This window comes from Alcanivorax sediminis, from assembly GCF_009601165.1.
GTDB lineage: Bacteria > Pseudomonadota > Gammaproteobacteria > Pseudomonadales > Alcanivoracaceae > Alcanivorax > Alcanivorax sediminis.
This window is the reverse complement of record NZ_WIRE01000001.1, coordinates 685,209-742,879: the sequence shown is the minus strand read 5'-3', so window position 1 is coordinate 742,879 and position 57,671 is coordinate 685,209. Positions and strand designations below refer to the sequence as shown.

Genomic DNA, 57,671 nt, shown 5'->3' with positions numbered 1-57,671 from the left:
CGCTCACAAATGGTACAAACAGGGACTCGGCGACATCACCGTGTCGGTGAACCTGTCTGCCCACCAGTTCCGCAAGGGCAACGTGGCCGAGATCGTCGACCGCGTCCTGTCCAGCACCGAGCTGCCACCGCAGCTGCTGGAACTGGAGCTCACGGAAAGTCTGATCATGGAAGACATGGAGCAGAACATCGAAATGCTCCAGCAGCTGCGCAAGCGCGGCATTGAACTGGCGCTGGACGATTTCGGTACCGGCTATTCGTCCCTGAGCTACCTGAAACGCTTCCCGGTAGACACTCTCAAGATCGACCGCTCGTTCATCATGGATCTGGACAAGAACCCCGACGATGCCGCCATCACCCGCGCCATCATCGACATGGCTCACAGCCTGCAGATGAATGTAGTCGCCGAAGGCGTGGAAACCGAAGAGCACCTCGCCATCCTGCGCAGCATGGCCTGCGATACCATCCAGGGTTTCCTGATCAGCAAACCCGTGCCGGAAGAAGAGCTGGTGCAACTGCTGCACACGCAGGCGTATAGACAGGCGATAGACAGTTAACAATTAACCGTGAATAGTGAACAGCGGCGCGTTCAGCGCCAGCTGTTACTGAAAGCAAAGAGGCCGCGTCCATAGTCTGGACGCGGCCTCTTGCGTTTGCGAACCCTGCGCAACATCACCGCGCGCTGTTCACTGTTAACTATTCACTGTTCACTCAAAAGCTGGAGCGTCTCCTCCGCCTCAAAGAACCCGCTGAGGTGACGTCGCAACCAGGCCTCGAGCAACCCTTCCTTGCGCAGTTTCTCGATGATCGGCGGCCCAAAGCGACGGGCATCATCCAGCATCATGGCGCGGCTGACGCCCAGCTCGTGGAGAAGCTCAGTCAGTGAGGTCTCGCCATACTTGTCAAAGAACGCATTCACTCCGGATTCCAGCAGACTGTTGAAATAGTCGGTATGACGCAGCTCCCGCCAGTATTCGAAGCCAATGACGAACAGTTCCTGAATATCCTCACTGCTGAGCAGCTCGCGTAGCTCTGCCACTGGGCGCTGGGCGAAATCCTGCCAGCCCACCAGAACCAGTTCACGCAACTCATCCAGGTTTTCATCGCGGTATAGCCAGGGATCGCTGAGTAGCTGTTCGGTGCGCCGCAACAGCCATTCCTGCATGCGCGTGTCGAGACTATTGACCCAGCGATCAGGCAGACGACGAGCCAACTGATCACGCAGGGCCACCGGCATGCCCTGATGCAGCAGGGTCTTCAGGCCCATCTGCGCCCCTCCCGCCAGCAACGCCAGTAATACCGGGTTTCGACCCAGCCAGGCCATTCCCTGACGGGAAAGCGGAATTTCCAGCACCTTGTCCAGCAGGGCCATGACCACATCCTCATCGACCACATCGCCCACCAGCCGTTCGCTGTCCACGGCCTGCTGGTAAAACTCCTCCACCATGTCGCCTACCAGCTCGGGAATGGCCCCGCTGATATCCATTTCAATGGCGTACTTGCGCGCCGTTTGCTGAATCTGCAAAGGCGTGACCCAGGCATTAAGGGTGTAGTCCGATGCCTTGTCCAGCAGGAAGTCCAGTTCCGACTCGAGAAAGCCATCCAGCTGTTCCGGTGCCATGCGCGCCAGCAGGTATTCAACCAGACCGTCCAGCAGGCGGTTCGCTGTATCGCGGGGAGATGTCGTCATTTATGTCAGTCCTGAAAGAAAAAGTCCTTGATGCCGATCTTGGCCATTGTATCATTGAGCGATGTAACAGTATTGGAGGTACGCAATTATGGCGCTATCCATTCTACCTATTCGTCGCAATCTGAAGTTCAACCTGAACCCGGCAAAGGCGCTTACCTGGCACAAGGACGGGCTCAATGTCAGCCAGTTCCTGAACACCATGAGCCTGTTTTTCCCGGTCGGTGAACGCTTCTTTATCGACAGCGTACGCAAATACCGTGACCAGATCACGGATCCAGACCTGCAAAAGGCCGTCACCGCCTTTATCGGCCAGGAGGCCATGCATGGCCGTGAACACGACGAGTACAACAACTTCGTCGCCGACGCCGGCATTCCACTCCATGCCCAGGAAGCCTTTGTCGCCCGTCTGCTTCAGGCTGTTCAGGACTATACCCCGGATGCCTTCCAGCTGGCAGCAACGGTAGCGCTGGAGCACCTGACGGCCATCCTCGGTGGTGGCCTGCTGGATCTGCCCGAGATCATGGAAGGGTCAGACGAGGGCTACAAGGCTATCTGGAACTGGCATGCGCTGGAAGAAACCGAGCATAAGGCGGTGGCCTTCGACGTGTATACCACCGTGATTGGCGATGACAGCAATCTAGGCGCTTATGCCCTTCGCACCAGCACCCTGGTTGCTGCCACCGGCATCTTCTTTGCGCTGATGATCCCCTTCTACCTGCATAACGTGCGCATCAAGGGTGGCCTGTTTGATTTCAAGGGCTGGCGAGCCGTGGCCAGACACACCTGGGGGCGCAAGGGCATCTTCCTGAACATCACCAAGCCCTGGTTCGACTGGTTCAAGCCCGGCTTCCACCCGTGGGACCACGATAACCGCGAGCAGCTGGAGAACTTCGAGAAACTGCTCGGCAACATCCTCCGGGATGCGGCTTAAGCGTTCTAATCACCTAGCTTTCCCTTTTCTACGGTGATTCTTGGGCCGGCACTGTGTGCCGGCCCTTTTTTTGGAGCTACGAGCTGCAAGCCTCAAGCTACAACGCGCAGATGGCTCGGAGAGTGGCTGAAAAGGGGGGGCCCCGCGCTGATACCTGGAGGTTGTAACTATGGCTGCGGCGCGGCTAGGGCGTTTGATGGGTGGCTTCGGATCACTGTTCGTGTTGTAACTTGTAGCTTGCAGCTCCGAAGCTGTTGACCTTTACATTGGCCAATGTAATGATCTGGCAACTCAAATAACAACCCGGAGGCGTCATGACCGCATTCTGGACTCCGGACCAGCAAGCGCTGGCCCCCTACCTTGAGGCGAAAAGTCTCGCCGAGAAATGCTTACAGATTATCGCCGCGGCCCTGCAGCCGGGCATGAGCGAAGCTGACTGCCAACTGCTGATTCGGGACTGGCTGCGCGCCCATCGCGTGTTTGATCCTGCTCGTCCACCTCGGGTTCGTTTCTCCGGCGGCCCAGCCCGCCGTCGCTTTGGCCTGAACAGACCCGGAAAGCGGCGTTACCGGCCCGGCATGAGCTATATACTCCAGTGCGATGCAGTGCTAAGCGGCTATGCCGCCAAAGCCTGCCTCAATGGCCCGGACGGCCACAGCCAGCTGGCACCCCTTCAGCAACAGCTGAGCGCCTGGCAGCAGGCCTTGCCCTTGGCACTGGCCCGGGGCGAGACACCGCAACAGGTGGCCGAGCAATTCCCGGCCATCCGTCAGCAGTATCGTCTGGCCCCCATTACCGGCAACTTGCCGGAAGGCAATCGCATCGGCGAAGGCCCCCTGATTCCTGGTCTGTGGCAGTGGCAATTCAGCCTCAACCAGTCAGGCCATGGGGTGGCCGGCAGCGAATTTCTGATCGTGGATGACCTGGGACCACGCTGGCTGAACGAAGCCACCAACGCCCTGGTGATCGACACCCATACCCTGACACAGTAACCAGGAACAAAGAGGCCCGGCATGGTGCAATGGCGCGACAGCAAGGTAAACCGCAACGGCGTAGAGCTGGCAGTGCGAACCTGGAGCGAAAACAAGAGCCCCAGCGTGGTACTGGTCCACGGCTACCCGGACGCCAATCATGTCTGGGAAAAAGTGGCAGAGCGGCTCAGCCAGAACTTTAAAGTGGTCGCCTATGACGTGCGTGGCGCCGGGCAGTCTTCTGTTCCCAAAGGGCGGGCCGCCTACAAGCTCCGAGAGCTGCGTAACGACCTGCACGCCGTGCTGGACGCCACCTGCCCCGGCGAGAAAGTCCACCTGGTCGCCCACGATTGGGGCTCCATACAGACCTGGGAATCGGTTACCGACCCCGGCGCCGAAGAGCGCATTGCCTCCTACACCACCCTCTCCGGCCCTTGCCTGGACCATGTTGGCCAGTGGATGAAGCGCAACCTCAAGGACAACCCGGCCGCCGTACTCAACCAGCTGACTCACTCCTGGTACATCATGGCCTTCCAGCTGCCTGTGCTGGCACCAACCCTGTGGAAAGCCGGGCTCGCCAAGGCCTGGCCCAATGTGCTCAAGCGCACCGAAAAACTGGTCAGCGAATCCAGCCCCACCCAGCTGAAGGACGGGGTGCACGGCATCGAGTTGTATCGGGCCAACATGTTGCCCTGTCTGCTCAAACCCCGTGAACGCTTTACCAGGGTCCCGGTGCAATTGATCGTGGCCCGCCAGGACAACTACGTGCGCCCCGCCATGCTGGAAGATCTGCCGAATTGGACCGACCAATTGTGGCGTCGTGAGCTGGATACTGGCCACTGGGGGCCACTGCTTCAGCACCCGGAGATTACCGCCCGCTGGATTCGCGAATTTATCCAGCATATTGAAGGCGCACCGGCCAGCGGCCCCCTCAAACGTGCCAAGGTCAACCCGGACCAGAAACGTGGCCCTGACAGCGGCAAAGTGGTGGTGATCACCGGTGCCGGCTCCGGCATCGGCCGTGAAACCGCCCTGGCCTTTGGTCGCCGTGGCGCCCTGGTACTGTGTACCGACATCAACACCGACGCCGCCGCCCGTACCGCCAACACCATTGTGGCAGAAGGTGGTGAGGCACTAAGCCGCAAATGCGACGTCAGCAACACCCGCTCCATGGAAACCCTGGCCGCCTATGTGGAAAAGGAACTGGGCGCGCCGGATATCGTCGTCAACAACGCGGGCATTGGCCTGTCCGGTTCCCTGCTGGATACCAGTGTGCAGGACTGGCAGCAGGTGCTAGGCGTGAATCTGTGGGGCGTCATCCACGGTTCCCGCCTGTTCGCCCGCCAGATGGTGGATCAGGCCAAGGCCGGGCACATCGTCAACGTGGCTTCCGCCGCAGCCTTCCTGCCCTCACGAATGCTGCCCGCCTATGCCACCAGCAAAAGCGCAGTGCTGATGTTCAGTGAGTGCCTGCGCGCCGAGCTGGCCGATCAGGGCATCGGCGTCAGCGCCATCTGCCCCGGCATCATTGATACCGGCATCGCCGGCAGCACCCGTTTTGTGGGCGTTGATAACGAGGAGCAGCAGCGTCGCCGGGAGCATGCCAACAGCCTCTATCAGCGTCGTGCCTTTACGCCGGACCGGGTCGCTGCCGCCATTATCAGTGCGGTGGAAAACAACCGCGCGGTGGTTCCCGTCAGCCCGGAAGCCTGGGGCATGCAGTGGCTCGGCCGCTTCACCCCCAGTCTGGCGCGCAATCTGGCGCAGGTGGAAATCACGCCCTAGAAGAGAGGCGCAACTCATAACTCGCTTTACGCAACGCGCAAGCCGCCCCCGGAACTCAACAGCCGGAAAATCGCGGTCGAACGACAATTCCTGCAGCGCCACCAGCGCGGACACAGGCAAGTGAAGGCCACCGCCCAGCCTTGTCCGCGTTGTTGCGTGATGCGTGATGCGTGTAGCGTGTTGCGTTTCGCGTTCTAGCGCCTGTGCAAAAACCGGGCTATCATCGCAGCCATGAAAACCAGTGACCGTAACCCCGCAGCAATCCTGCGCAGCCTGAAGAAATACTCCCAGCCTGACGCAGAGGAAGCCCCGGCAGAAGCCGGTAATCACAAGGAATACACCATTGACGAACTGGCTCGCGAGGGCGGTTCGACAGTGCGTAATGTGCGCGCCTACCAGGACCGCGGCATTTTGCCGTCCCCGGAAAAACGTGGTCGCACCGGTATCTACACCGACGTCCATCTGGCCCGCCTGAAAATTATCGGCGCCCTGCTGGAACGGGGCTATACCCTCAACAATATCCGCGATCTGCTCAGTGCCTGGGAACAGGGCCGCGAGCTCAACGATATTTTGGGTCTGGAAGTCGCGGTCACCACCTGGCAAACCCCCAGTGTGCCCTCCTACCTGGACTACCAGGACCTGCTCAACGACTTCGGCGAAGACATCACCCCGGAAGTGATGACCAAGGCGGTGAAGCTGGGCTACATCATTCCCGAAGGCATGCGCCTGCGTATTCCCTACCCGCGCATCTATAACGCCGGCAAGGAACTGAGCGAAGCCGGGGTACCTCTCGATGCCGTCCTCACCCATGTGACCCTGGTCCGTGAGGAAGTGGACAAGCTGGCCGAGCGTTTCATCGGCATGATCATCCATCACCTGGTGGACGAAAAGTACGGCGACGAAGCCCTGCCGGAAGGCGAAGACGTGCCCAAGCTGGCCGATTTCATTACCCGCATTCGTCCCCTGGCCGATGCCGTGGTCAGCGACGAACTGGGCCGGGTGCTCGAAAAGAGCATCAACAAGATCCTTGTCGATCGCCTTGCCAACGTGCTGGCGCATATCGAGAAGAACGGCTGAGAAATCAGTCGCGAGATACGAGTAACGAGTTTCGAAGATCAAAGCCCATTCTTCCCAGGCCAGGTTTTCGCTTCTCGTTACTCGCAACTCGGAACTCTTGTTGCTCCCTCGATGGCAGCCGTGCCTTGCCCGGACTATTACCCGTTTTTATTGCCCCCCATCCACCCCATTCATTTGTCTAATGCGCCCATCGGCGTTAGCGTTTCTCCTTTGAATAAAAAATATTTCGGGAGAGCTACGCATGCGCGCGATTCTGTGCAAGGAACTGGGGCCGGCTGACAAGCTGGTGGTGGAAGACATTGCCTCCCCCGAGCCCGGCAAGGGCCAGGTAAAGATCAAGGTCAAAGCCGCGGGGCTGAACTTTCCGGACACCCTGATCATTGAGGGCAAGTATCAGATCAAACCCGAGCTGCCGTTTTCTCCCGGCGGAGAAATGGCCGGTGAAGTCATTGCCGTGGGTGAAGGGGTGAAACGCTATCAGCCCGGCCAGCGTGTCATGGGCCTCACTGGCTACGGCGCCTTTGCGGAAGAAATTCTGGCCCCGGAAAGCAACCTGATCCCGGTGCCCGATGGCATGGACGATCACACCGCCGCCGCTTTCTCCATGGTGTACGGCACCAGCTATCACGCCCTTAAACAGCGCGCCAACATCCAGCCCGGCGAAACCCTGCTGGTACTGGGCGCCAGCGGCGGTGTAGGACTCGCCGCCGTGGAGCTTGGCAAAGCCATGGGTGCCACCGTGATTGCCGCCGCCAGCAGCGCAGAGAAACTGGCGGTGGCCAAAGAGGCCGGCGCCGATGATCTGATCAACTACGTCGAGGAAGACCTGAAGGATGCCCTCAAGCAGCGTTACCCCAAAGGCGTGGATGTGATCTATGACCCGGTGGGTGACAAGTTCACCGAAGCGGCGCTGCGCAACATGGCCTGGAACGGTCGCCTGCTGATCGTTGGTTTCGCCGCCGGGGACATTCCGAAAATCCCCGCCAACCTGGCATTGCTGAAAGGCTGTTCCATTGTCGGCGTGTTCTGGGGAGCCTTCACCCAGCAGGAACCACAGGCCAACATCCAGAACATCATGGAACTGTTCCAGTTGTTTGGTCAGGGCAAGATCAAGCCCCGCATCAGTCAGGTGTTCCCGTTCGAAGAATATGAGCAGGCACTGGCTGCGCTGACCTCGCGCACGGCCAAGGGCAAGGTGGTGCTGGAAGTGAGCGGCGACTAAGACGTCACAGACCATCAAGGTGACAGCCTGCTGGCGAGGTAGAGAAGCGAGTTTCGGGTTGCGAAGAGCAAAAGCACTAACCTCTGCTCCTCGGAGGCGGTTGCCTTTAGAAACTCGCTACTCGTAACTGGCCTCAGACCCCGCTGTCACCCGGACCGCCATGCAAATACGGGTTATTCGCGGCGCTCACCCTTGGGTTAAAACGGTTTTGGTATCGGCTCTTGGCGTCAGGCATCCCGCGTCAGGCGGCCGCGAAGCGGCCAAAAAATGCCCCTTCATCCCCAATATGGGTGATGCGGCCCTTGTCCCCTCCCCCTATAAATAGCCAACACAGAAATATGCATAGCCACAGGTGCAAACCTTGGCAGGGGGAAACCATGTCTCGGCCGTCTTCATTTTCTCGCTACTTACTCGCCGCCAGCACCAGCCTCTGGCTTGCCAGCCCCGCTGCAGTCGCCGCTCCGGGAGATCCGGATACGACGTTTGGGGTCGGCGGCCTGGTACTGCACACCCCGGGAAGCCAGACACTCAACATCACCACCACGCCTGACACGGTGATTGAGCTCAGTGACGGCAAACTGCTGGTAGCTGGTTACAGCGAGAACGGCCAGGAAGTTAACGGCTTTGCCGATACCGACATCCTGCTGGCCCGCTACCTCCCTGACGGTCAGCTGGATACCAGCTTCGGCCACCAGGGCATTGTCACCAACGCCACCTCCAGCGCCCTGAGCCAGGTCACAGGGATGCTGGAGCTGGCCGACGGCAAGCTACTGGTGTTTGGCGTGCATTCCGAGGTCAGCGCCTACCGCAAGGGCATGGTGGTCCGTTATCTCCCCGATGGTCGCCTGGACACCAGCTTCGCCAACGGCGGTGTGCTCACCCTGGATCTCGGCAGTCTCGGTGACCAGGTCAATGCGGCCATCCAGCAAGCCGACGGGAAGATTGTGATTGCGGGTTCCGGCAACAACGGCGCAGGCACGGATTTCGCGCTGGCCAGAATCCATGACAACGGCAGCCTGGATACCAGCTTTGGTACCAATGGGGTCGTGATCACCGATGCCGGTAACGGTGAGGTGGCCCAGGCTCTGATCGAGCAGAATGGCAAGCTGGTGGCCGTCGGCTCGGGCGGCAGCGGCATTATCATCATGCGCTATCTGGCCGATGGCAGTCTCGACACCACGCTGGATGGCGACGGCATCGTCGATCTGGATGTGGGCAGCGGGCTGGACAGTGGCATGAGCGCCTTTGCCCTCAGCAATGGTCAACTGCTGGTGGGTGGCGTGACGGGTAACACCACTTCATCCCTGCTGCGCTTTAACGACGATGGTTCGCTGGACCAGAACTATGCCCTTCTTGGTATTCATAACCTTTCCGGTCAGTCCGGCGTCGTCGCACTACGCGGCCTTGCCAACGGCAAGATTGTCGCCCTGAGCCGCAACAGCCGTACCGCCCAGCTCAATGCGGATGGCACCCTGGACACCGGCTTCGCCAGCAACGGTGAAACCGGCACGCTGAGTTATATGCTGGAAGGCAAGGATATCATCGAGCTGATGGATGGCCGTCGTGTGGTCATTGGCAGAACCTCTGCAGGCGAGATTGTCATGGCCCGCAGCCTGAGCGACGGCGTACTCGACGACAGCTTTGATGGTGACAGCGGCAGCGGCGACGGCATCGTGATCAACCAGCCAAGACGGCTTGGCCTTTTCAACATCGTTCGCACGGTGTTATCACAACCGGATGGCAAGACCATTGCCGTTGGCTACGCCAACAACAATAGTGACAACGACATCATCCTGAGTCGCTACCTCGCCAACGGCCAACTGGACAACAATTTCGGCAATAACGGGGTGTCCACCCTGTCTGGAAACGGTACCAACGACATTGCAACGCATGCCATCTGGCAAGGCGACAAAATTCTGGTGGCCGGCAAATTTGGCAGCTTTGCAGTTGTTGCCAGGCTGAACAACGATGGTTCGCTCGACACCAGTTTTGGCAGCAATGGCATTCGGCAAGTGACCGCACCCACCAGCACGACCCTTTCACAACTTCATTTACTGGATGATGGCCGCATTCTTGCGGCGGGAGAATGGAAAGACAATGCAGACAGTGATTTCTATGCAGTGATGCTTTCCGCCGATGGCGCACTCGATAGCAGTTTCGGCGGCACCGGAACCATGAGATACCCACTGTCCGGCCAGGAGTATGCAAAAGGAGCGATCGCTGCGGGCAACCAGTTCATGTTGTTTGGGCGGACTCGCACCAGTTTCTCCTCTTCTTATGTCACGGTAGCTCTGCGCCTCAACAGTAATGGCTCTGTGGACGACACCTTCGGCAACAATGGAAGAATTTCCCTGGGTAGTGCAAACATCTCGCAGGTCATTACTGACCACAACGGTAAAGCACTCATTGCCGGTGATATTAACGGGGACATGCACGTCATGCGGCTCAATGCAGACGGCAGCAAGGACCTGAATTTTGGCAACTATGGCGCCGCAAGCATCGACATCAACGGACTGCCGTCTTCCAGTCGCAGCATTGTCGAGCAGGCCGACGGAAAGATTGTACTCGCCGGCGAAACCAACAACGGCAGTGCATCCAACTTTGTCATGGCAAGACTCGATACTAACGGTACACCCGATGCTTCCTTTGCCGACAACGGGATACTGGAGGTTGATCTCAAGGGTCAGGAACAATTCATGTCCGTTACTGAGCAGACCGACGGCAAGCTGATTGCAGGGGGACATGCCAACGGTCAGCGCCAGTTCGCCCTGCTGCGTGTGGAGGGCCTGCTCGACAGTGACGACGACGGCACACCGGATATTAACGATGCCTTCCCCAATGACCCGACCGAAACCACCGACACCGACAACGATGGCACAGGAAATAACAGCGATGCCTTTATCGACAACAATGCCGCCGCCGTGGATAACGATGGTGATGGCCTGCCCGACAGCTGGAACCCGGATTGCGATATCAGCTGCCAGGAAAATTCCGGCCTGACACTGGACCCATCGCTCAATGATTTTGACAACGACGGCCTGATCGACAGCGAAGACAACGACAACGGTAGCGACAACTATCCACCCACCGTCATCGCGCCGCCCGCGATTCGTGTTGATGCCACCGGCAGCACCACCGAGGTGTTCCTGGAACTGAACGGCAGCGCCAGCGCCAACGACCTGGTGGATGGCCCACTGACAGCGGTACCGGTCGGAGGCAACAGCACCGTAGAACTGGCCCCCGGTCGCCACCAGATTCTCTGGCAGGCCACCGATGCAGCCGGCAACACCGGCAGTGCCACACAGCAGGTGGACATCGTGCCGCTGGTGAGTTTTGAAACAGAAAGTCAGATGAGTGGCGAAGGTAATGTTGTCACCGTTACCGTCACACTCAACGGCAACGCGCCGGAATATCCGGTGGTGATTCCACTGGAAGTTTCCGACCTGTCTACCGCAACACCTGGCAATGATTACAGCGCCATCCAGGCCACGATTGTGATCAACGAAGAGGACGAGCCAGCCAACCAGGGCAGCCTCACTTTCACCACCACTGACGATGGTGTCGGCGAATACGATGAAACCGTCATCCTCGATCTGGTGGAAGACAACGGCACGGACACACTGGAGAACGCCGTGATCGATGACACCCTGTTGCGGCACACGGTCACCATCACCGAGCTCAATGTGGCTCCGACGCTGACCTCGCTCACCGTAAGCCAGGGAGACGACAGCTACGAGATGCCGGCAGGCACACCGACAATCTATGATCGCTTCCGCGAAGATGGGCTGGTCACGCTCACCGCCAACCTGACCGACCCCAACCCGCAAGATAGCCATACCTTCGAGTGGATCATCAACGAGGTCGTGCAACCGGAAACCGGGGCCACCCTGCTCATCGATCCGGAGCTGTACGCCAACGGCGAATACCTGCTGTCTGTCACCGTCACCGACAATGGCAACCCGCCCCTGAGCAGCGAACCATTACAAGGTGGCGTCAACCTGCTCAACACCCCAGCGCCCTACGGCAATAACAGCGGCGGTGGTGGTGGAGGCGGTGGCGGCAGCCTGGGGGGCTGGCTGCTCCTGCTTGCCGCCATCGGCGGGTGGTGCCGCAGCAAATTGGGCTAGCGGGCTTTCCAGCACCTTTCCCAAGCCCACAGCACCGCGAACGGGCAAGAGCGATCTTGCCCGTTCAGCGTTGTTACCCGCAACACAGACCAAACCATAAACCCTAATGAAATCAGACTGATATCAAACACCACGACTCAAAAACTGGACGTGCGTACTGGTTCACAAATTCCCCAGTCCGCGCCATTTATATGCAGCTTTTTTTAGTTCTTTTGGATAGGTTTTCCCCGGGAACGTTAAACAATAATCAGGCAGGGACGCCGATCATGCGCAGTGAACGCACCGCCCCCTGCCAGACTCGGGGAACCTGCATGTTTCTGACACCTGGCACCACTTTCCGTATCTCTCTACTCCTCTCTGCCATGCTGCTGACCGCCTGCGGTGGCGGTGGTGGTAGCAGTGGTAACGGTGGCAATGATGACAGCTCAGGGAACAAGCCGCCCTCACCACAAAGCCCGCTGACAATCGAGTCACCTGCCAGCAAATCCCTGCAACTCAGCTGGGAACCGGTTGAGGGGGCGTTGAGCTATCGTTTGCTGCTCAACATCGATGGCCAATCCGGCTATGAGCCTGCCACCGATTTGCTCGACAGCCTGGAACCGGATCCGGAAACCGGCCGGCTCTCCCATACCTTCGAAAACCTGTCCCTGCATACGCTCATCAATGCGAGCTACATCCTGCAGGTCTGCGACAGCGAAGCGCTGTGCACCGACACCCCTTCCCGTGCAGTGGCCGAGTACCTGCAAGGCGCCATTGGCTACCTGAAAGCCGCCAGCCCCCAAAGCGGCGCCGGTATGGGTTACCGGATGGTCATGTCCGCGGACGGCTCCACCATCGCCACCAACGGTGGTCAGCGTGTGCTGGTGTTCGCCAAAGACGGCAACGGTATCTGGCAACAACAAGCCAATCTCACCCCGGCGGTCACCGAGCTCGGCAGCCCCTACGGCATGGCACTGGATATCTCTGACGACGGCAATACGCTGGCCGTCAGCAACTACACTGAAGACAGTGCTGCCAGTGGCATCAATGGCAACCAGATCTACAGTAACTGTGACGACGCGGATACTGAAAACGACGTTAACTGCCTGGCCAGCAGTGGCGCCGCCTACGTGTACATCCGTGATGGCGGTGGCAACTGGTCCGAGCAAGCCTACTTCAAGGCGGATGTCCCCAAGGAAGCCGGCTTCTTTGGCAAGTCCATCACCCTGAACGGCAATGGCAATGTGCTAGCCGTGGGCTCCATGGGCTATGGAATCAATCGTATTGGCGCGGTGTACCTGTTCGAACGCGCCGACAGTGACTGGAGCCAGACCGATGTGATCGAAGGCTTCACCTCCAACCGTCGGCTGGGTTACTCCGTGGCCCTGAATACCGACGGCACCCGGCTGGCCGCTGCCGAGTACTCCGGCGCGAATGCTTCTGTCTATGTGTTTGCGCTGCAAACCGGTAACTGGGTGCAGCAGCAGCAACTCAACCCGCCCAGCGTAGGCAGCACTGGCGAATTTGGCACTGCCCTCGACTTTTCATTAGACGGCAATACCCTCGCGATTGCTGATCAGGCAGATCGTTGTGTGGTCAGTCACATTAACAACCCTGCCGCCGACAGTTGCGCTGTCACCGAGTCCTTCACCGGCGCGGTGCATATCTATCAGTACGACAGTAGCTGGACTCGCCAGGCCTACATCAAACCCTCCAACATGGATGGTGGCGATTACTTTGGCCACGGCATTTCACTCACCGCCGACGGCAACCTGCTTGTGGTGGGCGCCCCCCGTGAAGGCGCTATCGGCAGCGGTTTCACTGCCAACCAGAACAATAATGACGGCAACCTGGTCGGCGCCGCCTACCTGTTCAAACGAGAAGATGGGCAGTGGCAGCAAAGCGCTTACCTGAAAGCGCCCAACAGCGCGGCAGGCGACCAGTTTGGTGCCAGTGTTGCACTGTCCGCCGATGGCAGTCAGTTGGTCGTCGGGGCGCGCTATGAAGACGGCAGTGGACCCGGCATGGCCGGCGATCAGAACAGCAACGGCAGAGCCGACTCTGGTGCTCTGTATCTGTATTGAGTTTCCGCACTTGAAAGGTGGTTACTAGACGCGACCACTTTGATCCATCACCACCCCCGGCGCCCCGGCCTGCAATTTTTCACGCAGGTCGTCGGGCACCGGGGTTTTCGCAAAAGGTTCCGTGGTCATCATTACGTACACCGCTTGCGAACGCGCTATCGCGCGGCCCTCGTCGGCATGAAGGATATCCGCTTGCAGCGTGAATGATGTATTGCCCAAGTGCGTTAGCGATACGAATACCTCCAGCACATCATCAAAGCGTGCCGAAGACTGCCACTCGGTGGTCAACTTGACCACCTGGTTATCCAGCCCACGCGCCAGCAGGTCCTTGTAATCGCAACCAATGGCACGCATGAATTCTGTCATGGCGATATCCACGTAATCCCCATAGCGGGCATTGAACACCACCTGCTGGGCATCACATTCGTTATAGCGAACCCGAAAGCGAAAACAAAAATGGGCAGACACGATCACTCCTATTCCAGTTGCAGCGGACGCTGGTGTCGCTGCCTTTGTTCTTGCCATTGCGCCAGGGACGGCGCCGCTTTGTCTCCCGGCAAGCTATGCAGTATCTCGAAGAAGTTTTGCCGGTAAGCATCTTTCATCACCAGGCTGCGATCCTTCACTTTCACCGCATAGACAGTCTGCACATTCTGCTGATCGAATTCACGCCAATATTGTTCATCCTTCAATAGCTGGTAACGATGCCCTTGCAGACGCTTTCGCACCGCATCGCTGCTCAGACTGCCCGCCCTCTCCACCGCCTCCTTCCACTGATAAACAATGCTGTAGGCGGACGCTGCCGAAGACGAAGGTCGGGTACGAAACTCGCGGGAAAACGCCTCAACAAATTGCTTGCCGCGAACGTACTCCCGCTCATAGGGAATATTCCAGGCCCAGGGCACCGCACCAATCACCCCGGCCATGATGAAAGGCCCGGCCTGCTCAACCATACTGAGTGTCAGGTTCGGCACAATGATCTGGGCGCGTTGCGTCAGCCCCTGCTTTTCCGCCAACGTCATGCCCTGCACCATCTGCTCGCCGAACAGCACCATCACAATCACTTCGGCACCACTCTTAGCGGCGGCGTCAACAGCGGCACCGATCTCCCGATAGCGGGCACCGGGGAACGGTACCTTGACCGCTCCATGCTCCTGCACATCGGTGGTACCGGTAAATTCCCGCATGGAGGCCTCGGTGGTCTGGCCCCAGGTGTAATCGGCGGTGATATAGAAATAGCGTTTACCTGGCATCTCCTTTTTCAGGTATTCCCCGAGCACCCGAGCCGCCATCCAGGCGCTGTAACATTCCCGGAACATATGGCTGTGGCCATCCTTTCCGGTGGTGTCATTGGAGTAGGTCAGGGTACCGAAATACAACAGCCCGTGGCGCCGGGCCTGCTCACTGGCGGCAATGGCCACGCTGCTGGACGCGCCACCGAACAACATGGCAGCCCCTTCTGCGGCCAGCGCATCCACATTCATTCGCGCCTGATCGGCATCGGAGTGAGTGTCTCTTTCCAGCAACTCGAGAGGCCTGCCGCGCACCCCGCCAGCCGCGTTGATCTCTGCCACAGCCATCAACGCGCCTCGCTTCTGCATCAGGCCTTCTTCTTTGTATTCTCCGGTGAACGGATAATTCAGACCGATCTTTATCGGCGTCGCGGCATGAGCCAGTGACACCAGACAAAACACACATGACAGGCACAACCTGAGCTTGAACATGCCAGCACTCCCCCTGTTTGTTATTGTCACGGCCACAGCATCGATGCGTGGCCGATCAATAAATAAACACAGGCGGGGTTTGGCGTTTATTAGCCTTTGGTCTAGCCACCCCGAAAAAGGCGCCGAGATATCCGGCTAAACGCAAGCGCTCAAAAAAAACGAGAAATCGGCAGGATAGATAAAAAGGCAGCGAAGGCGCGTCGTAATCGGGTTGCACCGGGCTCATGTTTCAACAGCACGGGAATGCCCTGCTCATCCACGCCACCCCAGCGGATTTTTCTCTCTTCAAGTTCCAACCGGTAACTGTTCACCGGCGACAACCCTTCTTCGATAAATTCTGCCACCTGCTTACCCAGCGTTTCCGATACCACGTAATAACCCATTTCGGTATTCAGGTGCAGGGAGCGCGGATCCATGTTGAACGAACCGATAAAAATTTCCCGACGGTCCAGCACCATGGCCTTGGTATGCAGGCTGGCCATGGAGCGGCCACGGAGCAAACGAATCTGTCGCTTCATGGCCCGGGCATGAGGCTGTAACTCATGCAACTCTACCCCTCCCCGGATTAGCGATTCGCGGTAAGGAGCGTAACCTGCATGGGCAGCAATGATGTCGTTGGTCGCAAGGCTGTTGGTCAACACCGCCGCCCGACCGCCCCGCTGTTTCAAACGTGACAGCGCCGCCACAAAGTCTTCACCGGGAATAAAATAGCTGGCTTCCAGTAAAAACTCGCGATGGTCATCACGGTCCAGCAGGCGAGCCAGCTGATCGCCCATCATGGAGAGTTTTGCCCCGGAGGCTTTTTCCGGACTGTCGAACAGCAGTACTGCGGGCGCATGTTCACAAAGCAGTTCCTGCTTGGCCAGATAATCGCGAAAGAAACCTTCATGCTGAGGAAAAATATACGGATACTTTTTCAGTGTGCTACGCCAATGTGACAACCACATCCAGATCTGTTCTGCACGTTCAGGGCGATAGCGGCGCAGGGTTTTCAGCGGCATGGCCAGATCACTATGCCAGTAGGCGTCAAACGCATCCCGGGTATCGGCCACGATAGGGCCGCTGGCGAACCAGTCCAGATCCCGGAAGTTACTGGCGGGATTGACCCCGAAGTAATGATCAGAAATATTCCGTCCACCCACCAGGCAACGCTCGCCATCGGCAATCCACGCCTTGTTGTGCATACGGTGGTTGAGCAGCGGGGCGTGGTAAAGCCACTGATGAAAATGCTTGAAGCGGCCATGAAAGGGATTGAACAACCGCACTTCGATATTAGGGTGGGCATCCAGTGCCGCCCACTTCACATCGCGCCCCAGCTGGTTGGCATGATCGAGCAACATGCGCACTTTTACGCCCCGGCGGGCAGCTTCCAGCACACGATAGATCAGCAGCTTGCCGGTGGTATCGTCATCCCAGATGTAATACTGCACATCCAGAGTGCGGGTGGCGAGACGCGCCAGGGTGACCCGAAGGGTAAACGCCTGATCGCTGTCAGCCACCAGGGACAGTGAAGAAAGCGGTGTTGTCAGGGGTTCCACAACCCCTCCGGGATTCGATGCATGATCGACCAGTCACCTTGGCAAACATCAACGTCTCACCATGCAGTAAAGCCGGGTCAGGCTCAAGCCGTCATCACGTCATTTTGCAGACGCCCCCTGGCTGGCAGGGAAGTCCGCTCTCACCCGCAGAAAGCTGGCAAACCGGGGCAGACCCGTGGCGGTCAAGCCTGCGTATTTGTATGTAACACGACTACCAATGGCAGGTGGGTGGGCGCGTTCTTCATCCGTAAACCCGCTGCCCAGCCGGAAATGACGGCCATCAGGCGTTTCCACCTCCAACGCCCCCAGCATGCCCTGATATTTACCTTTGCCCTGCCGATGCCCCACCACGCGGGCTTCCGCATCCTGCCAGATTTTCACCTTGAGCAGTGCCTGACTGCGACCGTCGTGGTACAGGCTGTTGCCATGATGCAGCATGAGCCCCTCGCCACCACCAGCAACCACCTTGTCCAGCTGGCGCATCAGGTTGTCGTGGGTTGTGGCCGGTTGTTGATCGATCAGGGCCAGCGTGTAAGACGATGAGGCGGCAACCAGTGCCTGCATTTTCTCAATCCGGTCACTGAAAGGTGCCGGACTGGCGGGGAGATCAAAAATCATGAAGCGAATCTGCCGCCACTCTTCACTATCCGGCTCAACCCGTCGCACGGCTGCAGACACCTCGGAAAACCGGCCGCGTGCTATCCACAATTCACCGTCCAGCGGCTGGGACGGGAAGTCCCGTGTGAACCACGCCGGCGCAGTAATGCGGTAACCGCCCCGGCTATAAAGCGCGTGGCCATCCCAGCGTGCCCGCACGCCGTCCAGCTTTTCACTGACCCAGTAACCCTGCAGCGCAATCCCTTTCTGGTAGGTTGTTGCCAGCTGCAGATCGGCGGGGCCAGCAATGCTGGTGGCCGCCAGCGATACCATCACCAGCAGCAACAACAGGGGGTAACTGAAATGTGTACGTCTGCCCATGGCGCGCCTCCCCAGCACAGTCAGCAAAAGGCAAACTCTGACAGAACCGGGGCGACCCGCCTGTAGGCCGGGACAGTTGGCGGCTGTAGGAAAAAGGAGGCGTCAGCTCGACGTTTTCAGCCGGGGACGATTGAAGAGAATGGCCACAATGCCAGCCACGGCCAACAACCAGCAGTAATGGATACTGCCGATCAGCAGCAACGGTGAAATCCCGGCGATGGAGCACGCCAGCAATACCTGGGCACCGTAGGGAATCAGCCCCTGCACCACGCAGGAGAAGATATCCAATACGCTGGCGGAACGACGCAGATCCACGCCGTGATCTTCGGCAATATCCCGCGCCATCTCCCCCGTCAGCACGATAGCCACGGTGTTGTTGGCGACAAAAATGTTCGCGAACACCACCAACATGGCGATGCCCACTTCGCCGGCTCGCTGCAGCGGCAGCTTCAACAGCCGCGTCAGCCCATGAATGCGTTCGATCACCCAGCGCGTACCGCCCTGGTCGGTCATCAACTGGGACAGGCCACCGATCAACATGGACAGCAGCATGATTTCAAACATGCCTTCGAAGCCCTTGTAGATCGCCCCGTTCATTTCAGCCAGGCCATACTCGGGCTGTATCACCATGCCGGTGACGCCAGCCACCACAATGCCGATGATCAACACCGCCAGCACATTCAGGCCACTCAACGCGAGGGCAAACACCAGCAGGTAAGGCAACACACGGACAAACTCGAACGGTTTGTGCTCCACCGCATGTTCACTGCCACCGGCCATCACCAGTACCACCATCGTCAGCAATGCCGCCGGCAGCGCGATCCAGATGTTCACCCGGAACTTGTCTTTCAGTGACACGCCCTGACTGCGGGTAGCCGCGATGGTGGTATCGGAAATCATCGACAGGTTGTCACCGAACATGGCGCCACCCACCACCGCACCCAGCGCCATGGCCATGGACAGGCCGGTGGCAGAAGCAAAGCCCACCGCAATGGGAGCCGTCGCCGCGATGGTGCCCATGGAGGTTCCCATGGCGGTAGCAATAAAGGCAGAGATCAGAAACAGCGCCGGTAGCACCCACTCGGCCGGAATGATGCGCAGCCCCAGCTGCACTGTGGCCTCCACACTGCCAATACTATCACTGACACTGGCAAAGGCCCCCGCCAGCAGGAACACCAGGCACATGAGGATAATGTTGGAATGTCCGATCCCGGTCAGCAGCCGTTCCACACTGGTATTGAGATGCTGCCCGGCAATGCGCGCCAGCACCATGGCCAGCACAATCGCCGCCATGGCCACCACCGGCGCCTTGATCTGGTAGAAGGCGAATTCGGTTCCTGCAGCCGTGTAGTACATGCCGCTGCCAAGAAAGGCCACCAGAAAGAACAGCAGGGGAAGCAGTGGCCAGGCACGGGGTGTCGGAGCAGATGGGGTCATGCTGGATCCTGATCTATCAGTAATCAGCCCAGTGTAGGGATTTCAGCCCCATGAAGGTAGCAACAGCGCCATACTCTGTAGGAGCCAGCCTGCTGGCGAAAAAAGTCGCGAGTTGCGAGTTGCGAGTTGCGAAAAGCAAAACCTTCAAACCACTCCGGCCGGGTTTTCGTTACTCGAAACTCGTCACTCGCTTCTGATTCTAGAACGTATCCACAAACGGTCTTCCACCGTGGGTCCCGATCCTGAACCCCGACGCATTCAACCCGCGCAGAATCCACTGGCGACTTTCCATGGGATCGATTACCGCATCGATCTCCAGGAAGCTGGCCATGTTCAGGGCCTTGCCCTGCTGGTACGCCTTGGACACCAGCTTGTCGAACAGACGCTGCTGACGCTCCGGCGTCGGCTGGGCCGCCAGCTCCTTGGCGAAGCCAAGCCGCACCGCGCCTTCCAGGCCCATGGCGCCAAACTCACCGCTGGGCCAGGCGGCAATAAACAAGGGCGAATGGAAACTGCCCGCCGCCATGGCCTGCGCTCCGAGACCATAGCCCTTGCGCAGCACGATAGTGAGGAACGGAATAGTCAGGCTGGCGGCGGTGACAAACATGCGCGACACATGGCGAACGGTGCCCTGCTCTTCCGCTTCCGGGCCGACCATGAATCCGGGGGTATCGCACAGAGACACCATGGGTAGTCCAAAGGCTTCGCACAGCTGCATGAAACGCGCCGCCTTGTCGCCACCGACGGCATCAATGGCACCCCCGAGATACGTAGGGTCGTTGGCGATCAGTCCGAACGGTTTGCCTTCGATACGGATTAGCGCGGTGATCATGCCCTGCGAAAAGCCGCGGCGCAGTTCCAGTACCGACCCGCTGTCCGCCAACGTTTCGATGACCTGGCGAATGTCATAAACGCGGGTGCGTTTTTCCGGGATGCGGTGGCGCAGCTCGCGCTGGTCTGCTGCCTGCCAGTCGCTCACGGTGCCCTGGAAATAGGAGAGATACTGTTTGGCCACGGCCACCGCGTCGGCTTCATCCGCCACCGCGATATCCACCACGCCCGTGGCAGTATGTACGTCGACAGGACCCACCTGTTCGGGTGTATAACGGCCCAGGCCACCGCCTTCGATCATGGCCGGCCCGGCCATGCCGATGGTGGCGTCCTGGGTGGCGATGATTACATCGCAGCAGCCCAGCAGGGCCGCGTTACCGGCAAAGCAGCGACCGGAACCGATACCCACCAGTGGTACCTCACCGGATAGCCTGGCCATGGCCGCAAAGGTCGGACAGTCCAGGCCGCCCACCCCGACAAAGTCGGTATCCCCCGGACGACCGCCGCCGCCTTCGGCAAACAATACCAGCGGCATCTTCCATTGCCCGGCCAGCTGCAGCAGCCGGTCCGTCTTCTTGTGGTTCATCATCCCCTGGGTACCGGCGAACACCGTGTAGTCATAGCTCATGGCCATCACCCGCGCGGCGGATTCGCCGAACTGGGCTGCGTTCACCGTGCCGGTACCACCAATCAGGCCATCTGCCGGACTCATTTCCTGCAGCTCGGCAGCACTGCGGCGACGGCGCTGGGCCGCCAGCGCCATGGCGCCGTATTCCTGGAAGCTGCCGCTATCCAGCAGGTCATCCAGGTTTTCCCGGGCGGTGCGCTTGCCCTTGCTGTGACGTTTCTCCACCGCCTTCGGGCGGCCTGCGTCACTGATGGCATGATGACGATCCAGCACCTCGCCCAGGTCCTTGCGGATATGATCCAGATCCACACTCTCTTCCGTGGCGATGGCAGCCCCTTCCACCTCGCCGGGCTCCAGAAACAACAAGGGCGAACCCTCATTGAGCGCATCGCCCTCTTGCGCCGCCAGCCCCTGCACACGGCCTGCCACCGTAGCGCGCACTTCGAATTCCATCTTCATGGCTTCCAGCACCGCCACCACCTGGCCCATCTGCACCGTGGTGCCTTCGTTCACCAACAACGACACCAGCACTCCCGTGGTGGGACTGAGCAGCGCATCGCAACCGGGCGGTGTGGCCAACCTCTCCGCTTGCGCAGAGGCGACCACGGGAAGCGCCACGCCCTCCTCCTCTGGCAGGCGCGCCAGCAACTGATCCAGATGGGTTTCCACGTAACGGGTGGTCACCGCATTGCCTTGCACATCAGCGCTGGCCAACAGCGCCTGCAGCAACGGCAGGTTGCTCTGCACACCGGCAATACGTGTCTGTTTGAGCGCACGATGGGCACGCTGCAGCACGGCAGCGTAGTCCGTGCCAGTGACAATCAATTTCGCCAGCAACGAATCGTAGGCCGGGCTCACCGGGTAACCGGCATAACCATAACCGTCCACACGAATACCGGGCCCGCTGGCAGGCTCATAGGCACTCAGCGTGCCCGCCGCAGGCGTCGTGCTGCCGTCTGCCTTGAGGGTTTCCAGATTGATGCGCAGCTGTACCGCCATACCCTCACACACCGGGGGCGTATCCAGCTGCAAATCAGCAAGGCTGGCCCCGGCCGCCAGACGAATCTGGCTCTGCACCAGATCCACCCCGGTGACCTGCTCGGTCACGGTGTGCTCCACCTGCACCCGCGGGTTGGCTTCCATGAAGTAATAACGGTCCTGTTCCGGCTCCACCAGAAACTCGAAGGTGCCGATACCGAGATAGTTCACTGCCCGTGCCAGCGTTAGCGCGCTGTCGATAATCCGATCACGCAGGGCCGGATCCAGCCCCGGCGCCGGGGCAAACTCCACCAGCTTCTGGTGCCGACGCTGCAAGGTGCAATCGCGCTCCCACAAATGGCTCACCGCCCCGCTGCCGTCGCCCAGCACCTGTACTTCAATGTGCCGGGCCGCCGTCACCAGCTGCTCCACGTACACGGCATCATCCCCAAAGGCCGCGTTCGCTTCGGACTGGCAACGTGCGTAGGCGGCCTCCAGTTCTGTCGGGTCAGTGACCGCTCGCATACCTCGCCCGCCGCCGCCACTCAGCGCCTTGATCATCACGCCACGGCCCTGCAGCGAGGCCATGAAGGTCTGAGCCTGTTCCAGCGTTACCGCCTGATCAGTGCCTTGCACAAGCGGTACATCACATCGGGCCGCCAGCGCCCGGGCCGATGCCTTGTCGCCAAACAGTCGCAGGGTGTCCGCCCCCGGTCCGATCAGGGTGAGGCCCGCCGCCACACACGCCTCGGCAAAGCCGGCCTTCTCTGCCAGAAAACCGTAGCCCGGATGAATCGCCTCACAGCCCTGTGCCTTTGCAATCGCAATCAGCTCGCCTCCATCCAGATAGGCCGGTACGCCCCAGCCCGGCAACGCCACCGCCTGATCCACCCGGCGGGTATGCAAGGATGCCTGGTCGTCTTCCGCAAACACCCCCACAGAACGAATCCCCAGGTCCGCACAGGCATTGGCAATACGGATGGCAATCTCGCCACGGTTGGCGATCAGGATGGCAGTAAAGGGGATGGACACGGCGGACTCCAGGCGGTGAAAACGAAGCCACAGTGTAGCCAGCTGGAGGAAGGGATGACATTGATTGCCCTGCATGGGGCGCCATGCATTGGGTTAATGGACCTGGTCAACCATGGCCCCGCCTGAACACAAAGGGAGATAAGGATCAGAGCTGCCATGCAAGCAAAGCTCGTGCAAAAAACCGCAACCTCCCAACAAAAAACCCGAGCGTGACGCATTGTCACCGCTCGGGTTTTTACCGCAGGGATCGGTTTACGGCGCCGGGATAGCTACCGTGAACACACCCATGAGATCTTCGCTGCTGGAAGCCAGAGTCACATCGGCATTCTTCACCGCCGACACTTTCCAGCGGTAGGTTTTTCCATCTTCCAGGGGCACATAGTAGTCATCCATGTTATTGGATGAGATCACCATGGAGGTGGTGTTCTTGCTGATGACAGCATGTTTGCTGGCCACCTCACCCGTACCGCTGTCGATCACGTCATAACCACCAAAAATGCTGGTGCCGTCCTGATCAAACACCTCGACAATGTACTCCCCTGCAGCTGAATACGACTGCCAGCTCAACGTCGGGGTCAGGGTAGTCACCACTTCCGGCGTCAGGTTCGACGGGGAATTGGTAGGAGACTCCAGAGTGATGGCTCGTGTTACGGAGAAGTCCTTCAGGGTGTTGGCATCATTGATCGTGACTTCGATCGCTGCTGGCATTCCGCCATTCTTCACGATCCAGTCCGGGTCCATCACATAGCCGTCATTCTTGAGTGTCGCCCAAGCCAGATAAGTGCCATTGGCCACGCCTCCCAGTGAATAGCTGGTGCCGTTGTTGAATACCGTCAAGCCCGGGATCGGCTCCTCTGTTTCGGGGTGAACCAGCGTGATATCCACAGTGCCATTGGTCACGGACAGGAAGGTGATCTGACCGCTGACGGTATACCCTTCCTGCGCAGTGGCAACCAGATCCTGGGTCATGTCCGGATCATTGAGGGCCACGGAGGCCACCGGCGTGATATCAAACCCTTCCACAAATGCCGAGAAATCATAGGTTCCCGGCAGCAGGTTATAGATCACATAGTCGCCATTATCATCCGCTGTCGCCGAGTAGAACGCGTTGGTGGTGGTATTTTCAATAATCACCAAGGCACCGGGCGCACCTGCATTGCCACTGACATACGCAGTGGCATTAACATCACCAAAGGCACTCAAGGACACGGCCTTGGTAACGGTTTTGTCCTTCAGCACCTGTACCGGTACCGCAGGCACGCCGCTGGGCGGGGAAGACTCGAAGCCCTGGGCACGGACACGAACAGTGTAGCCCTTGGGTCTCAGCTTGACGGAATAAACACCGTCAACATTGCTGGTAGCGGTTTTCACTCGCTCACCCACATCGTTATAGATTTCAATGATGGCGCCTTCGACCGGCATGGTGTCCGCGCTGGCCTCAACAGTGACCTTCAGGGTTCCTTTGGGTGGCGGCGTTGGCGCAGAGCCACCACCACCGCCTCCACCACCACCGCCACAGGCAGCCAGGATCATGGAAAGAAAGGCGGTCGCAAGGGCAGGAAAGAGTCGTCGCATGATAGAGGTCCGGTTATTGTTTTGGTCATCCAGTACGGTGCAAAGTGAATCAGAAAACCGAACGTCAAAATGCGAACATTCTCAACTAGTACTAAATTATTAGCACTGAATTAATACTTTTGAGCAGGTCGTCACAGTTCTTGCCCAACAAGGCGGCCGCTCACAGCCCGAGGAAACTGCTAACCCCATGGATTTACAACTTAACGGCAAAACCGCCCTGGTCAGCGGCGCCAACCGCGGCACCGGCAATGTGATCGCCACCACCCTGGCAGAGGAAGGCGCTACCGTGGCACTGCATGCGTTCACGCAGGCGGATGCCGATGCCGCCATGGCTGCGATTACTAACACTGCACTGAAGATCATTCCGGTGGTGGGCGATCTCCTCACCGATGAGGGCGCCCGGCAGGTAATAGATCAGCTCGCTGATCAGGGCCTGCACGTGGATATTCTGGTGAACAACTATGGCTCCGCCCTGATGGGCAAGTGGGACTCCCTGACCATCGAACAGTGGATCGAGGCCAGCAACGTGAATCTGCACAGTGCCGTGCGCCTGATTCAGCACTGCACCCCAAACATGAAAGAAAAGCAGTGGGGACGGGTTATCAATCTCAGCACCATCGGTGACCACCAGCCCAACGCCATCATGCCGCACTACTACGCCGCCAAGGCGGCGCTCTCCAATGCGTCCGTCAGTCTCGCCAAGGCACTGAGCCACACCGGCATCACCGTCAACACGGTCTCCCCCGGTCTGATTCACACCCCCGAAATCGAACGTGCCTATCAACTCCGCGCGCACAAGAAAGGCTGGCCAACAGACTGGGAATCCCTGCAGGACAAGATTGTAGAAAATGACTTCCCCAACCCCACCGGCCGCCTGGCCACCCGTCAGGAAGTGGCGGACCTGGTCGTGTTTCTGGCTAGCCCGAGGGCCGGATTTATCAATGGGCAGAATATTCGCGTGGATGGAGGGGCTGTACGCTATGCATGAAGACGTGAGCCCCGGATAGTGCAGACAACCAAACCTGTCATCTTCACCCTGCCCGGCGGCTAACCGATCACCATCGCCAGCAGAAACAGCACCAGCACAATGGCCGCGGCCAGGGCCAGCCAGATTCGATAGCCATGCACTCCCTGAGGACGCCCCATTATTACCGCCTTGATAAACCCGCGATGAGTAAAAAGGTGCGTGGAAATCAGCGCCAGAAACAACAGCGAGGCGTAATAGTGCCACTCCCCCCAGCCATGGCGGGTTAACCCCAGTAGCTCACTCCTGCCGCTACCCGGTGGCAGGGAGTACTCGATCAATAGCCCCGTCACCATCATCGCCACCAGGGCGAGAAAGGAGATCAGGTCGATGAGCTTGACGATTTTTTGATGCTTCATGGTGTCCTGCTCCATCAGGTTTCATGAACCGCACGGAAAACAACCGGCCAAGGGTTCAGCCACTTTCCTTTACACCGTTTGCGAATTTTAACGCCTGTAGCCTGGTGGATAGCCGATTCCCTGCCGTCATTATCCTCACGAGCCCAATCCCACTTTCCGGCCCGACGGTAAATGAGAAACCTGATCCGCTTTTTCGACAGGAACCCCCACCCTTTGCATCCTCTTCAATATGGGCCAATATAAAGAGTGGCCTTTTGATATCGCATTGCATAACTCACTGAATTTAATATAAAAACTTTTGTCTTCACTGTGTCTACAACCGCTTTCTTACGCTGAATCAAATGATGCATCATGCCGCGCGAACACGGAACAGGGGGTGATCTGTGTTCGGATCCGACGGGTAGCACCTGGCCGGAAGCCATTCCGTATGTGCATCGCAACAACGGGTAGCTGGAGTCTGACCGAGGGCGCCAGTTAAAAGGGAATGCTGGGCTGTCTCAGCGGAGGGAATCTTGAGATTGCAGAATCGATTTCAGGGTGTGCAGTGGTTTCTGTTCAGTGCCACCGTGACGGCCATGGCGCTGGCTGCCGCGGCCTACTTTGTCGAACGCCAGGCACGGCTTACCCAACAAGTGAACGCGGAAACCCATGTCCAGGAGCGTCTTTCGATCGTCCAGGCTCGGCTGGAAGGCTTGCTCAACGAAAGCATCCAGCTCACCTATGGGCTGGTTTCCGTTATTTCCTCCAACCCCGACCTTACCCAGGCCGAATTTGAGCGCGCCGCACAGCCACTTTTCCATGGCCGCTCACTGGTACGCAATATCGGCGCGGCGCCGGACATGGTGATCCGCTACATGTATCCCATGGAAGGCAACGAAAAAGCCATTGGACTGGATTACCTGAAAACACCCGAGCAGCGCGAGGCCGCCCTGCGCGCCAGGGACAGCGGTGAACTGGTGCTTGCCGGCCCCCTGGATCTTGTCCAGGGAGGACGCGGGCTGGTGGCGCGCATTCCTGTGTTTGTCGGCCAGAATGACCGACCTCGCTTTTGGGGACTACTGTCTGTAGTCATCGATGCGGACCGGCTTTTCGAAGGCAGCGGCCTCGTCGATGACACACTCCCCGTCACAGTGGCATTACGCGGCAAGGACGGTAAGGGTAACAATGGAGAGGTGTTCTTTGGTGACCCTGACCTGTTCAAGGAAAAATCCGTCACACGCCCCGTGACACTGCCCCACGGTGACTGGGAGCTGGCAGCCCAACCCATCGGCGGTTGGAACCCTCATCACAATACGGGAGTGATCGTCTGGACGGGGTTCGCTGTCGCACTCTTGCTGTGCGTCGGCCCCATGTTGCTGCTGGCCTACTACGCCGCCCAGCGCAAGAAATCCGAGCTACAGCTCGCTGCCTATTATCGCGAACTGGAATCCCAGGTGCAGGCGCGTACCGCCGAACTGTCCTCCGCCAAGGAAGAGGCCGAAGCCGCCAATGTGGCCAAGAGTGCGTTTCTCGGCAAGATGAGCCATGAACTGAGAACCCCCCTGCAGACGATTCTCAGCGTCGAGCAGCTGCTCCGCTCCGATCCACTCACCGAAGATCAATTATCATTGCTGAACACCCAGCATATCGCCAGCGAGCACTTGTTCAGTGTCATTGCTGACCTGATTGATCTTTCCAAAATCGAAGCAGACAAGCTTGAGCTGGATCAGCAGCGTGTGGACGTGGCGGAACTGCTTTCTGATGTGGTACGGCTCGTTGAAAGCCAGGCTGAAGAGAAAGGACTCATTGTGCACGTGGAGTCCGATCGCCTGCCCGATAACCTGATTGGCGACCCCGGACGCCTGCGGCAGATCCTGCTTAATTACGCCGGTAATGCCGTGAAGTTTACCGATGCCGGAGAAATTCATATCCGCACCCGGGTAGAGTGGCAGGACGCCAGCAACGTCATGCTCAGGTTTGACGTGACCGATACCGGTGTCGGTATTCCCGCTGACGATTTACAACGCCTGTTCTCTCCCTTTGAGCAAGCTACCAACCTGACCGGCGCAGCGCGCTTCGGGGCCGGCCTTGGGTTGGCGATCAACAAATCCCTGGCACAACTCATGGGCGGAGAAGCCGGCGCCCACAGCGAACCCGGCAAAGGCAGCACCTTCTGGTTCACCGCTCGCCTGCAGCGGAGCGAAACATCCGGCAACCCCGCGAAATCCACCAACCGCCAGGCCGCACTCCAGCAACTGCGATCAGCCCATGAAGGCAAACGGGTATTGATTGCCGAGGACACCGCGGAAATCCAGATGATCCTCAGCAAGATTCTTGGCCAGGCCGGGCTTGAAGTGACGGTCGTCAACGATGGCCGTGAAGCCATCGAACAGTTCGCACGCACCCCCTTCGACCTGGTACTCATGGATCTGCAAATGCCCAACGTGGATGGCCTCACCGCCACCCGTGAAATCCGGGCCATGCCATCAGGCGCACAGGTGCCCATTCTTGCCATTACCGGCAATGCCTTCGACGGCGATCGAACCCGCTGTATCAACGCCGGCATGAGTGATGTGCTAGTCAAGCCGATCAGGGTGGAGAGGCTGTGTGAGTCGTTGGCGTTTTGGTTGTCGGAAACGTCTGGCTGATGGCCAGTGACAAGACCCGCCATTAACTCTTTAACAACACATATATCAGAATTTGGGTCGCTGCAGCTTTGGTTCGCCTTCCATCGCCGAGCAACTGCCCCGGTAATAAAAAACGCTCCCAAGATCACTGGCAACACGATAGTCACCACTTCTTCTATTTATGTACACTCTGCTTGCACTGACGTCACTGCTGTATTCAAAAGCGCCCTCTTTTATCTGCATTCGGCCAAATTCCTTTTCCCAGCCACCCTCATCCTCGTTGTAAACAAACCGAGAGCCTCGGCCAGGCCCACTAGTCTGAATTTTGTAATGGCGCGTCTTATCCAGATCATCAGGGACGTTATCTGACCAACCCTTCACCTCAGCGTAATCACATTTGAGAATGAGATAATCTGATGCAAAAGCCATATGTGGAGCCACCAAGAAAATCATCAAGGCAATTTTAATCCTCACCAGGTTCTCCTCTTCCGTAAATCACATCGTTCAAACTCACCTTAAAGCACCTGATTTTCCTTAACAAACCCATCACCAGAATTCCAATTCAGGAAATGTCATAACTGCTTGCATCCCCCATTTGGGGGGTGGCACCAATCCATTTCCGCTCTATGTACAAAGCAGACCGCTCTTAACCCTTGACCTTGAGCATCACTAAAGTGGAAGCTTCATTTACAGGAAAATTCTCCCGTACAGAAGACAGACAGGGCCTGCAGATTCTGAAAACGCTCAGGCAATTTAAACGGCCCATCTGATAATGAATCACTTTTGAGCTCACCTAATCATGATCAAAATGGCGCCCTTGTTCAGCTTGCTGCTTATCCCCTTCCACGTTATGGCCGATGGCCTGACCGGCCTGTGGGTGGGCTACTACAGTTACAGCGAGTCAAGCCGCGTGCCCATGTCGATGGTGATTCAATCCAACGGAGAGGAGTTTTTCGGGCAAATGATTGAGCCACAGACCCGTGGCGAAAATATTGAGGTTGGCCGGCCTTCGGCTGTTGTTGGCGATATCAATGAGTATTCCGTGATTTTCGACAAGACCTACTACTCCGATCTTGAAAGTTTGCAGCCATTCAAACTCAAGGAAGGCGCCCGAAGTGTTAACTACATGCTGGATCTCTCAGCCGATAGCAACACAATGACGGGTAGCTGGTACATCGGCAATATCTCAGGTGGCGCGGTATTCAAGCGCGTCACACCTGGCAGTGTCGATAGCTTGCGCTGATCGTTCGGCCACCACTTCTCTCGTTTGATCGATAGTCTCTGCGGGAAATGTCACCTGTTAAAGCAAGGCCTGCCAGCCGGAACCCTATAGATAATGACCTGGAATAACGATACCCGTTGCCCTTATTGTGGCCACATTCATGAACAAGACTATGTAAAGTCGCCCAAGAGAAAGCAGATCCGGTGCCTTGATTGTCGTAAGGATTTCTACAGAAGCGCGAGGGGCAGCCTGACCTTTGCCGAGATGATGAAGCCCGCCACCGACACCGGCATCATCCTGATTATTCTGATCGCGTTTGTCGTTCTGAATTCGATCTTTTCCCGTTAGGGCACTTACAAGCCTGAGTTCAAGGCGAAAAGCACCAGCCAATACAAGCCGGGGCACGCATCGATCAACGTCACAGCAAGTGACATCAGTCCCAGTGATAGCAAGAAACGCAATGCAGGGATGCCAGCGCATATCGCCCAATGGTAATGGCGAGCCCTTGCTTATCTATCATTCATGCGTGTCCCCGATTACCGCACCCGATTACCACAGATTACCGATTTAGCCTTAGCTCGCTCTCTGCCGCAATGCCTCGGCGTCCTTGGCGAGCTTTTCGGTGAGTTCATCCAGGGATTTGAGTCGGTTAGCACGCTCCTGATGTTCCGCGGCTTTAAAATTGGCATCAAACTTTTTCTGATAGGTCGCAGCCATGACTTTGGCTTGCTGTAGCTCTGCGGCACTCATATCCGGCTGGAGCATTTCCATACGTCGTTTGGAAGAGCTGTCCCCATTGAGGGAAAGGTAGGCATAGCCTTTTACCCGGTCACACAGATCACCCAGAGCCTTCTGGCTGCGAGCATCCATACAGCTCATAAAAATCCCCAGAAATTTGGCTGCGCGTAGGGCGTTTTCTTGACTGTTCACGGCATCGTAATTGTCTTTGGCAACAAAATTACGCACCGAATCTTCCAGCATGGTCAGGCCGAGCTTCGGGTCGTGCGGGTAACCATAGCGGGCGTGCGTCAGGTTGATGCCAACAGAGACTTTCGCCTGGATATCGTATTCGGCCAGCATGATATTGTAATGCCTTTGCTGGTCGGTACTGTCCCCAGCCAATTCCTTTATCGCGCCGGTAAAACCATTTTCGGCAGAGAGCCGCAGGTATTGGTTGGCCTTGGAGTCATTGCTGTTCTTATACAGATGATAAAGCACCCAGCCTGCGGTGCTACTGCCATCATGTGCCCGGTCTTTTAGATAAGCAATCAATTCCTTTGAATCGGCAAACGCTTCCAAATAATAGACAGAGGTGCGCTCGGTAAAATTATTACCGAAGGTGCCCATTAATCCAGGCTTCTGGTGGTATTCCGATTTATTTCTGTCGCCAACTAACAGTACGTAGTAAGCGGCCTTCAATAGCTCTTCACTGCTACCGGTTTGCTTGGCACTTTGTGAATAATACTGTGCCAGCAGTTTTTCCTGTTCTTCGTTGCCCTCCACCACCTTGAGCAGGTCCTCGGCTCTTTCCCATACTCCTTGATCGCGGTAGTAATTAAGCGTGATCTGCAGCGCTGTCGTGTGGCCGTTCCGGGCGGCAATCTCATACCACTGATAACCCTTGTCTCTATCCTGCTCCGGGTTTTGTGGGCAGCGCGGTCTGTTGGGATCCATCAACGAGCCGCTGAGGCCGTGATAGTAACGCTCGGCCACAAACCAGGCAGACTGGGGGTAACCTTCATGGCCAAGCTGCTCCAGCTCTGCCAGTGCGCGCGACCTGTCGCGTTTCATCCGCTTCTCCACACCGAAATAACGCATTACCGCGTTGCGATGCCGGGTGGCATAATCGCTTTTCGCGGGGCTTTCATCGCAATGACCGGTCAGACAGTAGAAGCCTGCTTCTTTAATGTCAGGCATCCCACAATCACTTGATGGTGGCCCCGCATGCGCCGTGAAGGTAGCCAATAACAAGGAGGAAAACAGAAAGCTGGATTGTAAAGACATATCACTCCCGGCCCGAGCACCCGGGCGCCCAAGCATGAACCTTTTCAGAAATAGCCAGTATACATTCACGATCCTGAAGGATTGATCAGACAGGCGCATCCCCTAAATTAGGGATGTTCAATCCGGAAGCCGCGTTACTCAATTACCCGTCGTTCAGGAGTGTGGCCGGCTGCTCGATCCTTTACCCCTGATCCCTTTACCAGCTACCACCCTACCAGGCGTTGCCCAGAGATCCATTTTCGACCCGTGAGCTGCGCATACTGCTGCAACTGCTTCAAGGCACCCAGGGCCACTGGTTGCCGCTGCTGTCGAGGCTTCATATGCGCAAGCCATGCCCCTTCATCGATTCCCAACCGATCCAGCACCCCCGCTGCAAACGCCGAAATGGCCCCGCGTTTGTCGTCTCGGACCGCACGGCCAGTACTATCCACAAGCTCCAGATAATCCATTAATCGAAATCGGCATACCGTATCGTCATCTGCCGTTTCCGTGCTACTGGCATCAACCATGGGTAAAAGAGTGGGCTTTCGCTTGTCGTCAGCACATCGGCCAACCGCTACCGAACGTTGCTGGATAGAGGTGTAATCAGAATGTTCTGGCGTTTCTGCTATATCTGCCCGTACCGGATTGAGATCCACATAGGCCATACACTGCAGCACTGCTTTTTCATCCAGCAAAGCCTGGCACTTGTAGCGACTTTCCCAGAATCGTCCCTTGCAGCAATCTTCCTCGTTAGCTTTGCGAGCAAGATGTTCATTCAGGCACTTCATGAACCAGCCAAGGTCATACAGCCGCTCCCGCCAGATTGCCACGAACTCCAACGCCTTAAGCGTTTCCGCGGATTCCGTCTCTCCCTTGAGCCAACGTGTGACGATCAAAGGTCCTCTGAATAACTGCATCCACCGCTCTGCCACTTCCTGATCAGACCACTCCAATGCCTTCTTCTGATTGATTCGAAGCACCACATGGTAGTGATTGGACATCACCGCATAGGCACAAAGATCAATGGCAAACACCTCGCCAAGAACAGCAAGACGATCCACCACCCACTGGCGTCGATGCTCATAGTCCTGACCGGAATAATGATCCTGGCCACACAGAAAGGCCCGCCGCACACAGCGGCAGATACAGTGATAGTAAGACGTGGAATCCAGCGATACCTGGCTATAACGCGCTCGAGTCATGACAAGCCTCCTTGCTTATCCATCACCCAACACTACTGACTAAACCAACGCTCCCAAATCAGAAAAAAACCACAAACCGCGTAGGACATCCTCCAATTCATGCGTGTCCCCGATTAGGCTTCCATGCTTATCCATCACCCAACACTACTGACTCAACCCACACTCCCACATCAGAGAACAACCACAAACTGCGTAAGACTTTCCCCAATTCATGCGTGTCCCCGATTACCGTGATCAAAATGGCGCCCGTGTTCAGCTTGCTGCTTATCCCCTTCCACGTTATGGCCGATGGCCTGACCGGCCTGTGGGTGGGCTACTACAGTTACAGCGAGTCAAGCCGCGTGCCTATGTCGATGGTGATTCAATCCAACGGAGAGGAGTTTTTCGGGCAAATGATTGAGCCACAGACCCGTGGCGAAAATATTGAGGTTGGCCGGCCTTCGGCTGTTGTTGGCGATATCAATGAGTATTCCGTGATTTTCGACAAGACCTACTACTCCGATCTTGAAAGTTTGCAACCATTCAAACTGAAGGAAGGCGCCCGAAGTGTTAACTACATGCTGGATCTCTCAGCCGATAGCAACACAATGACGGGTAGCTGGTACATCGGCAATATCTCAGGTGGCGCAGTATTCAAGCGCGTCACACCTGGCAGTGTCGATAGCTTGCGCTGATCGTTCGGCCACCACTTCTCTCGTTTGATCGATAGCCTCTGCGGGAAATGTCACCTGTTAAAGCAAGGCCTGCCAGCCGGAACCCTATAGATAATGATCTGGAATAACGATACCCGTTGCCCTTATTGTGGCCACATTCATGAACAAGACTATGTAAAGTCGCCCAAGAGAAAGCAGATCCGGTGCCTTGATTGTCGTAAGGATTTCTACAGAAGCGAGAGGGGCAGCTTGACCTTTGCCGAGATGATGAAGCCCGCCACCGACACCGGCATCATCCTGATTATTCTGATCGCGTTTGTCGTTCTGAATTCGATCTTTTCCCGTTAGGGTACATACAAGCCTGAGTTCAAGGCGAAAAGCACCAGCCAATACAAGCCGGGGCACGCATCGATTAACGTCACAGCAAGTGACATCAGTCCCAGTGATAGCAAGAAACGCAATGCAGGGATGCCAGCGCATATCGCCCAATGGTAATGGCGAGCCCTTGCTTATCCATCATTCATGCGTGCCCCCGATTACCGCATGGTTGTCGGAAGTGGCAGGCTGAGTGGATTCGCACTCATCCCGTATAGAGAACTGGCTTCGGGCTAGTTAGGAAATGGGATACCTGCCCCCCATTCATTTGTCCAGTGATAGCAAGAAATGCAATGCAAGGATGCCGATGCATATCGCGTAGCGGTAATGACAAGCCTCCTTGCTTACCCATCACCCAACACTACTGACTACTCAAACCCAACTACATCAGAGAACAACCACAATCCCCGTAAGACATCCCCCAATTGATGCGTGTCCCCGATTACTCGCCCTGTATAGCGGAACAGGAACCCTGCCGAAAACATCTAGCCCAAAACTAAAGCCATATCCATCAAGTATAGATTGCACTGTTCTATTCATTTTTTACACATCGACAAAGAATGGGTGACGCCTTGCTCTGTATATCCAGACACACGATGCAAGACCTCCCCCCGAATTTTATTTCAAATCCCTATCCACAGGCTCTTCGAAGCCTTTTCCCATAAGGTAGTCGCCACAGGAAGGGCAGCGCGGTACCCCAATTCATGGGTGTCCCCGATTACTTTTCCAAGCAGACCAAGAAGGGCGGCGGGCAAAACTACAACTAATGCAGATCTGGCTGAAAAATTCGAGTTGGGTCTTGCGCCTGCTGCAGGCGCACGATGCAAGACCTTACCCCAACTTGTCCTGACCCCGGATCTCTGACCCCGGGCTCAGTTAATCGTACATGTGAATTCCATCCTCCCGGAACACGACGTTGGGGTCCACGTAACCATCACCTACCACATCGTCATCAATGTCGATGTCACTTTCAAATTTAGGCATAGCTTTAACTTTTCTAACCACTTTTTTGTCAACATGACCAAGAAAGAGGACACCTACAAATGCCAGCAAGGGCAAACCAATCAGTAGTAGCAAATTTGCAGTCTGAATATCCATTGTTTAACCCGCTTTAATCATTTTTGATTCAATAGTTACTGCGGCATACCAGCGGTTATCAATTTCAGAATCTCTCTTAGAGCATGGGGCCAGATCCAACTCCGTGCATCCGGGCGCACGGTGCGAGACCTTACCCCAAATCCGCGATGCACATCGGCATCGTATTCATATGATGACCCAGTCTTAGGTATCGGCGGCAACCTCAACCGTGTAACTCGCAACCTCACCAGCATCAGTTCGGTAGCCTTTTAGAAACTCCCGAAGGGCGTGCTAGAGCTTTTTGGCTTCTGCATACTCGTCCTCATCACCTTGAATGGCGAAATAACCATTGAAATCTAATTTTATCATTGCTGCTCTCAATGTCTGTTAAACTTACTAATCCCCAATTCGTGCGTGTACCCGATTACTGTCCAGTTACTGAATGTTCTGTTTGCGCCAGTTATCAACCGCTACTGATAAACGCGTATCTTTGACAGGTTTCTGCCATTCATCCCAAAAGTCAACCGTTCCACTATTTGGCTTATTCTGCGGCTCATCAATTCTAATTCGGCTTGGCAATAGACTAGCATCGCCCACGACAAGTGCTTCACCAGTATCGAGTGTCGGTAAAACGTCGCTAAACCCACCGAGACTATCTGGAAGTAGACGCTTGATAACCCCCTGATCCTCAGCGTTAGTTAGCCTCATGGATACAAAATTGCTGCACTGGCTTAGCATCGTCTTATTTACTTCGGACGGACGCTGGCTTATCACCACTAGGCTGACTCCATATTTACGGCCTTCTTTAGCGATACGTTCGAAGATATCAAGTGAGATATCATCGGCAGAATCAGCCATATTTCGCTGTGGCATATAAAGGTGTGCTTCGTCACACAGAAGAGCGATAGGGTGGCGTAGTTCAGAAGGAGTCCATTGCTGAACAGAGAACGTGACCCTTGCGACCAGCGATACGATCAGTGGCAGAACGTCTGACGGGACTTCTGAAAAGTTTATTATTTTGATCCCGGCTCGACCATTCTCATCAGTGCTACCGAGTATGGCAGTAGTAAATTTCTCAAGCCAAGTGAAATCCAGCACGTTTCCACCGCCGCTGAACATAAATCCGAGGCGCCTATCAGAGATTTTGTTCTCAAGGCGAGAAATCATGCGGGCAAGCTTCCCAAAAAAATCGCCCTGTTTCTCTCCGCGCGCTCCAGCGACCATTTCAACGTTAATCTCGTTCAACCTGCTCATGAGGAAATCGAGATCAAATGGAACCGGACTATCAACAGTGAAGTGCTTCAGCAGGTCTTGCTGGCCGTTATCTTCCAAGTATTTGCGCTTCGCGTGGTTGATTTCACGCGCCATAATCATCGCCTGATTGGGCGCGTTCTGGTCGCTACGATCTACAAACATTGAAACAAGAGCCTCATAAGAAAGCAGCCAGTACGGGAGGTAGATCACAGCGTCATCAATGGTACGTTTGGCTTCAACGTCTGCGGGACCTGCCACTTTGAAATGCTGCATGCCTTCACCAACCAGAGGCGCGTATTCGCCATGAAGATCAAAAACGATAGCGTTAGCGGTGGAGAGCCCTGACATCTGCTCAATGATTCTGGCTGTCGTCCAGGATTTACCCGAACCGGTACTACCTCCAATAAAGGCGTGGCGTTGGAAAAATTTGTTGCCGTTGAGGTAGGCGACAGCATGTTCGTCCAGTGTGTATTTGCCGAGAGTTAGGGCATTTCCATCGGCAGATACGCTGGAAAGGGTGCGCATGAAACCTGTAAGGTTTTCGCCTTCCAATGAGAAGCAATTTGCGTCGATTTCAGGAACGCTTTCGAGAGTACGACGGAATACGTTTTCTTTTTCTCCGTCACGATCCAGCATGGTTCCAATAAGTGAGATACGACACAGATTTAACTCTGGCGAGAGATCATTGATACCATCATTGATTATGTCTTCGATGCCACGTTTGCGGGTCACCTGCGTAATTAAACCGATGAGATGCTGTCCGGGCCTGCTACTTTGCAATACAGCAAGATGATTAACCTGCAACCTTTTGAGCTGGCTGACGTTCTCCACATCTACAATCACGGTTGTGGTATCGACGGACGCAACCTTACCAAGCGCTTCCTCATCTTCAAACCTAAAAATCGGCATATCATCTTCCTATATGATGAGTGAAAGGTAGCCTTCAAGGCTCCAGATATCCATATCTACTGTAATTGATGACTTGTTGAGAGAAGAATAAACGATAGATTGATCGTCTTTTTCTCCCCGTTCTATTGCGAGGTAGTTCTGCGCGCCACCATCAATAATTAGCTTTTTAGCTGACTCAGAAAGCGCATAAGTGATAATGGTTACAGGTGTCTTTTGCCTCAGGCACTTCACCATAAGCTTCGGTTGGATATGCTCATCATTAAATCCGTAGCCAATACAAAGGTAAGAACCAGCCTCACTGATAGCCAGATCAGAATTGTTGATAATTGATCGGAAAGGCTCCAGATGAGTTTTTTGGTATTTCTGGGTACCAGGGGTGACGATCTGCGGCTTATAGTCTTTCGGTATCTCTGGGATATTTGAAAGTGCGACAGTATCCCCCATAGGTGACTGGAACCAATCCAGAGATCCATGGACTTTCCAGATATTAACCCTACGGGAAGATGTAATTTCTGTTGGAGCTGCAAGTTGCCGGAAGAAGCCGTGTGTAAAACCGGTGTAATGATGAATACGCATATGATCGCAAGCGTACTCAATCAAGCGATCATAATTTGTAGTGATTATATTTATCTTCCTGAGACTGCTTCTAAACATATGCTCAAGAAGACGACTCAATGAAAACATCCCGCTATCCTGAAGACTCTTCTGAAAAATTTCTATATCCTCAGAATTGATTAGCGACCAAGTTGCTTTAACTATTCTGGACGTCAGCTCTTCAGAAGTTGCCACTTGGTGCAGGGCGGATTCTAAGTCTACGCCGCTATCCAAAACCTGGCAGAAATGTTTCCAGGCCTCTAACTCAGGAGATGATAGACCTGAAACGTCGGTTTGCGCGATGAGATGCTTTGCAAGCGACCGCATTCCGGACATGCCATATGCAGCCGAAGCACCACTGCCCATAATAATGACTGGTGCCTTTCCGTAATATTCCTGCGCTTGTTTTTGATAGTTCAAATCAGGCATGTCATTTTCCTTATTATTGCCCCTGCATCTTTCGGTCAACTGTATTCCGCTTCGACAGCGCTTACTTCCCCTATCTCTTCAAGCCCCCTCTCGAATGGCACTCACTCTATATCAAAAAGTTTACATCCGCTGTAAGCCATCTCTTACAAACCCGACCCCCCATGTCTACCAACCCACCCATGAAATCATTACGCCATCAACCACCCACAAAAAAGCCCGGCATCGCCGGGCTTTCGCTATTAACTATTCACTATTAATTATTAACTGCTTTTATTCCACCGTCACCGACTTCGCCAAATTCCTCGGCTGATCCACATCCGTCCCCCGCAGCACCGCCACGTGGTAGCTGAGCAACTGCAACGGCACGGTGTAGACGATCGGGGCAATGGTTTCCGGTACCGCTGGCATGTTGAGCACGTGGATGCCTTCGCCTTCTTTCACGTGGGCGTTTTTGTCGGCGAAGACGTAGAGCTCGCCGCCACGGGCACGGACTTCCTGCAGGTTGGATTTCAGTTTTTCCAGCAGCTCGTCGTTGGGGGCCACGGAGACCACGGGCATGTCGCTGTCGACCAGCGCCAGGGGGCCGTGCTTAAGTTCACCGGCGGCGTAGGCTTCAGCGTGGATGTAGGAGATCTCTTTGAGCTTGAGTGCGCCTTCCAGTGCCACCGGGAACTGGACGCCACGGCCCAGGAACAGAGCGTGGTGTTTTTCCACGAAGTGTTCGGCCAGTTTTTCGATGGGTTTGTCCAGTGAGGCGGCCTGTTCAATCAGGTTGGGCAGCTGGCGCAGTTCGGCGAGGACCTTTTCAATCTCGCTGTCGGCCAGGCCTTTCTGGCGGCCCAGGGCCAGCACCATCATCAGCAGGCCCGCCAACTGGGTGGTGAAGGCCTTGGTGGAGGCCACACCGATTTCCGGGCCGGCCTTGGTGAGGAATACCAGTTCGGATTCGCGCACCAGGGAGGAGCTGTCCACGTTACAGATGGCCAGACGGCCCACGTAGTTGGGGGACTGGGTATCACGCAGGGCCGCCAGGGTGTCGGCGGTTTCGCCGCTCTGGGAGATGGTGACAAACAGGGTGCCTTCCGGTACCACGTGCTTGCGGTAGCGGAACTCGCTGGCCACTTCCACCTGGCAGGGAATGCCGGCGATGTCTTCCAGCCAGTAACGGGCCACCATGCCGGCGTGGTAGCTGGTGCCACAGGCGACGATCTGGACGGTTTTGACCTTGTCGAAGATGGCTGGGGCTTTTTTGCCGAAGGCGTGGATGAGGGTCTCTGGCGATTCGATGCGATCTTCCAGAGTCTTCTGGATGGCGGCCGGCTGCTCGAAGATTTCCTTCTGCATGTAGTGGCGGTATTCGCCCTTTTCGGCATCTTCGTGGGTGCCATCGAATTCGTGGGCTTCACGGACCACGGAATCGCCGTCGGCATCGACGATGCGCACGCCGTCGATGCTGATTTCTGCCTGGTCGCCTTCTTCCAGGAAGATAAAGCGGTTGGTGACCGGCAACAGGGCCAGCTGGTCGGAGGCGATGTAGTTTTCATCGATGCCGAGGCCGATCACCAGCGGGCTGCCTGAACGCACGGCGATGAGTTTGTCGGGTTCGGATTTGTGGATCACGCCAAGGGCGTAGGCACCATCCAGTTTTTTCACCACTTGCTGTACGGCGGTGAACAGATCCACCCCGGTTTCCAGCGCCTGATGCACCAGGTGCACGATCACTTCGGTATCGGTTTGCGAGGTGAACTCGTAGCCTTGCGCCTGCAGGTTGTCTTTCAGTTCCTGGAAGTTTTCGATGATACCGTTGTGGACCAGGGCCAGATCGCTGCCGGACATGTGTGGGTGGGCGTTGGCTTCGGAGGGCTTGCCGTGGGTGGCCCAGCGGGTGTGGGCCACGCCGGTAAAGCCGGCGGCACTCACTTCACGAACGGCGTCTTCCAGGCCGCCTACCTTGCCCTGACGACGCACGCGGGTGATGCCCTTGTCGTTGAGCAGCGCGACACCGGCGCTGTCGTAGCCGCGGTATTCGAGGCGCTTGAGGCCGGTGATCAGGATGTTGCCTACGTTACGCTGGGCGATGGCGCCGACGATTCCACACATGTGTTTTCCCTAATATCGCTCGTTGGGCTGGCAGGCTTCGCCGTGTTGCCAGTCCCATCGCCATGCAAGCATGGCTCCTACAAAACCGATTGTGCCCTTATTTCTTGCTCGGGCGTTTCCAGTTGGCCACGTTGCGCTGCTGGCCACGGGCGACGGCCAGGCCATTGTCTTCCACGTCCTTGGTGACCGTGCTGCCGGCGCCCACGGTGGCATTTTCGCCGATGGTGACGGGCGCCACCAGCGAAGAGTTGGAGCCGATGAAGGCACCGTCCTTGAGGACGGTCTGGAACTTGTTCACGCCGTCGTAGTTGCAGGTAATGGTGCCGGCACCCACGTTGACGCCCTTGCCGATCTGGCTGTCGCCGATGTAGGTCAGGTGGTTCACTTTGGAGCCCTCACCCACGTAGGACTTCTTGGTTTCCACAAAGTTGCCAATCTTGGCCTTGTCGGCCAGTTCGGTGCCCGGGCGCAGGCGCGCATAGGGACCGATGGTGCAGGCATCGCCGACCACAGCGCCGTCGATAAGGCTGTTGGCTTCAATCACGGTACCGGCGCCGATGTTGGCATCACGGATAAAACAGTTCGGCCCAATGCTGACGCCCTCTTCAATGGTCACGTCGCCTTCCAGCACCACGTTCACATCGATGATCACATCGCTGGCAATCTGCACGCTGCCACGGATATCCAGGCGGGCCGGATCACGCAGGGTTACGCCATCACGCATCAGGGATTCAGCCTGGGCCAGCTGGTAAATGCGCTCAAGGCGGGCCAGCTGGACACGATCGTTGACGCCATCCACTTCCCAGGCGAATTGCGGCTGCAGGGTTTCCACGGTAAGACCGGACTGCACCGCCATGGCGATTACATCGGTAAGGTAGTACTCACCCTGGGCATTGTTGCTGGACAGCTTGGGCAGGCAATCGGCCAGGAAGCTGCGCGTGCAGGCGAGTATACCGGTGTTGATCTCGGGGATGGCCAGTTCGTGTTCGCTGGCATCTTTCTGTTCAACGATTCGCTGCACGTTGTTCTGGCCATCGCGAACGATACGGCCATAGCCGGTGGGATCGTCGAGGGTCAGGGTCATCAGGGCGAGGGTCTTGTCGTCCACGCACTCGACGAAGTCACGCAGGGTTTCCGGGCGAATCAGGGGGACGTCACCGTAGAGTACCAGCACGATATCTTCGTTGATGGCGGGCATGGCCTGGGCGACGGCGTGGCCGGTGCCGAGCTGCTCGGCCTGTTCGGCCCACTGCAGGTTGTTCCCGGTGACAGTGGCCTGCACCTTGTCACCACCGTGTCCGTAGACCACCACGGTGTTGTCGGCATTCAGGCTGCCTGCTGCATCGACAACGTGCTGCACCATGGCTTTGCCCGCCACTTCGTGCAATACCTTTGGCAAGGCGCTCTTCATGCGTGTGCCCTTGCCCGCTGCCAGAATAACTACTGCTAGACTCATACCCTGTCCTTCTTGTTGACCCGCGTGATCCGGCCCGTTCCTGGTCCGTGTTCGATCCCGCCTCAAACGTTATCCCATCACACAAACAAAAAAGGGTAGCACTCGGCTACCCCCTTCTGTGTTGAAGAATTGCAAAAGATGCTTACCGCCCTTTTTTCTTCAACTGTTGTATTGCACGCAACTGGGCAACCGCCTCGGCCAGTGTAGCGGCGGCACGGGAGTAATCCATTTCGGAATTCTTCCCTTCCAGCGCTTCTTTGGCGCGCTGTTTTGCCTGCTCGGCAGCAGCTTCGTCCATGTTGTCGGCACGTTCTGCCGTATCCGCCAGTACAGTCACCAGCTTCGGCTGCACTTCCAGGAAGCCGCCGGATACGTAGAACACTTCTTCTTCACCATTCTGCTTCTTCACCCGTACCGGGCCCGGCTTGAGCCGGGTCAGGAGCGGGGCGTGGCCCGGCATGATACCGAGGTCACCTTCCACACCGGAAGCTACCACGATTTCAACCAGGCCGGAGAACAGCTGGCGTTCTGCACTTACAATGTCGCAATGCACGGTCATCGCCATTTGCTTGTCTCCCGGTGGAGGTTACTTGCTACGCTTGTTGTAGGCTTCTACCACTTCGTCGATAGAACCCTTCATGTAGAAGTCCTGCTCCGGAATGTGGTCATAGTCACCGTTCAGGATACCGCGGAAACCTGCCAGAGTATCCTTCAGGGAGACGTATTTGCCCGGGGAACCGGTAAATACTTCTGCCACGAAGAACGGCTGGGACAGGAAACGCTCGATCTTACGGGCGCGGGATACGACCTGCTTGTCTTCTTCAGACAGCTCGTCCATACCCAGAATCGCAATAATGTCCTTCAGTTCCTTGAAGCGCTGCAGTACAGACTGAACGCCACGAGCGACTTCATAGTGCTCGGTACCGATAACCAGCGGATCCAGCTGACGAGAGGTGGAATCCAGCGGGTCGATCGCCGGGTAGATACCCTTGGAGGCGATGTCACGGCTCAGTACCACGGTCGCGTCAAGGTGAGCAAAGGTGGTGGCCGGAGACGGGTCAGTCAAGTCATCCGCAGGTACGTATACGGCCTGTACGGAGGTGATGGAACCTACCTTGGTGGAGGTAATACGTTCCTGCAGAACGCCCATCTCTTCCGCCAGAGTCGGCTGATAACCTACCGCAGAAGGCATACGACCCAGCAGAGCGGATACTTCGGTACCGGCCAGGGTGTAACGGTAGATGTTATCTACGAAGAACAGTACGTCACGACCTTCGTCACGGAACTTCTCGGCCATGGTCAGACCGGTCAGCGCCACACGCAGACGGTTACCTGGCGGCTCATTCATCTGACCGTAAACCAGGGATACCTTGTCCAGTACGTTGGAGTCCTTCATTTCGTGGTAGAAGTCGTTACCCTCACGAGTACGCTCACCCACACCCGCAAACACGGAGTAACCGGAGTGCTCGATCGCGATGTTCCGGATCAGCTCCATCATGTTTACGGTTTTACCTACACCCGCACCACCGAACAGACCAACTTTACCACCCTTCGCGAAGGGGCAAACCAGGTCGATTACCTTGATGCCGGTTTCCAGCAGTTCGTTGGTGGCTGCTTGCTCGGCATAAGTCGGAGCAGCACGGTGAATCGGCATACGCTCTTCTTCACCGATAGGACCGGCTTCGTCGATCGGGCGACCCAGCACGTCCATGATACGGCCCAGGGTCTTGGTGCCTACCGGAACCTGAATCGGCTCACCAGAGTCAGTCACGCCGAGACCACGCTTCAGACCTTCGGTGGAGCCCATGGCGATGGTACGGACAACGCCGTCGCCCAGCTGCTGCTGAACTTCCAGCGTAGTTTCAGTACCGTCCACGGTGAGGGCGTCATATACCTTCGGTACGTTTTCGCGCGGGAATTCCACGTCGATAACAGCACCGATGATCTGAACAATACGACCGCTACTCATGCTTGCATCCTCTTAACTTGCGTTTTTGCCGCGTCTATCTGCTGACAGATCAGACCGCAGCAGCACCACCAACGATTTCGGAGATTTCCTGCGTAATTGCAGCCTGGCGTGCCTTGTTGTACACCAACTGCAGATCACGAATGATGTCACCGGCGTTATCGCTGGCCGCTTTCATCGCGATCATACGCGCTGCCTGTTCACAGGCGTTGTTTTCTACTACGCCCTGATACACCTGGGACTCGATGAACCGAACCAGCAGTTCGTCGAGCAGCTCCTTGGGGGCAGGCTCGTAAATGTAGTCCCAGTGACGCTTCAGTTCTTCATCTTCTGACGCTTCAAGCGGCAGCAGCTGAATGTTCTTGGGCGCCTGGGTCATGGTGTTCACGAACTCGTTGTACACGATGTACAGACGGTCGATCGCACCGTTGTCATAGGCATCCAGCATTACCTTGATGGAACCGATCAGATCGTTCAGGTGAGGAGTATCACCCAGACCGGAAACGGTCGCTTCCACCGTGCCGCCAACACTCTTGAAGAAAGAGACACCCTTGGAGCCCACTACGCAGTACTGGGCCTTGGCGCCTTGTTCTTCCCACGCTCTCGCGCTCTTGACGACATTCTTGAGCAGGTTCACGTTGAGGCCACCGCAGAGACCCCGGTCGGAGGTCACTACGATGTAGCCAACGTTCTTTACTTCCCGCTCTTGCAGGTAGCTGTGCCGGTATTCCAGATCAGCATTGGCCAGATGGGCAACCACCTGACGCATGCGGCTGGCGTACGGCTTGGAAGCCGCCATACGCTCTTGTGCCTTACGCATCTTGGAAGCTGCCACCATTTCCATTGCACGGGTAATCTTCTTCGTGCTCTGGACGCTGGCAATCTTGCCTTTGATCTCTTTACCGCTGGCCATAGGAAGTACCTTTTATCAGCGAATTACCAGGTCTGGGTGGCTTTGAACTGATCGAGAGATTCCTTGATCTCGCTCTCGATGTCGCCGTTGTAGTCACCCTTCTCGTTGATCTTGTCCATCAACGCTTTCTTTTCGCTGTTCATGTAGTCCAGCATGGCCGTTTCGAAGGCGCCGATTTTCTCGATCTCGATACCTTTCAGGTAACCTTCGTTAGCGGCGTACAGTACAACACCCATTTCAGCAACGCTTTGCGGGCTGTACTGCTTCTGCTTCATCAGCTCGGTCACAGCCTGACCATGCTCCAGCTGCTCGCGGGTAGAATCGTCGAGGTCTGAAGCGAACTGGGCAAATGCAGCCAGTTCACGGTACTGGGCCAGTGCCAGACGGATACCACCGCCGAGCTTCTTGATGATCTTGGTCTGGGCTGCACCACCTACACGGGATACAGACACACCGGCGTTCATGGCCGGACGTACGCCGGAGTTGAACAGGTCGGTTTCCAGGAAGATCTGACCATCGGTGATGGAGATCACGTTGGTCGGTACGAATGCGGAAACGTCACCACCCTGGGTTTCGATGATCGGCAGTGCGGTCAGAGAACCGGTCTTGCCTTTCACCTCACCGTTGGTGAAGTTCTCAACGTATTCTGCGTTAACCTTGGCGGCGCGCTCCAACAGACGGGAGTGCAGGTAGAACACGTCACCAGGATACGCTTCACGACCCGGAGGACGACGCAGCAGCAGGGAGATCTGACGATACGCCCACGCTTGCTTGGTCAGGTCATCATAAACGATCAGGGCATCTTCACCGCGGTCACGGAAGTATTCGCCCATGGCACAACCGGAGAAGGGTGCCAGGAACTGCATGGAAGCCGGGTCAGAAGCAGAAGCGGCAACGATGATGGTGTGATCCATTGCACCGTGCTCTTCCAGCTTGCGTACCACGTTGGCGATGGTGGACTGCTTCTGGCCAACCGCAACGTAGATACACTTAACGCCAGTGCCCTTCTGGGCAATGATGGCATCGACGGCTACCGCAGTCTTACCGATCTGACGGTCACCAATGATCAGCTCACGCTGACCACGACCGATCGGAACCATGGAGTCGATCGCCTTGTAGCCAGTCTGAACCGGCTCGTTAACCTCTTTACGCCAGATAACGCCAGGCGCTACCTTTTCAACGGCGTCGGTAACGGCGGCGTTAACCGGACCTTTACCATCAATGGGGTTACCCAGGGCGTCAACAACGCGGCCCAGCAGCTCCGGACCTACCGGAACTTCCAGGATGCGGCCAGTACAACGTACCTTCTGGCCTTCGGCCAGGCTCAGGTAGTCGCCCAGTACCACGGCGCCAACAGAATCCTGCTCAAGGTTAAGGGCCATGCCATAGATGCCGCCCTCAAACTCGATCATCTCACCGAACATTACATCGGCAAGACCGTGAATACGCACAATACCGTCGGATACGGATACCACCGTACCTTCGTTACGTGCTTCGGTGGAGGTATCAAGTTTCGCAATGCGCGACTTGATAATCTCGCTGATTTCGGACGGGTTGAGTTGCTGCATCTCTAATCCCTCAAACTCAAGAGTTCAGTTGCTCTGCCAGACGGTTCAGTCTGCCACGCACACTGCCATCAATTACGGTATCGCCGGCTCGCACCAGCACGCCTCCAATCAGGGACTGGTCCACAGACGTGGTGACATTCACGTCGGTGCCAAGGCGTTTTTTCAAAGCGGCTACCAGCTTTTCGGTAACAGCGTCGTCCATCTCGAAAGCGGAGATCAACTCCACATCGGTGAACTGCTGTTCCGCAGCAAGAAGCTCGTGGAACAGTTGCAGGATGATCGGCAACAGCGGCAGACGCTTGTTCTGCGCCAGCTGCGCAACGAAGTTGCGCCCGCTTTCGTCGAGTTCTTCACCGCAGACTTCTGCAAAGGCAGAAACCTTGGCGGCGTCATCCAGTTCCGGCTGGTCAAGGTAAGCACGCATGCTGGCATCACCTGCCACTGCTGCTGCCAGGCCCAGCATCTTTTCCCACTTATCCAGGGCGCCCTGTTCCTTTGCAAAAACAAAGGCGGCCTTGGCGTAGGGGCGTGCGATGGTGGTCAGTTCAGCCATGGGTTACCCGTAGTCTCAGAGTTCAGCCGCCAGCTGCTCAAGCATCTGCTTGTGCGCATCCTGGTTTACTTCGCCGCCCAGTACCTTCTCGGCACCGCTCAGCGCCAGGGCTGCCACTTCTTTACGCAGCTGCTCGCGAGCCTGATTAACTTCTTGGTCAATCTCAGACTGGGCCTTGGCTACCAGACGCTCACCTTCGGTGCGCGCGGCATCTTTTGCCTCTTCCACAATCTGATTAGCCCGGCGATTGGCCTGATCAATGATTTCGGCCGCCTTCTCTTTAGCTTCTTTGAGATTGGCGGTCGCCTTTTCCTGAGCCAGCTCCAGATCGCGCTCAGCACGATCTGCGGCGCTCAGGCCCTCGGCAATTTTCTGCTTGCGCTCTTCCAGTGCCCGGGAAATGGGCGGCCAGACGAACTTCATGCAGAAGAATACGAACAGTGCGAACCAGATAGCCTGGCCGATGATCGTCATGTTGATGTTCATGCCATCACCTCAATCGCGTTAGGTAATTTACCGGATCAAACGCGATCGATTACTGGAAGATCAGCAGGAACGCGATAGCGATACAGATAATCGGCACAGCATCCAGCAGACCAGCGATGATGAACATGCGGGTTTGCAGCATCGGAGCCAGTTCCGGCTGACGAGCTACAGACTCGAGAAAACGGCCACCCATCATGCCGAAGCCCAGACCTGCGCCGATGGCCGCCAGGCCAGCTACGATAGCAGCAGCAAGAAATTGAATGCCTTCCATCTTTACACTCCCGTTAAGTGCTTGGTTGGTTTAATTAAAAACCGGTTTAAAAAAACTTAGTGGTCTTCGACCGCCATGCTCAGGTACACGATAGTGAGTACCATGAAGATAAATGCCTGCAGGGTGATAACCAGAATATGGAACACCGCCCACGGCCAGGCACCGATAAACTGCCAGGTGCCCATCATGGCGGCCAGCAGAATAAACACAAACTCACCGGCATACATGTTGCCGAACAGTCGCAGACCCAGGGAAACCGGCTTGGCCAGCAGACCAATGGTCTCCAGCAACAGGTTTACCGGGATCAGAATGGTTTTCACGATCGGGTTGCTGGACTCGAAAGGATGCAGAGCCAGGGTACCGATAAAGCCGCCAACGCCTTTGGTCTTGATGGTGAAGAAGATCACCAGCAGCATCACAGAGAAAGACATGGACAGGGTAATGTTCGGATCGGTGCTGGGCACGATCTTGAAGTAGGCTTCCTGGGCAGTCCAGCCGAAGAAGGAAGTCATGATCCAGCTAAAGGTGCCCGGGATAAAGTCAACCGGTACCAGATCCATCAGGTTCATCAGGAACACCCAGCAGAAGATCACCAGTGACAGCGGCGCCACCAGCTTGCTCTTGCCGTGGAAAGAGTCACGAACCTGGGTATCAATAAATTCGATGATGGTTTCGATGAAGTTCAGGAAGCCGGAAGGAACGCCAGCGGTCGCCTTGCGAGCGCCCATCCAGAACAGCAGGCACATGATGATGCCGAGGCCGCCGGACCAGGCAAGGGAATCCACGTGGAATGCCGCGAAGCCCATGTCTTTGGCTTCGTTGCCGTTACAGGCAAAGGTCCAGGTGCTTTCGGTCAGGGCAACCGTTTCACGCCCGTCACACTCACGAACATAGCCTTCGGGCAGTTTGCCATAGGTCAGATTACCCAAATGGTGCTTGATGTACTCGCCCGGAGAGCTACCAGCCATATTGATACCTACAGTCTCAGTCGTTTTGCCCGTCTTGCCCTGCTGTGCGCCCGTCGAGGCGCGCTACCTGAATCCAGCCCACGACCTGGGCGATCAGGAAGCCTAACAGCAGAACCATTGCAATTTTCATTTCCCGGGTTTCAGGGACCTTGGAAAATGTCAGCCAGAACAGCAATAACATGATTGCTATCTTGCCCATTTCCGCCCGTACTGCCGCGGTGGCCATGCGCTTTGGTGCATGGTTTCCGGGGTGCATCCAAATCTGGAAGCCGCCCCAGGCGTATGCGATCAGGCTGATAGTGCCTCCCCAGGCCGCTACCAGGCCGGAAAGCGTTCCGGCCAGCGCCGTTACCAGCAGCGCGAACACCACAATTGCGGCTAGCTGAGCGCGCATTAACCCCCAGAACAATGCTCTGTGGGGCTGGAATTCGTTACTGGTGGTCACCGTGAAGCCTCTGGCTGATGCTATTTGATGCCGCACCAGGCGCAAGGTCTTGGGCACCCTGATCGTTAGCGCGGCGAAGTATATGGAGTTGACACGCAAGTGGCAACCGTAGAGCGTGGATTGTTAGTCAAAGTTAGACCTTGGTGGAAGGCCCGCTTGCTTCAAGGTGTTGCCAGGCCCGAATGGAATGCCATTCACGGACCTGGAAATTTATTTGTTTACCCCGTGCAAGACTTTTCATTCTTCAGGCGAAGGGCGGGGCTGTAAGGTGCTGCTGTGGGAGCGTGCCCGCACGCGAATGGCGGAAATCGCTTGCAGGCACGCTCCCACAAAAGCCAGAGGCAGATTGGGGTTTCAGCGTCTGGCGTCAGGCATCCAGCATCTGGCGTGCTACTTAATGTGCGCCAGGATGCCGTCCAGCTCATCCAGGTTGTTATAGCTGATCACCAGCTTGCCTTTGCCGCCCTGACCGGACTGCAGCTGCACGGGGGCGCCGAGACGTTCAGAGAGATCGTTGACCAGGGCTTTGACGTTCGGATCTTCCTTGGGGGCAGCCTGTTTGGCGGGCTTGGCTTTCTCGAAATCGCGAACCAGCTCTTCGGTTTGACGCACCGACAGACCTTTGGCCACCACGGTCCTTGCCGCTTCGATTTGTTTGTTGCCCTCCAGCGCCAGCAGGGCGCGGGCATGGCCCATTTCCAGATCGCCATGCTCCAGCAGCTTTTTCACATCCGACTCCAGTCCCATAAGACGGAGCAAGTTGGTGACCATGGCGCGGGATTTCCCCACCGCATCAGCCACTTGCTGGTGGGTAAGGCCGAATTCTTCTTTCAGCCGGCCCAGCGCAATGGCTTCTTCCATTGGATTGAGGTTTTCCCGCTGGATATTTTCAATCAGCGCCATGGCGATGGCGGCTTCGTCCGGCACTTCGCGGATGACCGCCGGGATGGTATCCAGCTCGGCCATTTTGGCCGCGCGCCAGCGGCGCTCACCGGCGATAATTTCGTAGCGCTTCTCGCCGAGAGGGCGCACCACGATGGGCTGCATCACGCCCTGGGCACGGATGGATTCGGCCAGTTCTTCCAGCGCGTCCGGGGACATGTCACGGCGTGGCTGGTAACGGCCACGCTCCATGTATTCCACCGGCAGGTGGCGCAGGTCGCCGTCACGGGGCGGCTGGCTGGCCGGGTCCTGTTGCGGCTCTGCCTGAATACTGACTTCTTCCTGGTGACGCTGCTGGTAGGATTCGTTGCTGCTGAGCAGGGCATCCAGGCCCTTGCTGAGACCGCGCTTACGCTTTACCGCCATGGTTAATCCTTAAATTACGCTGGACGCCAGGCGCCGGACGCCTGACGCGCAAAAACGATTCCGGTCGGCTGCCATCATGATGCCGCGGCCGGGGGACTCTTGAGCGCCTGTTCGCGGCGCAGGATCTCGCCGGCCAGGGCCAGATAGCTGACCGCACCACGGGACTTGGGATCATAGGTGATCACCGGTGCGCCGTGGCTGGGGGCCTCCGCCAGCCGCACGTTACGCGGAATAATGGTGCGGTAGACCTTGTCACCGAAGTGGCTGATCAGCTGATTGGACACATCGTTGGACAGACTGTTGCGCGGGTCGTACATGGTGCGCAGCAGACCACCGATGTGTAGCTTGGGGTTGAGCACCGTGCGGATCTTTTCGATGGTGTTCATCAACGCAGTGAGGCCTTCCAGGGCATAGTACTCGCACTGGATCGGCACGATCACCGAGTCCGCCGCGGTCAGCGCATTGACGGTGAGCATGTTCAAAGACGGCGGGCAGTCGATGAGAATGTAATCGTAACGATCGCGAATCCGGGCCAGCGCATTGCGCAGGCGGAATTCGCGCGATTTCATATCGAGCAGCTGCACTTCTGCCGCGGTCAGATCCCCATTGGCGGTGATCAGGTCGAAACCGCTGTCTTCCGGCGTGGCCACGATGGCCTGCTCGGTGGGCACCTCGTCACAGAGGACATCATAAATGGTGTATTCGGTGTCGAACTTGTCTACCCCGGAGCCAGTGGTCGCATTACCCTGGGGGTCAATGTCCACCAGCAACACCCGTTTGCGGGTGGCGGCCAGTGATGCGGCCAGGTTAACACTGCTGGTCGTCTTCCCCACGCCGCCTTTCTGGTTCGCTACGGCAAATACGGTGGTCACGCTGTTCTCCTTGATAGTACGCCTGACGCCAAAGGCTGGTCGCCGGACGCGAAATCCCCTGCGAATCAGGCCTTGTTCACCACCACCAGGGTACGCGGCTCGTCCAGCCCGGGAACCGTCAGGGTGTGGTGATGCCCTTGCCATTGCGCGGGCAAGGTGGCCAGCTCCTCTTCCGTACTGGCCGCTTTCATGGCCAGCAGACGGGTATTGTCAGTCATTATGGGCGTCATCAGCGCCAGCATGTCCGACAAGGAGGCAAAGGCCCGGCAAATAATTTGTGATGGTGCTTTACGGTACTGTTCCACGCGACCGTGTACAACCTCCACGTTATCCAGACCCAACTCACGTCGCGCCTGACGCACAAAACGGGTCTTCTTGCCGTTGGAATCCAGCAGCGTAAAGGACTGGTGCGGACGGGAGACGGCCAGGATGATGCCGGGAATGCCCGCACCGGTGCCCACGTCCAGGGTGTCGCCCTCTTCTCCGTCTGCCAGGTAGGGCAGCACCGCCAGGGAATCGAGCAGGTGGCGGGTGACCATTTCCTGCGGATCACGGATGGCGGTCAGGTTATAGGCCTGATTCCATTTCACCAGCAACTCCACATAGTTGAGCAGTAGTCGCTGCTGATCGTCGCTGAGGGACAGGCCCAGGGCATCAATGCCCCGGGACAGGGTGCGGGCCAGTTGTGCAGGAAGGCTCATGCTTGTTGGGCGGCCTTTTTCTGGTGGTGGTGTTTTTTGAGGTAAATCATCAGCAGGGAGATCGCCGCCGGCGTCACACCGGGAATACGACCGGCCTGACCCAGGGTTTCCGGGCGCACGGTGCCGAGCTTCTGTTTCACTTCGTTGGACAGGCCTTTCACCTGCTCGTAGTCGAAGTCCGCCGGCAGCACGGTGGTCTCCGCGGCGCGCAGCTTCTCGATTTCGTCGGTCTGGCGATCAATGTAGCCGGCGTACTTGGCCAGAATCTCCATCTGCTCGACCACGTCGGCGGCCGGGCGATCTTCCAGCGCCACCGCATCGGCCAGGCTGGCGTAATCCAGCTCGGGACGCTTGAGCAGATCCATCAGGCTGTATTCACGGGTCAGCGGCTTTTCGATCAGGGCATTCACCGCTTCCGCCTGGGGCGTTTGCGGACGCACCCAACTGTCTTTCAGACGTTGCTCTTCCTTGACCATGCCTTCGCGCTTGGCGTTGAAGGCTACCCAGCGCTCATCGTCGACCAGGCCCAGCTCACGGCCCTTTTCGGTGAGGCGCAGGTCCGCATTGTCTTCGCGCAGCAGCAGACGGTATTCCGCGCGGCTGGTGAACATGCGGTAAGGCTCCTGGGTGCCCATGGTGATCAGATCGTCCACCAGCACACCGATGTAGGCTTCGTCACGGCGCGGGGTCCAGGCCTCTTTCTCCTGACTCAGCAATGCCGCATTCAGGCCCGCCAGCAACCCCTGGGCACCGGCTTCTTCATAACCGGTGGTGCCATTGATCTGCCCGGCAAAGAACAGGCCCGGCATGTGCTTGGTCTCCAGGCTGTGCTTGAGATCCTGGGGATTGAAGAAGTCGTACTCGATGGCGTAGCCGGGCCGAGTAATGTGAGCATTCTCGAACCCCCGGATGGAGCGCACCGCCTGCAGCTGCACATCGAACGGCAGGCTGGTGGAGATGCCATTGGGGTACAGCTCGTGGGTATCCAGCCCTTCCGGCTCCACGAAAATCTGGTGGGTATCCTTGTCCGGATAACGATTCACCTTGTCTTCAATGGACGGGCAGTAACGCGGGCCAGTACCTTCGATCACGCCGGTAAACATGGGGCTGCGATCAAAGCCACTGCGAATAATGTCGTGGGTCTGCGCATTGGTGTGGGTGATATAGCAGCAGATCTGGCGCGGGTGCTCTTCCACCTTGCCCAGATAGCTCATCACCGGTAGCGGGGTATCGCCCCACTGCTCTTCCATCACCGAGAAGTCCACGGTCTTGCCATCGATACGCGGTGGGGTACCGGTCTTGAGACGATCCACCCGGAACGGCAGCTCACGCAGGCGCTGGGCCAGGGCATTGGACGGCTGATCGCCGGCGCGACCGCCCTGATGGTTATCCAGACCAATATGGATAACGCCGCCCAGGAAGGTGCCCGTACACAACACCACCGCATCGGCATGAAAACGCAGGCCCATGTTGGTAACGGCGCCGACACAGCGGCCATTGTCCACGATCAGGTCATCTACGGGCTGCTGGAAGATGGTCAGGTTGAGCTGGTTTTCCAGGGTCTCGCGGATCGCTGCCTTATAGCGGATACGGTCGGCCTGGGCACGGGTGGCACGCACCGCCGGGCCCTTGCGAGCGTTGAGCACACGAAACTGGATGCCGCCTTTATCGGTGGCACGGGCCATGGCGCCGCCCAGGGCATCAATCTCGCGCACCAGATGGCTCTTGCCAATGCCGCCAATGGCCGGGTTGCAGCTCATCTGGCCCAGGGTCTCGATATTATGCGTGAGCAGCAGGGTGGACACGCCCATACGCGCAGACGCCAGGGCGGCTTCGGTACCGGCATGACCGCCACCGATCACTATCACGCCAAAACGCTGGGAATAATCCATCTGACAACAACCTCGCAGGCTTGCCTGCTGCTCAAAATATGATCAAAGGGCGCGATAGTATAGAAGGAACGCACCATGCTGCAAGCATCACGCGACACGCCACGCAAACCAGAGCGTAAAGCGAGTAACGAGTTTCGAGGAGCGAGTTGCGAAAGGCCAAAACCCTCAGCCTGATTTTCTTTTTTTCGAAACTCGACACTCGCGACTGAATCCATGCACCACCGCTTGCGTGTAAGCTATTCTACTATAGAACCCTGATCTCTCTTAACCGGAAAACCCCTTGGATTCTCTCAACCTGTTTCTTCTGATTGGCACCGGCCTGATGTTTACCGGCTTGCTGCTGGGCTCCTTGAGTGCCCGGTTCGGGGTGCCATCGCTGCTGATCTTTCTGGTGGTGGGGATGGTGGCCGGAGAGGACGGCCTGGGCGGGATTGAATTCGACGACTTTTCCACCGCCTATGTCATCGGCAACATCGCGCTGGCGGTGATCCTGCTGGATGGCGGCCTGCGCACCCGGCTAAGCACCTTCAAACTCGGTCTGTGGCCGGCCTTGAGCCTGGCCACCCTTGGCGTGGCCATTTCTGCCGGGCTGGTGGGTGCCTTCGCGACCTGGCTGATGGGGGTCGACTGGCGAGTGGGGCTGTTGCTGGGTGGCATCATCGGTTCCACCGATGCGGCGGCGGTGTTCAGCGTCATCAAGGGAGCCGGGGTGAGGCTCAATGAGCGGGTGGCCAGCACGCTGGAGATCGAGTCCGGCCTCAACGACCCCATGGCTATCTTTATCACCCTGATGCTGGTGGGCATGCTGGTGGATCCGGATGCCAATTGGGGCTTCGGCATGATCTGGACCCTGCTGCAACAATTTGGCCTGGGTGCCCTGCTGGGCCTCTTACTGGGTGTGGTGATCAGCGAATTGCTGCTGCGGGTACGCAGCAACGAGGGCTTGCATGCCCTGCTGCTGTGCAGCGGCGGCGCCATGGTGTTTGCTATCACCAACCTGGCCGGTGGCTCCGGCTTTCTGGCCATTTACCTGACCGGCCTGGTGGCCGGGAACCGAGGTGGTGGTACTGGTGACAACGTGCTCAAGTCCATGGATTCCATGGCGTGGCTGGCCCAGTCCGGTATGTTCCTGATCCTGGGTCTGTTGGTGACGCCCTCGCGGCTCACCGATCACCTGATGTGGGCCCTGGCCGTGGCCGGCTTCCTGATGCTGCTTGCTCGCCCCGTTGCCGTGTGGATCAGCCTGCTGCCCTTCCGCTTCAAGGCACGGGAAGAGGTTTTTATTGCCTGGACCGGCCTGCGGGGCGCCGTGCCGATTGTCCTGGCGGTGTTCCCGCTGCTGGCCGGTGTAGAGCAGACCTATCTGCTGTTCGATATCACCCTGGTGGTGGTGCTGATCTCGCTGGTCGGCCAAGGCGCCAGCCTGCGCTTCATGGCGCGGCGCATGAAAGTGTCCATCCCGCCCTCCACGGAACCCCGGCAAACGGTGGCGCTGGCTGCGCCGCGGGACCGCTACCTGTTGCAGTTCGAGGTAGAGACCGGCGCCAAGGCCGTGGGCAAACCCCTGGCCGAACTCTCTGAAGAAGATCGCACCCCGCTGATGCTGTATCGCGAGCACAAGGTGCACAGCCCCAGAGACGAGCCCGTGATTGAAGCCGGCGACCTGATCAGCTGGCTGGCACCACTGGCCCACAAACCGGCCCTGTCTGACCTCTGTCATTACATGAGTCAGGATGAAAAACGCTATTACGGCAACTTCTCTGTGCTCGGTAAAACCCCGGTGGCACAGCTGGTGGCCGTGTACGGCGTCGAATCCCCTCCTCCACTCTGGCAAGGCCTCACCGTGGCAGAGCTGTTTACCAAACAGGTAGGGAAACAGGCGGTGGTCGGTGATACGGTACGCATCAGTGGCCTGCGACTGCGGGCCAGATCGGTAGAAGACGGGCTGGTGGTAATGGCTGGCCTGAAACTGCCGGGGTAAAACATCAGTATCGAGTGACGAGACGCGAGTTTCGAAAGGCAAAACCGGTTTGGCTTTTCGCAACTCGAAACTCGTCACTCGCGAATCCTCACTCAACCCCTCAAGCACACAAGGATGGATCATGGCCCGTTTCGATAATCACCGTATTCTGATCACTGGTGCTGGCGCCGGCATTGGCGCCCTGATGGCGCATGAATTTGCCAGGCAGGGGGCCGAGGTTATTGTCACCGCACGGCGCATCAGTGCCGCCCGGGAAGTGGCAGACAGCATCAAGGCTGCCGGTGGCAAGGCCCATCCCTATGTACTGGATGTGAGCAAGATTGCTTCCATTGCCAAATTCCGCGACAAACTCCACGAGGAAGTGGGCCCAATCACCGCACTGATCAACAACGCCGGGGTTGTGTTCGGTGGCGAGTTCGAGCAAGTAGACCTGGAACAGCACCTGAATACTTTCCGCATCAACACCGAAGGGCTGATCGCCACAACCCATGCCTTCCTTGAGGATCTGATTCAGGCCAAACAGGGCTACCTGGTCAACATTGCCAGCGCCTCCGCCTTTGTGGGACTGCCCTATGGCAGTACCTATGCAGCGAGCAAATGGGCAGTGGTGGGTTTCTCCGAATCCATCCGTCTGGAGCTCAGTGTGCGCAAGATCAAGCACGTGTCGGTGACGACCGTCTGCCCCAGCTACATCTCCACCGGCATGTTCGATGGCGTGAAGACACCCATGTTCACCCCCATGCTGACGCCCGAGAAAGTGGTGAAAAGCATCATCAAGGGCATGCAGAAGAAAGACAGCTTTGTGATCGAACCTCCCATTGCCAAATCCACCGAGCTGCTGAAGGCCGCGCTGCCTCAAAAGATATGGGACGAGGTGGCTTACCGCATCGGCGTATCCACATCGATGTATAGCTGGAAGGGGAAGAAGTAGGGCAGCTGCGAGGAAAACCCTTGCTACAACGCCGCTGTGGGAACTTGCCTGCAAGCGATCCGAGCCTAGGCGAGGTAAGGATTCCAGAAGCGAGTTTTGAGTACCGAGTTTCGAAAACCTAAAACCGGTAGCCGGGCATCAGGTTTGGGGTTCTGCCTTTCAAAACTCGGTACTCGTGACTAGAACCTTTTTACCTCGCCCAGGCTCGGATCGCTTGCAGGCAAGTTACTCGCTGCGCTCCCCCCTTCGGGGCCGCACTCCGTGCGTTACTCCGCTTCGCTACGTTCCTACCGCGGCTTCGACGCAATGTTCCGTTTTCCTGTCTAGTAGCAGCTCGAAGCTCAATTCTCCGTGAACGCCCATTCACCGTAACGCCGACCCCCGGCCGCCTTGACAGTCAATGTCTTTACCCTGGCTTTCCCCAACAATGCGCCCCGTGATCCGCTGTCCCTATATGACAGCCTGACTGATTCTGACCGAGGGAATTCCGATGCCGAACTATAAGGCTCCCGTGCGCGACATGCGCTTTTTGATGAACGAAGTGTTCGATTTCGAGAGTCACTACAAGACCTTGCCGAACGGTGAAGACGCTACCCCGGATATGGTGGAAGCCATCATCGGTGAAATGGCCAAGCTGTGTGAAAACACGATTGGTCCGCTGTACCAGAGCGGTGATGAGGAAGGCTGTAAGCTGGAAAATGGCGTGGTCACTACTCCGAAAGGCTTCAAGGAAGCCTATGCCGAGTTCCAGGCTGGTGGCTGGCAGGGTCTGAGCCACCCGGTGGAGTACGGCGGCCAGGGCCTGCCCATGTCTCTGGGCCTGATCAAGCAGGAAATGATGGCCACCGCCAACTGGTCATTCTCCATGTACCCGGGCCTGTCTCTGGGTGCCATGAACACCATCCAGCTGCACGGCTCTGAAGAGCAGAAGCAGGAGTACCTGGTACCGCTGACCGAAGGTACCTGGGGCGGCACCATGTGTCT

General features: G+C 57.1%; 46 protein-coding genes (2 of these 46 cut by a window edge). 16 read left to right on the top strand and 30 right to left on the bottom strand.

The features are described 5' to 3' along the window. On the top strand, nucleotides 1-556 hold the end of the coding sequence (locus tag GFN93_RS03175; RefSeq protein WP_328594189.1) for an EAL domain-containing protein. Its footprint begins 2,324 nt before the window's first position; 556 of the gene's 2,880 nt are visible here — the last part of the coding sequence; its start codon lies beyond the left edge, outside the window; its stop codon occupies nucleotides 554-556. 143 nt (nucleotides 557-699) lie between these two features. Here the strand turns inward: GFN93_RS03175 and GFN93_RS03170 are convergent, their stop codons facing one another. Beyond that, on the bottom strand, nucleotides 700-1,689 hold the full coding sequence (locus tag GFN93_RS03170) for a hypothetical protein (protein ID WP_153498962.1): 990 nt from the start codon (nucleotides 1,687-1,689) through the stop codon (nucleotides 700-702). A gap of 88 nt (nucleotides 1,690-1,777) precedes the next feature. Between GFN93_RS03170 and GFN93_RS03165 the strand changes: the two genes are divergently transcribed. From GFN93_RS03165 to GFN93_RS03135, 7 genes are all read left to right on the top strand, one after another. Beyond that, entirely contained in the window at nucleotides 1,778-2,620 is an 843-nt protein-coding gene (locus GFN93_RS03165; RefSeq protein ID WP_153498961.1) for a metal-dependent hydrolase, read from the top strand. Nucleotides 2,621-2,934: 314 nt separating this feature from the next. Beyond that, a complete protein-coding gene (locus GFN93_RS03160) occupies nucleotides 2,935-3,612 on the top strand; it encodes a M24 family metallopeptidase (protein ID WP_153498960.1) in 678 nt (225 codons plus the stop codon). Nucleotides 3,613-3,633: 21 nt separating this feature from the next. Next, complete coding sequence (locus GFN93_RS03155) at nucleotides 3,634-5,376, top strand: SDR family oxidoreductase (RefSeq protein WP_153498959.1); 1,743 nt, start codon at nucleotides 3,634-3,636, stop codon at nucleotides 5,374-5,376. Between the two features lie 231 nt (nucleotides 5,377-5,607). Further along, entirely contained in the window at nucleotides 5,608-6,453 is an 846-nt protein-coding gene (locus GFN93_RS03150; protein WP_153498958.1) for a MerR family transcriptional regulator, read from the top strand. Nucleotides 6,454-6,694: 241 nt separating this feature from the next. Further along, nucleotides 6,695-7,675 (top strand): NADPH:quinone oxidoreductase family protein, encoded by a 981-nt coding sequence (locus GFN93_RS03145; protein WP_153498957.1) that lies wholly within the window; start codon nucleotides 6,695-6,697, stop codon nucleotides 7,673-7,675. A 377-nt stretch (nucleotides 7,676-8,052) separates the two neighbouring features. Then, entirely contained in the window at nucleotides 8,053-11,802 is a 3,750-nt protein-coding gene (locus tag GFN93_RS03140) for a Calx-beta domain-containing protein (protein WP_194285737.1), read from the top strand. Nucleotides 11,803-12,113: 311 nt separating this feature from the next. Further along, entirely contained in the window at nucleotides 12,114-13,865 is a 1,752-nt protein-coding gene (locus GFN93_RS03135; RefSeq protein WP_194285736.1) for an FG-GAP repeat protein, read from the top strand. Between the two features lie 24 nt (nucleotides 13,866-13,889). On the opposite strand, the gene GFN93_RS03130 is transcribed toward GFN93_RS03135, so the two are convergent. The 7 genes from GFN93_RS03130 to GFN93_RS03100 form a co-directional block, all read right to left on the bottom strand. Next, the gene (locus GFN93_RS03130; protein WP_328594186.1) at nucleotides 13,890-14,333 is read right to left on the bottom strand and encodes an acyl-CoA thioesterase; all 444 of its coding nucleotides are present in this window, start codon (nucleotides 14,331-14,333) and stop codon (nucleotides 13,890-13,892) included. Nucleotides 14,334-14,341: 8 nt separating this feature from the next. Beyond that, complete coding sequence (locus GFN93_RS03125) at nucleotides 14,342-15,589, bottom strand: ABC transporter substrate-binding protein (protein WP_153498953.1); 1,248 nt, start codon at nucleotides 15,587-15,589, stop codon at nucleotides 14,342-14,344. A gap of 149 nt (nucleotides 15,590-15,738) precedes the next feature. Beyond that, nucleotides 15,739-17,127 (bottom strand): phospholipase D family protein, encoded by a 1,389-nt coding sequence (locus GFN93_RS03120; protein ID WP_328594184.1) that lies wholly within the window; start codon nucleotides 17,125-17,127, stop codon nucleotides 15,739-15,741. A 99-nt stretch (nucleotides 17,128-17,226) separates the two neighbouring features. After that, nucleotides 17,227-18,105, bottom strand: coding sequence for a DNA ligase (locus GFN93_RS03115; RefSeq protein ID WP_194285735.1), 879 nt, complete (start codon nucleotides 18,103-18,105; stop codon nucleotides 17,227-17,229). 102 nt (nucleotides 18,106-18,207) lie between these two features. Then, nucleotides 18,208-19,542, bottom strand: coding sequence for a Na+/H+ antiporter NhaC family protein (locus GFN93_RS03110; protein ID WP_153498951.1), 1,335 nt, complete (start codon nucleotides 19,540-19,542; stop codon nucleotides 18,208-18,210). A 199-nt stretch (nucleotides 19,543-19,741) separates the two neighbouring features. After that, on the bottom strand, nucleotides 19,742-23,011 hold the full coding sequence (locus GFN93_RS03105; protein ID WP_328594183.1) for a carboxyl transferase domain-containing protein: 3,270 nt from the start codon (nucleotides 23,009-23,011) through the stop codon (nucleotides 19,742-19,744). A gap of 252 nt (nucleotides 23,012-23,263) precedes the next feature. After that, on the bottom strand, nucleotides 23,264-24,586 hold the full coding sequence (locus GFN93_RS03100) for a carboxypeptidase-like regulatory domain-containing protein (protein WP_153498949.1): 1,323 nt from the start codon (nucleotides 24,584-24,586) through the stop codon (nucleotides 23,264-23,266). Nucleotides 24,587-24,773: 187 nt separating this feature from the next. Here GFN93_RS03100 and GFN93_RS03095 point away from each other — a divergent pair, with 187 nt between their 5' ends. Beyond that, nucleotides 24,774-25,574, top strand: a complete 801-nt coding sequence (locus GFN93_RS03095) for an SDR family NAD(P)-dependent oxidoreductase (RefSeq protein WP_153498948.1) — start codon at nucleotides 24,774-24,776, stop codon at nucleotides 25,572-25,574. A gap of 59 nt (nucleotides 25,575-25,633) precedes the next feature. On the opposite strand, the gene GFN93_RS03090 is transcribed toward GFN93_RS03095, so the two are convergent. Continuing rightward, nucleotides 25,634-25,969 (bottom strand): DUF4405 domain-containing protein, encoded by a 336-nt coding sequence (locus GFN93_RS03090; RefSeq protein WP_194285734.1) that lies wholly within the window; start codon nucleotides 25,967-25,969, stop codon nucleotides 25,634-25,636. A gap of 512 nt (nucleotides 25,970-26,481) precedes the next feature. Here GFN93_RS03090 and GFN93_RS03085 point away from each other — a divergent pair. After that, nucleotides 26,482-28,596, top strand: coding sequence for a response regulator (locus tag GFN93_RS03085; protein ID WP_153498946.1), 2,115 nt, complete (start codon nucleotides 26,482-26,484; stop codon nucleotides 28,594-28,596). A 45-nt stretch (nucleotides 28,597-28,641) separates the two neighbouring features. Here GFN93_RS03085 and GFN93_RS03080 read toward each other — a convergent pair whose 3' ends face one another. Then, nucleotides 28,642-29,049: a hypothetical protein gene (locus tag GFN93_RS03080; protein WP_153498945.1), complete on the bottom strand. Its 408-nt coding sequence runs from the start codon at nucleotides 29,047-29,049 to the stop codon at nucleotides 28,642-28,644. Nucleotides 29,050-29,374: 325 nt separating this feature from the next. Here GFN93_RS03080 and GFN93_RS03075 point away from each other — a divergent pair, with 325 nt between their 5' ends. Then, nucleotides 29,375-29,818, top strand: a complete 444-nt coding sequence (locus GFN93_RS03075) for a hypothetical protein (protein WP_153498944.1) — start codon at nucleotides 29,375-29,377, stop codon at nucleotides 29,816-29,818. Nucleotides 29,819-29,911: 93 nt separating this feature from the next. Next, complete coding sequence (locus GFN93_RS03070; protein ID WP_153498943.1) at nucleotides 29,912-30,145, top strand: hypothetical protein; 234 nt, start codon at nucleotides 29,912-29,914, stop codon at nucleotides 30,143-30,145. A 225-nt stretch (nucleotides 30,146-30,370) separates the two neighbouring features. On the opposite strand, the gene GFN93_RS03065 is transcribed toward GFN93_RS03070, so the two are convergent. Together GFN93_RS03065 and GFN93_RS03060 are read right to left on the bottom strand one after the other, a co-directional pair. After that, complete coding sequence (locus tag GFN93_RS03065) at nucleotides 30,371-31,801, bottom strand: hypothetical protein (RefSeq protein WP_153498942.1); 1,431 nt, start codon at nucleotides 31,799-31,801, stop codon at nucleotides 30,371-30,373. A gap of 203 nt (nucleotides 31,802-32,004) precedes the next feature. Then, nucleotides 32,005-32,985, bottom strand: coding sequence for a transposase (locus tag GFN93_RS03060; protein ID WP_153498941.1), 981 nt, complete (start codon nucleotides 32,983-32,985; stop codon nucleotides 32,005-32,007). A gap of 239 nt (nucleotides 32,986-33,224) precedes the next feature. Between GFN93_RS03060 and GFN93_RS03055 the strand changes: the two genes are divergently transcribed. Continuing rightward, complete coding sequence (locus GFN93_RS03055) at nucleotides 33,225-33,659, top strand: hypothetical protein (protein WP_153498940.1); 435 nt, start codon at nucleotides 33,225-33,227, stop codon at nucleotides 33,657-33,659. 1,230 nt (nucleotides 33,660-34,889) lie between these two features. Here the strand turns inward: GFN93_RS03055 and GFN93_RS03050 are convergent. From GFN93_RS03050 to mnmG, 18 genes are all read right to left on the bottom strand, one after another. Beyond that, nucleotides 34,890-35,111, bottom strand: a complete 222-nt coding sequence (locus tag GFN93_RS03050; RefSeq protein WP_153498939.1) for a hypothetical protein — start codon at nucleotides 35,109-35,111, stop codon at nucleotides 34,890-34,892. 414 nt (nucleotides 35,112-35,525) lie between these two features. Further along, the gene (locus tag GFN93_RS03045; RefSeq protein ID WP_153498938.1) at nucleotides 35,526-37,253 is read right to left on the bottom strand and encodes an ATP-binding protein; all 1,728 of its coding nucleotides are present in this window, start codon (nucleotides 37,251-37,253) and stop codon (nucleotides 35,526-35,528) included. 9 nt (nucleotides 37,254-37,262) lie between these two features. Beyond that, nucleotides 37,263-38,276 (bottom strand): SIR2 family protein, encoded by a 1,014-nt coding sequence (locus GFN93_RS03040; protein ID WP_153498937.1) that lies wholly within the window; start codon nucleotides 38,274-38,276, stop codon nucleotides 37,263-37,265. A 270-nt stretch (nucleotides 38,277-38,546) separates the two neighbouring features. Further along, nucleotides 38,547-40,376, bottom strand: a complete 1,830-nt coding sequence (glmS, locus tag GFN93_RS03035) for a glutamine--fructose-6-phosphate transaminase (isomerizing) (protein ID WP_153498936.1) — start codon at nucleotides 40,374-40,376, stop codon at nucleotides 38,547-38,549. 97 nt (nucleotides 40,377-40,473) lie between these two features. Then, nucleotides 40,474-41,832 carry a bifunctional UDP-N-acetylglucosamine diphosphorylase/glucosamine-1-phosphate N-acetyltransferase GlmU gene (glmU, locus tag GFN93_RS03030; RefSeq protein ID WP_153498935.1) on the bottom strand — a complete coding sequence of 453 codons (1,359 nt, stop codon included), beginning with the start codon at nucleotides 41,830-41,832 and terminating at the stop codon, nucleotides 40,474-40,476. Nucleotides 41,833-41,974: 142 nt separating this feature from the next. Next, complete coding sequence (locus GFN93_RS03025) at nucleotides 41,975-42,397, bottom strand: F0F1 ATP synthase subunit epsilon (protein WP_022985898.1); 423 nt, start codon at nucleotides 42,395-42,397, stop codon at nucleotides 41,975-41,977. Nucleotides 42,398-42,418: 21 nt separating this feature from the next. Beyond that, nucleotides 42,419-43,801, bottom strand: a complete 1,383-nt coding sequence (gene atpD, locus GFN93_RS03020; protein ID WP_153498934.1) for a F0F1 ATP synthase subunit beta — start codon at nucleotides 43,799-43,801, stop codon at nucleotides 42,419-42,421. 49 nt (nucleotides 43,802-43,850) lie between these two features. After that, nucleotides 43,851-44,711: a F0F1 ATP synthase subunit gamma gene (gene atpG / locus GFN93_RS03015; protein WP_153498933.1), complete on the bottom strand. Its 861-nt coding sequence runs from the start codon at nucleotides 44,709-44,711 to the stop codon at nucleotides 43,851-43,853. 23 nt (nucleotides 44,712-44,734) lie between these two features. After that, entirely contained in the window at nucleotides 44,735-46,279 is a 1,545-nt protein-coding gene (atpA, locus tag GFN93_RS03010) for a F0F1 ATP synthase subunit alpha (protein WP_153498932.1), read from the bottom strand. Between the two features lie 16 nt (nucleotides 46,280-46,295). Further along, the gene (locus tag GFN93_RS03005) at nucleotides 46,296-46,832 is read right to left on the bottom strand and encodes a F0F1 ATP synthase subunit delta (protein WP_153498931.1); all 537 of its coding nucleotides are present in this window, start codon (nucleotides 46,830-46,832) and stop codon (nucleotides 46,296-46,298) included. Between the two features lie 15 nt (nucleotides 46,833-46,847). Next, a complete protein-coding gene (locus GFN93_RS03000) occupies nucleotides 46,848-47,318 on the bottom strand; it encodes a F0F1 ATP synthase subunit B (RefSeq protein ID WP_153498930.1) in 471 nt (156 codons plus the stop codon). A gap of 49 nt (nucleotides 47,319-47,367) precedes the next feature. Continuing rightward, nucleotides 47,368-47,589 (bottom strand): F0F1 ATP synthase subunit C, encoded by a 222-nt coding sequence (atpE, locus tag GFN93_RS02995; protein ID WP_007151035.1) that lies wholly within the window; start codon nucleotides 47,587-47,589, stop codon nucleotides 47,368-47,370. 56 nt (nucleotides 47,590-47,645) lie between these two features. Continuing rightward, nucleotides 47,646-48,557 carry a F0F1 ATP synthase subunit A gene (atpB, locus tag GFN93_RS02990; protein WP_153498929.1) on the bottom strand — a complete coding sequence of 304 codons (912 nt, stop codon included), beginning with the start codon at nucleotides 48,555-48,557 and terminating at the stop codon, nucleotides 47,646-47,648. 16 nt (nucleotides 48,558-48,573) lie between these two features. After that, nucleotides 48,574-49,002 carry an ATP synthase subunit I gene (locus GFN93_RS02985; protein ID WP_328594174.1) on the bottom strand — a complete coding sequence of 143 codons (429 nt, stop codon included), beginning with the start codon at nucleotides 49,000-49,002 and terminating at the stop codon, nucleotides 48,574-48,576. 390 nt (nucleotides 49,003-49,392) lie between these two features. Continuing rightward, complete coding sequence (locus tag GFN93_RS02980) at nucleotides 49,393-50,310, bottom strand: ParB/RepB/Spo0J family partition protein (RefSeq protein ID WP_153498928.1); 918 nt, start codon at nucleotides 50,308-50,310, stop codon at nucleotides 49,393-49,395. A gap of 74 nt (nucleotides 50,311-50,384) precedes the next feature. After that, entirely contained in the window at nucleotides 50,385-51,182 is a 798-nt protein-coding gene (locus GFN93_RS02975) for a ParA family protein (protein WP_328594173.1), read from the bottom strand. Between the two features lie 65 nt (nucleotides 51,183-51,247). Next, entirely contained in the window at nucleotides 51,248-51,883 is a 636-nt protein-coding gene (rsmG, locus tag GFN93_RS02970) for a 16S rRNA (guanine(527)-N(7))-methyltransferase RsmG (protein ID WP_153498927.1), read from the bottom strand. Further along, nucleotides 51,880-53,775: a tRNA uridine-5-carboxymethylaminomethyl(34) synthesis enzyme MnmG gene (mnmG, locus tag GFN93_RS02965; protein WP_153498926.1), complete on the bottom strand. Its 1,896-nt coding sequence runs from the start codon at nucleotides 53,773-53,775 to the stop codon at nucleotides 51,880-51,882. The genes rsmG and mnmG overlap by 4 nt, the downstream gene beginning before the upstream one ends. Before the next feature lie 280 nt (nucleotides 53,776-54,055). Between mnmG and GFN93_RS02960 the strand changes: the two genes are divergently transcribed. From GFN93_RS02960 to GFN93_RS02950, 3 genes are all read left to right on the top strand, one after another. Continuing rightward, complete coding sequence (locus GFN93_RS02960) at nucleotides 54,056-55,756, top strand: potassium/proton antiporter (protein ID WP_153498925.1); 1,701 nt, start codon at nucleotides 54,056-54,058, stop codon at nucleotides 55,754-55,756. Nucleotides 55,757-55,877: 121 nt separating this feature from the next. Continuing rightward, nucleotides 55,878-56,687 (top strand): SDR family NAD(P)-dependent oxidoreductase, encoded by an 810-nt coding sequence (locus GFN93_RS02955; RefSeq protein ID WP_153498924.1) that lies wholly within the window; start codon nucleotides 55,878-55,880, stop codon nucleotides 56,685-56,687. 490 nt (nucleotides 56,688-57,177) lie between these two features. Next, nucleotides 57,178-57,671: the start of an acyl-CoA dehydrogenase C-terminal domain-containing protein gene (locus GFN93_RS02950; protein WP_153498923.1), read on the top strand. 1,321 nt of this gene lie beyond the right edge of the window; the window shows 494 of its 1,815 coding nt (coding positions 1-494); the start codon lies at nucleotides 57,178-57,180; its stop codon lies beyond the right edge, outside the window.

Excerpts from the sequence above, each read along its gene's own strand:
- GFN93_RS03170 (WP_153498962.1), bottom strand. The coding sequence starts at position 1,689 with ATGACGACATCTCCCCGCGATACAGCGAACCGCCTGCTGGACGGTCTG.
- GFN93_RS03165 (WP_153498961.1), top strand. The coding sequence starts at position 1,778 with ATGGCGCTATCCATTCTACCTATTCGTCGCAATCTGAAGTTCAACCTG.
- GFN93_RS03160 (WP_153498960.1), top strand. The coding sequence starts at position 2,935 with ATGACCGCATTCTGGACTCCGGACCAGCAAGCGCTGGCCCCCTACCTT.
- GFN93_RS03155 (WP_153498959.1), top strand. The coding sequence starts at position 3,634 with ATGGTGCAATGGCGCGACAGCAAGGTAAACCGCAACGGCGTAGAGCTG.
- GFN93_RS03150 (WP_153498958.1), top strand. The coding sequence starts at position 5,608 with ATGAAAACCAGTGACCGTAACCCCGCAGCAATCCTGCGCAGCCTGAAG.
- GFN93_RS03145 (WP_153498957.1), top strand. The coding sequence starts at position 6,695 with ATGCGCGCGATTCTGTGCAAGGAACTGGGGCCGGCTGACAAGCTGGTG.
- GFN93_RS03140 (WP_194285737.1), top strand. The coding sequence starts at position 8,053 with ATGTCTCGGCCGTCTTCATTTTCTCGCTACTTACTCGCCGCCAGCACC.
- GFN93_RS03135 (WP_194285736.1), top strand. The coding sequence starts at position 12,114 with ATGTTTCTGACACCTGGCACCACTTTCCGTATCTCTCTACTCCTCTCT.
- GFN93_RS03125 (WP_153498953.1), bottom strand. The coding sequence starts at position 15,589 with ATGTTCAAGCTCAGGTTGTGCCTGTCATGTGTGTTTTGTCTGGTGTCA.
- GFN93_RS03115 (WP_194285735.1), bottom strand. The coding sequence starts at position 18,105 with ATGGGCAGACGTACACATTTCAGTTACCCCCTGTTGTTGCTGCTGGTG.
- GFN93_RS03110 (WP_153498951.1), bottom strand. The coding sequence starts at position 19,542 with ATGACCCCATCTGCTCCGACACCCCGTGCCTGGCCACTGCTTCCCCTG.
- GFN93_RS03100 (WP_153498949.1), bottom strand. The coding sequence starts at position 24,586 with ATGCGACGACTCTTTCCTGCCCTTGCGACCGCCTTTCTTTCCATGATC.
- GFN93_RS03095 (WP_153498948.1), top strand. The coding sequence starts at position 24,774 with ATGGATTTACAACTTAACGGCAAAACCGCCCTGGTCAGCGGCGCCAAC.
- GFN93_RS03090 (WP_194285734.1), bottom strand. The coding sequence starts at position 25,969 with ATGAAGCATCAAAAAATCGTCAAGCTCATCGACCTGATCTCCTTTCTC.
- GFN93_RS03075 (WP_153498944.1), top strand. The coding sequence starts at position 29,375 with ATGATCAAAATGGCGCCCTTGTTCAGCTTGCTGCTTATCCCCTTCCAC.
- GFN93_RS03070 (WP_153498943.1), top strand. The coding sequence starts at position 29,912 with ATGACCTGGAATAACGATACCCGTTGCCCTTATTGTGGCCACATTCAT.
- GFN93_RS03065 (WP_153498942.1), bottom strand. The coding sequence starts at position 31,801 with ATGTCTTTACAATCCAGCTTTCTGTTTTCCTCCTTGTTATTGGCTACC.
- GFN93_RS03060 (WP_153498941.1), bottom strand. The coding sequence starts at position 32,985 with ATGACTCGAGCGCGTTATAGCCAGGTATCGCTGGATTCCACGTCTTAC.
- GFN93_RS03055 (WP_153498940.1), top strand. The coding sequence starts at position 33,225 with ATGGCGCCCGTGTTCAGCTTGCTGCTTATCCCCTTCCACGTTATGGCC.
- GFN93_RS03050 (WP_153498939.1), bottom strand. The coding sequence starts at position 35,111 with ATGGATATTCAGACTGCAAATTTGCTACTACTGATTGGTTTGCCCTTG.
- GFN93_RS03045 (WP_153498938.1), bottom strand. The coding sequence starts at position 37,253 with ATGCCGATTTTTAGGTTTGAAGATGAGGAAGCGCTTGGTAAGGTTGCG.
- GFN93_RS03040 (WP_153498937.1), bottom strand. The coding sequence starts at position 38,276 with ATGCCTGATTTGAACTATCAAAAACAAGCGCAGGAATATTACGGAAAG.
- glmS (WP_153498936.1), bottom strand. The coding sequence starts at position 40,376 with ATGTGTGGAATCGTCGGCGCCATCGCCCAGCGTAACGTAGGCAACATC.
- glmU (WP_153498935.1), bottom strand. The coding sequence starts at position 41,832 with ATGAGTCTAGCAGTAGTTATTCTGGCAGCGGGCAAGGGCACACGCATG.
- GFN93_RS03025 (WP_022985898.1), bottom strand. The coding sequence starts at position 42,397 with ATGGCGATGACCGTGCATTGCGACATTGTAAGTGCAGAACGCCAGCTG.
- atpD (WP_153498934.1), bottom strand. The coding sequence starts at position 43,801 with ATGAGTAGCGGTCGTATTGTTCAGATCATCGGTGCTGTTATCGACGTG.
- atpG (WP_153498933.1), bottom strand. The coding sequence starts at position 44,711 with ATGGCCAGCGGTAAAGAGATCAAAGGCAAGATTGCCAGCGTCCAGAGC.
- atpA (WP_153498932.1), bottom strand. The coding sequence starts at position 46,279 with ATGCAGCAACTCAACCCGTCCGAAATCAGCGAGATTATCAAGTCGCGC.
- GFN93_RS03005 (WP_153498931.1), bottom strand. The coding sequence starts at position 46,832 with ATGGCTGAACTGACCACCATCGCACGCCCCTACGCCAAGGCCGCCTTT.
- GFN93_RS03000 (WP_153498930.1), bottom strand. The coding sequence starts at position 47,318 with ATGAACATCAACATGACGATCATCGGCCAGGCTATCTGGTTCGCACTG.
- atpE (WP_007151035.1), bottom strand. The coding sequence starts at position 47,589 with ATGGAAGGCATTCAATTTCTTGCTGCTGCTATCGTAGCTGGCCTGGCG.
- atpB (WP_153498929.1), bottom strand. The coding sequence starts at position 48,557 with ATGGCTGGTAGCTCTCCGGGCGAGTACATCAAGCACCATTTGGGTAAT.
- GFN93_RS02980 (WP_153498928.1), bottom strand. The coding sequence starts at position 50,310 with ATGGCGGTAAAGCGTAAGCGCGGTCTCAGCAAGGGCCTGGATGCCCTG.
- rsmG (WP_153498927.1), bottom strand. The coding sequence starts at position 51,883 with ATGAGCCTTCCTGCACAACTGGCCCGCACCCTGTCCCGGGGCATTGAT.
- mnmG (WP_153498926.1), bottom strand. The coding sequence starts at position 53,775 with ATGGATTATTCCCAGCGTTTTGGCGTGATAGTGATCGGTGGCGGTCAT.
- GFN93_RS02955 (WP_153498924.1), top strand. The coding sequence starts at position 55,878 with ATGGCCCGTTTCGATAATCACCGTATTCTGATCACTGGTGCTGGCGCC.